We start from the raw sequence: 55,460 nt of genomic DNA on the forward strand, positions 1-55,460 counted from the left end.
TGGGTGCGATGCCCCCGAGTGATGATGTTGAGACCCAGCTCGTAGTCCTCACTGAGCTTCTTGCCCCAGGGCTGGCCATAGTCGGCGTCGAGATCGTCGAGCACCGAGAGCCGGGTGAACTGCCCGTTTCCGCCCATGCCCACGGTCCCGGTCTGGATCCGCAGCATCTGCATCGCCGAGTTCGAGGTGCGGAACTCGATGTCCTGCATGCGGATCAGCAGCTTGCCGAGCAGGTTCTTGAGCCCGCCCGAGAGCGGACGCGGCCGCCGGTCCCCGCGGTTCTTCATCCATACCTCGAGCTGCACCGCACCCACCACATCCTCACCGAAGGAGTCCGGGCCTGCCAGCAGATCCAGCGCGTTGGCCGAGAGGAAGCCGTCGGCATCGAGGACCCCGATGACCGTGCGGTGCCGCTGATCCCGGTCCTGGCTCGCGGCCGCCGAGATCACCCGGTAGGCGGCGTTGAGCGCATGACCCTTCCCGGTCCTGGCGTCCGGGCGTCGGCGCGAGATCAGGTGGACCTTGTCGTCGAAGTCCTGCAGCTTGCGCACGATCGAGGCGGTCGAGTCCTCGCTGTCGTCGTCGATCACCCAGACGTGCAGCTGCGGGAAGGTGGTCCGCGCGGCGGAGACCGTCTCGGCGATGACGCTCTCCTCGTCCCGACAAGGGATCATCACATGCCAGGTCAGCGCCGAGGCGTCACCAGGGGTGTTCTTCGCCCGGAACAGGTAGGTGTAAACCAGCAAGCTGATGTAGCTCAGCGCCAGCGAGGAGATGATGGTGACGGTGACCAGGCCCGCGTCCCGCCAGGGGTTCGTCCCGAAGTCCCCGAAGGCCCCGGAGAAGCAGAACACCGAGGCGGCCAGCGCTCCGTAGATGACGCAGCAGAACAGCGCCAGGGCGGGGACCTTTCGGTTGCGCTGCGGCACGGCGTGGATTGCGGGGTCGGCGCTCATGGATCTTCCTGTTCAGGCTCGTGTCCGCTGCGGACGGTCGGTGATGCGGTTGCTGAGGGTGAAGCTGAACCGGGCACCCTCCCCCGGGGAGGAGCGCACGCTGATGGTGCCGCCGTGGGCCTCCACGATGGACTGGGACAGGGCGAGCCCGAGTCCGGCGCCCGCCGTGGCGGACTGACGGGCCGACCGGGCGCGGTAGAACGGGGTGAACACCTGGCTCGCCTCCTTCTGCGTCATGCCCGGACCGTCATCGGCGACCTCGACGGAGACGCCGTCCTCGAGCTCTCGCGCGGGGCCGACGCTGACGCTGACCCGGCCACCGGGGTGGGTGTACTTCAGGGCGTTGCCGACCAGGTTGTCCAGGACCTGGGAGACCCGCAGGGCGTCGGCGGTCACCTCGAAACAGGGACCGACGCTCAGGTCCAGCGTGATCTGGCGCTGGGCGGCCAGCGGCTGCAGCCCTTCCACACAGTCGCTGACCAGCTGTGTCATGTTGATCGGCTCCAGGTCCAGGGTCAGCCGGCCCACGGCCGCCTGCTGCTCCAGGAGCAGGTCCTCCACGAGTCTGCTCAGCTTCTCCGCATTGCGTCGGATCACGGAGAGCTGGTCCAGGGCCGCGACCCGGGCCGGGGAGTCCTCGAGGTCCAGCATCGCGTCCTCGGTGAAGTCGGTGAACCCGACGATGGAGGTCAGCGGGGTGCGCATCTCGTGGGAGACCGCTGCGATGACCTCCTGCTGGGCGCGGAGCAGGTTGTGCTGCTCGGTGACATCGCGGAAGATCAGGAAGCTGGCGTCCCGGTGGCCCGCCTCGGCCCAGACCGCGCGGGCGGTCACCGAGATCACCCGCTGGTCCGGCCCGGGGGCGCCCACCAGGAACTCGAGATTGTCGAACTCCTCGCCCCGATTGGCGCGAGCGGCGGGCCGGCTCTGTGCGGGGATCGCGCTGCCGTCGGTGTAGAACGCCAGGTGCCCGGCCTCGGTGCGGTCCGTGTTGGTCTCCGGTGAGGCCAGCGCGTGGATCTCGCGCTGCGCCCGGTTGGTCATCACATCATTGCCGGCGGCGTCCATCACGAGCACCCCGACGTTGAGATTCTCCAGGACCCCGCGCAGCAGCCGGTCGGTGCGCTCGAGCCGGGCCAGCGAGCTGCGCTCGCTCACCAGCGCCCGCCTGGTCTGGGTGCTTTTGGCCTCGAGGGTCTGCAGGATCCCGATCACAGCAAAGGACATGAGCGCCAGGGCCACCGGGAACACCATGAAACGGGAGACGGTGGAGACGTTCAGCGTCTCCTCGAGGACCAAGAACGAGGGCACGCTGATCGAAAGGACCACCATCAGCACCGCCAGCGCGGCCCCGCGATGCCGGAAGCCCACCACCAGCCACAGCGAGGGCACCAGGCTGAGCGTGGAGATCACGGCGCCCTCGGGGTAGGTGGCATAGCGGCAGATCCCGCAGGCGACGATGCCGGCCACCGGCACCAGCCATTCCAATACCCGAGGGACTCCGCTGCGTGGAGCCAGCACGACCGCGAGGGTCGCCGCGAACAGCACACCGAGCCCCAGCGCCGCACCGAGGACCGAGGAGGTCTCGGGCTCGAAGATCAACAGCAGCAGCACCGGCACCGCGAGCACCGCGGCGAAGGTGAACTGCTGGATGAGCGCAAAGGTCTTGCCGCTTGAGTGGTAGAGCAGTGCCTCCACGAAGGTCCGGAATCGCGTCATAATGCCACTACTTTACTGCCGCCGACCCGGCTTCCGTGCCGCCGACCTGGAGCGACTCGTACAGGAGCGGTATTCCGCGGCCCCGGCCGGGCCGGCCCACCGCCTCGGCTCAGATCCTCAGCGCGGCCTGCACCTTGGCCAGCGCCTGCGCGGAGTCACGCAGCGCCTCGGTCTCCTCCGCGGAGAACGGGGTCGTGGTCACCGGGCGCACCCCGCCGGCGGAGACCACGCTGGGGATCGACAGCGCCACCCCGTTGATCCCGAGGAAGCCCTCGAGCACGCTGCTGACCGGAAGGATCGCGTGCTCGTCACTCAGCACCGCCTCCACGATCCGCGCCGCCGAGAGTCCGATCGCGTAATTGGTCGCGCCCTTGCCCGCGATGACCTGGTAGGCGGCGTTGCGGACCTGATCCGAGAGGGTCTCCAGCTCCTCGGCGTCGAAGACCCTCATGCCCTCGCGCTCCCAGTCCAGCAGCGGGGTCACCCCGATGCTTGCCGCGGACCAGAGCGGGAACTCGGTGTCGCCGTGCTCCCCCACCATGTGGGCGTGCACGCTGGACTGTGCGACGCCGGCCCGCTGCGCCAGCTTCCAGCGCAGCCGCGCGGTGTCCAGCACGGTCCCGGAGGAGAACACCCGGCTGCTGGGCAGCCCGGTGATCTGCTGTGCGGCCACGGTCAACACGTCGCAGGGATTGGTGACCAGCAGGTAGACGGCATCCGGGGCCCGCTCCAGCAGCCTCGGGAGCATGTTGCGCAGGATCTCCACGTTGGTGCCGGCCAGGTCCAGCCGGGTCTGTCCGGGACGCTGCTTCGCCCCGGCGGTGATCACCACGACGTCGGCGCCTTCCACATGCCTCAGGTCCGCGCCGCCGTCGATGTCCGAGGAACCGGTGAACTGGCTGCCGTGGGCGAGGTCGAGGACCTCGGCCTCGACCCGGGGGGCGTCGATGTCGTAGAGCCGCACATGCCGGGCGGAGCCGCGGATCATGGCCGCATAGGCGGTGGCGGTGCCGACGCTGCCGGCACCCACGATGGCCAGGGTGGAGTTCTCGATGAGGCTCATGGGCTCAGCCTGCCACAGCACGGCGAGGCCGAACAGAGGTCATCCTCGAATGGGGCCCACCCGACCCGGGTCAGTGCCAGCAGCAATAGTCAGTGCCGGCAGAGGTAGTCAGTGCCAGCAGAGACAGAACGGATGCCCCGCAGGATCGGCGTAGACGTTGAACCGCTGGGTTCCGGTGGCCATCTGCAGCACCTCCGCGCCCAGCTCGATGACCTCGGTGTGCGCGGAGGCGATGTCCTCGACGTCGAGGTCCAGGTGTATCTGCTGAGGCCTCCCCTGGGGCCACTGCGGCGGCTGGTGGTCCGGCGCGCGCTGCACCGCCACCGGCGCGGCTCCGGCGACGAGGACGGTGTGCCAGTCCGGCTCGGCACGCACCTGCCCGCCCAGCATCTTGGCCCAGAAGCTGCTCTCGGCCTCCAGGTCGGCGGCGTCGAAGACGACGGTCTGCGCGGTGATCTTCATGCGGCCCAGTCTCCGTCGAGCCGGGTGCCCGGTCAAGGGGCGGCCTTGTCCAGCCTCAATCGGCCGCAGCCTCGATCAGAACGGGTTGAGCAGCCGGTGCACGAAGGCGCGGGTGCGCTCCTGCTTCGGCGCGCGCAGCACTTCCTGCGCGGGGCCCTGCTCCACGACCACTCCGCCGTCCATGAAGGCGACCGTGTCGGCCACCTCGCGGGCGAAGGCGAGCTCGTGGGTCACCAGGACCATGGTCCAGCCCTCCTCGGCGAGCTCCTTGATCACGGTGAGCACGTCACCCACCAGCTCGGGATCCAGCGCCGAGGTGGGCTCGTCGAAGAGCAGCAGCGCGGGCTGCTGGGCCAGCGCGCGCACGATCCCCACCCGCTGCTGCTGGCCGCCGGAGAGCTGGTGCGGGTAGTCGTCGCGCTTCTCGGCGAGACCGACCCGCTCGAGCAGCCGTTCGGCCTCGGCGATGGCCTCGGCCTTGGGTCGTTTCTGGACCTGGATGGGGCCCTCGGTGACGTTTTCGAGCACGGTCTTGTGCGGGAAGAGGTTGTAGCCCTGGAAGACCATCGCCGAGCGGGTGCGCAGCGATTCCTTCTCCCGGCGCGTGGTCTTGGCGGAGAAGGTCACGGCCGGGCCCCCGGAGAACTCCACGGTGCCGGCGTCGGGCTGTTCCAGTCCGTTGAGGCAGCGCAGCACGGTGGTCTTGCCGGAGCCGGAGGGCCCGACGAGCGCGAGCACCTGTCCGGGCTGCACGGCCAGGTCGATGGAGCGCAGCACCTCGTTGTCTCCGAAGGACTTGTTCAGTCCCGAGACGCGCAGCAGCGGATCGCTGGGGGTGACGGCCGGTGCGGGGTCGGTGCGTGAAAAGTCAGTGGGCGACATAGCGGTCCAATCTGCGCTCGAGCCGGTCCTGCACGGTGGAGAGCACCAGGCAGAAGACCCAGTAGATCATGGCGGCCTCCACGTAGATCAGCATGAACTCCTGGCTGAAGGCGGCGATCTCCTGGGCCACCCGGAACAGCTCGGTGACCAGGATCAGCGAGGCCAGCGAGGTGTCCTTGACCAGCGAGATGAAGGTGTTCGACAGCGGCGGCACCGAGACCCGTGCGGCCTGCGGCAGGATCAGCCGGCGCAGCGCTTGATTGCGGGACATCCCGATCGTGTAGCCGGCCTCCCACTGGCCCTTGGGCACCGAGAGGATGGCGGCACGGATGACCTCGGCCGCGTAGCCGCCGACGTTCATCGAGAACGCGATCGCCGCGCTGGGCCACGGGTCGATGGTGAGTCCCACCGAGGGCAGGCCGTAGAAGATCACGAAGAGCTGCACCAGCAGCGGGGTGCCGCGGATCACCGAGATATAGGCTCGGGCGATCCCGGAGAACAGCCGGTTCCCGCTGATCCGCATCAGCGCCAGCACCAGGGCAAGCACGAGGCCGAGCGTGAAGCTCACCAGGGTCAGCGGGATGGTCCCGGTCAGGCCCCCGCGCAGCAGCGGCCAGAACGAGTCGATGGCCAGCTGCCAGTCGATGTCGGGCAGTTCCATCATTCCGTGACGTCGGCGCCGAAGTACTTCTCGGAGATCTCGGTGAGCGTGCCGTCCTCGGACAGGGTGGCCAGCGCCTCATCCACTGCCTCGACCAGGGATTCGCTGCCCTGCCGGAAGGTCAGTGCCGACTGGGACTGATCCTCGGTCTCGGCGGCGATCTTGATGTTCTCGTTGCCCTCGGTCTCCTGGTAGTCCAGGTAGGTGAGCTTGTCGTTGATCGTGGCGTCCACCCGGCCCTGCTCGAGCAGGGTCACCGACTGGGCCCATCCCTCGACGGCTTCGACCTCGGCACCGGACTCCCGGGCAAGCTCGTTCCAGTTCGAGGTCAGCGACTGCGCGGTGGTGGCGCCCTCGAGGTCCTCGAAGCTGGTGATCTCCTCGTTCTCCGCCAGTGTCACGACCACGCCGTTGGACACGGTGTACGGCGCGGAGAAGAGGTAGCTCTCCTCGCGGTCCTCGGTGATGGAGACCTGGTTGGCGATCACGTCGAAGCGCGCCGAGTCGAGACCAGCGAACATCGCGTCCCACTGGGTCTCCTCGAACTCCGCCTCCACCCCGAGCTCCTGCGCCACTGCGGTCACGATCTCCACGTCGTAGCCGGTCAAATCGCCGGCGCCACCCTCGTGGAAGCTGAATGGACGGTAGGTGCCCTCGGTCCCCACGGTGAGCGTGCCAGATTCCTGCACCTCTTCCAGGGTCAGTCCCGAGGCCGGCTCCTCTGCGGACGCGCCGTCCTGCTGCGCCTCGTCGCCTCCGCCGCAGGAGGCCAGCGTCAGGGCCGCAGCCGCAGAGAGGGCGAGGGTGGTCAGCAGGCGGGTGGTCATAGGTGATGCCCCTAGGGTGAAGCGTCGGCGAGGGCCGGCGTGCGGTGGTCAGGTCATGGACAGGCACAGAACGGTAGCACTCGGCCAGCGCGGGCCCGGGCGCTCTGTTACGCCATACGTCGCCCGGCGCCGGCTCAGAAGGCCGGCATCAGCGTCTCGTCATGCTCCTCGATGAGGAAGTCCCGGACCTCGTCACTGGTCATGGCGCGTTCCAGAGCCTCGATCTTCTCGGTGTCCAGGTCACCCTCGCGGGCCACCAGCGAGATCGCGAAGCGTTCGTCGATGTTCTCCTCCACGGCGATGGCGTCCTCCGGGGTCAGGCCGAGGCTGGAGATGTAGGTCGGGTAGTTGAAGACCGCGGCGATGCCGTCCTCCTCATAGGCCGAGGTCAGGTTCAGCAGGTCCACCTGGACCCACTCAAGGTCCTTCGGGTTCTCCTCGACGTCGGCGAGGGTGCCCTCGAAGCCGACCCCCTCGGCCAGCGTGATCAGCCCCTGATCGGCCAGGATCGCCAGCGCGCGGCCCTCATTGGATTCGTCATTGGGCAGCGCGATCTGGGCGCCGTCGGGGATCTCCTCCATCGAGTCGTAGTCCCGGGAGTAGAAGCCGACTCGGGCGTTGTAGATCGGCTGGACGACGGCGAGCTCGGCGTCGTGCTCCGCGTTATAGGCCTGCATATAGGGCTGGTGCTGGGCGAAGTTCGCGTCGACCTCGCCGTCGGCGAGCAGCCGGTTGTACTGGACGTTGTCGCTGACCTCGACGAGCTCGATGGTGTACCCGTCCTGCTCCGCGACCTCCGCGGCGGCCTCGACCACATCGGTCATCGGCGTGGTGTGCGAGGCGACCTGGATCAGCGTGTCCTCACCCTCGGCGCCGCTCTCCCCGGAGGCACAGCCGGCGGTGGCGAAGAGGGCAAGGACGACGGCGGCCCCGCTGAGCGCGCGGACTGGACGGTTCTGCAGTTCGGAAGTCAAGATGCTCCTCGTTCGGATGGTCGGACCCATGCCGGGCCCGGTGGTTTCAACGACGCCGACGCGCAGGTTATGCCGCGGCTTCGGGTCATACACCCGTGCGCCGGAGTCGAGCGTGATCTTTCAGCGTGACCTCTCAGCCTCAGCGTGACCGGTGGTCCAGCGCCATGGAGAGTCTCGTCCCGAAGGTTTGGATCAGCATCACCAGCACCACGATCAACGCGATGGTCACGTACATGATGTCGTATTCATAGCGCTGGTAGCCGTAGCGGATCGCGAAGTCACCGACCCCGCCCCCGCCCACGACGCCCATGATGGTGGAGTAGGAGATCATCGAGATCGTCACCGTGGTCATCGAGAGCACCAGCCCGGAACGCGCCTCGGGGTAGAGGAACCGGGTGACCAGCTGGAAGGTGTTGGCGCCCAGGGAATCGGCGAGCTCCACGGTGTCGCGTGGGATCTCCACCAGGGTCTGCTCCACCCAGCGGGCGTAGAGCGCCACGGCGACGAAGGAGAGCGGGACCGCGGCGGCGGTGGTCCCGAAGGAGGTGCCCACCGCCCAGCGGGTGAACGGGATCAGCGCCACCACGAAGAGCAGGAACGGGACCGAACGGACCACGTTGACGAAGCCGTTGAGCCCGCTGTAGAGCCAGCCGCGCTCCTTCGGTCCGCCGCGGCGGGCCAGGTACATCCCGGTGCCCATGGGCAGCCCGATCAGCACCGCGGCGAGCAGCGACCAGCCCAGCATCGCGCCGGTCTCCACGATGGAGGTGACGATCTCGCCCCGGTACTCCCCGAGGCGCTGGGCCAGCTCATTCACTCCTGGTCCCCCTCGAGGTACTTCCGGGCGCGCTCCGAGTAGCTGTCGAAGGACTCGCGGGCCTGCAGGCGTGCGATCTCGGCGATGCCGGTGAGCCGACCGGACTCCAGGATCGCGGCGCGGTCGCAGGCGCCACGGATGACATCGAGCTCATGGCTGACCAGCAGGATCGAGGTGCCCATCTCGGCGCGCACGCGCAGCAGGGTCGCCATGACCTCGTCGGTGTGCTGGCTGTCCAACGAGGAGGTGGGCTCGTCGCAGAGCAGAATGTCGGGCTCATTGACCAGGGCACGGGCGATCGCCACGCGCTGCTTCTCTCCCCCGCTGAGCTGGGCCGGATGCTTCGACGCCTGGGCCCCCATGTTCACGAAGTCCAGCATCTCCCGGGCCCGGTCCGCCGAGGCGGCCTCGGCACCGGGGCGCCGACGCGGGCCGAGACCGCGCTCTGCAAGTCCGCCGAGCCTCTGGTGCAGGTTCAGCGGCAGCGCGACATTGGCCAGGACGGTCTTGTTCGCCAACAGGTTGAACTGTTGGAAGACCATCCCGATCCGCCGGCGCTGGGCGCGTCGGTCCCGTGGGCGCAGCGCGGCAAGGTTGACCCCGTTCACGGTGACGGCCCCGGAGCTGGGCAGCTCCAGCGCGTTGACCATGCGCAGCAGCGTGGACTTGCCCGACCCGGACTCCCCGACCACGCCGAAGATCTCGGACTCCCCGACGCTGAGGCTGACCTCATGCAGCGCGTGGACCGATCCGGCGCGGCGGGCACCTGGCTGGGTGTAGCTCTTGGTGACCTGATCGAACTCGATCATCGGTGAAGCGGGACTGAGTGTGGGAACAGGATCAGCTCAGACCATAGGCGATCAGCGAGCCGGACCAGTCCTCGATCCCGGGCCAGTCACGGTAGTCCGCGTTCTCCGGCGCCTTGACCACCTTGAGCTGCAGCTTCTCGAAGAAGCTGAGCTTCTCGGCGTCGATGGCACCACGGAAGTAGGTGACCTCGCGGTGCGGGTAGCTGCGCAGCGTCTCCGCCAGCTCGGGCTTGAGGCTGGGACCGCCGCCGGAGGCGAAGAGGAACAGCGGCTTGCCGCCGAGCTCGGTGCGATGCGCGTCGAGGAACATCTTCGCGGGGCCCCAGAGCTTGTCCCGGTAGACCGGCAGCCCCATGACCACGTTGTCGGTCTCGAAGAGCCACTGCCCGGCCTCGGAGATGTCCTTGACGTGGGCGGAGACGCCCCGGTTCTTCAGCGTGGCGGCGATATGCTCGCCGATCTCCGCGGTGGAGCCGTGTTTGCTCGCAACAACGACCATCGTGGTCATGGTTCATCCGCCCTCTCGCAGAAACTATGGTGCTGATCTGAGCCTATCAACGCAGGTGGCGCTGTGGGAGCGCCGGGACCTCCGAGCTGAGTGATCACCGAACTCCGCGCAGGTCCAGGGTCAGCTCGCTCTGCGCGCCAGCTTCGAGCGTGACGGGGATGCCCCAGTCCTGCTGATAGAGGTGGCAGGCGGCGTGCATCGGGATCTCTTCGCCGGGGGCGCCATCGCAGGCCGCGGCGCGGGCCGTGATGTGCAGGACTCCCTCGGTGACCTCGGGGTTCAGCCGCAGCGTACGGCTCAGCCCCTCGGAGTTCCCCGCGCCCTCGATCAGCAGGTGCTCCGGGGAGGATGAGACCTTCAGCTGGGTGGGGTCACCCCAACGGTCATCGAGCTTCTGACCTGTGGGAGCGGCGAAGCCGATGGCCAGCGAGAACTCCCCCGGTGCCACCGCGGTGGCCGGGCGCTGGCTCTGCGTGGCGCCCTCATCCACGGTGAGGTACTCCTTGGGCACCGCGATCCGGACCAGCTCGTGGGCGTTGGTCTCCACCACCAGCAGGCTGCTGCCGTCGGCGTCGAGCAGCACGTCGGAAGGCTCCTTGAGGCCGCGGGCCACGGTGGAGACGCTGGCGGCCACGGTGGTGCCGTCCGCGGCGAGGTGCTCGCCGCGGTAGCGCCGGATCGCCCCGTTATAGGTGTCGGCCAGCAGCACCGAGCCGTCCGGCAGCGCGGTCACCCCGAGCGGGTGCTGCAGCCGGGCCTGCTCGGGGGCGCCGTCGCGGAACCCGAAGTCGAAGAGCCCCTCACCGATGAGCGTCTGCACGGCCGGGGCCGGGGCCGCTGCCGCGCCCTTGGCCGCGGCACCGGTGCGGAGCACCCGCAGCGAGGAGGTCTCGGAGTCGGCGATCCAGAGGTCCCCGGCAGCGTCCTCGGTGAGTCCGGAGGTCTGGGCGAACCAGGCCTGGTCGGCATCGCCGTCGAGCAGGCCCTCGAGTCCGGTGCCGGCGAAGATCGAGAGCTCCCCGGTGAGGGGGTCGAAGGTGAAGATCTGATGCGTCCCGGCCATGGCGATGACCACCAGGCCCAGGGTCTGGGACCACAGGACGTCCCAGGGTGAGGACAGCGAGACGCTGCGCGGGTCGTTGCCCAGGCTGCCGGACTCCACGGCGCCGGCCCGGGCGCGCTCGGCGTCGAGCAGTCGCTGCACGCCGTTGCCGGCCAGAGTGGTGACCTCTCCGGTCTCGGCGTTGATCCCGCGCAGCCGGTGGTTGACCGTATCGGCGACCACGATGTCGTAGCCGACCTGCTGGGCCAGCTCCGCAGGAAGCACGGTCAGTCCCTGTGGCTCGTTGAAGCGCGCAGCGTCCGCAGCGCCGTCGTGATGACCCTTCTGCAGGTCCTCTCCCCCGCCCCAGGACCGGACCACGGTCGCCAGGTCGGAGTCGAGCTCCACGATCCGGTGATGACCGGTGTCGGAGACCAGGAAGTGGCCCTGCGCGGCCTGGGATCCTCCCAGGTCCCGGGCGACCGGGATGGCCTTGCCCGGGAAGCGCAGGGTGCGTGAGACCGGCTCGGGCGGCACATAGGGGCCGTCGCCGCGGTGCAGCGTGCCCTTGGCCTCGTGCTCGGTGACCAGCTCCTCGACCAATGAGGTCAGCCCGGCCACGTGGCCCTCACCGGCGAGGTTCGCGGCGATGTAGCCCTCGGGGTCGATGACCACCAGGGTCGGCCAGGCGCGCGCCGAGTAGGCCTGCCAGGTCACCAGGTTCGGATCATCCAGGACCGGGTGGGCGATCTCGTAGCGCTCGACGGCGGCGGCAAGCGCGTCGGGATCGGCCTCGTGCTCGAATTTCGGCGAATGCACGCCCACGGTGACCAGGACGTCGCTGAAGCGCTGCTCCAGCGGGCGCAGCTCGTCGAGCACATGCAGGCAGTTGATGCAGCAGAAGGTCCAGAAGTCCAGGATGACGATCTTGCCGCGCAGGTCCTGGAGCGAGACGTCCTTGCCGCCGGTGTTCAGCCAGCCCCGTCCCAGAAGCTCGGAGGCGCGCACCCGCTCGGCACGGCGAATCGTCTCGGTCTGCGTCATGCGGGATCTCCCTTGAGTCGTGCCTGGTTATTCTGCGGTCCCCAGCGCCGCGGAGGCTTCCGCGGCGATGGCCTCGGCGATGGACGTGAACTCCGCCGAGCCAGCCGCCTCACCCCCGGTGAAGGAGACCATGATGATGTCATCATCCACCTGCGTGAACAGGATCTGGGCGTGAGTTGTTCCATCATCGCCGGTGCGCTGCCAGGAGTACGCCGCGGTGTTCTCCGCCTGCTCGGCAGGGACCTCGGCCTGTTCCTGCAGGTCCGGCTCCTCGATGCGCAGCACGTAGTCGAGCCCGTCCAGCGTGAACTCGGTGTCCTGACAGGATTCGAGCAGCTCCGCGACGTTCTCCAGATGCTCGGCCACCCGCTCCCGGTCGGCCTCGCCCTCCAACGTGGCCAGCTCGATGGATCCGGCCCCGGAGAAGCTCTCGGCGAAGTAGTCCGCGCGCACGCTCTGCTCACCGAGCAGCAGCGGGGAGAAGTCGACCGCCGCCAGCGGCCGCGCACAGGACTCGGGGCTCACCTGCACCTCGGGGTCCTCCCCGGCCAGGGAGTTCTCCTCGAGCAGCTCTCGATAAGAGGACGCGACCTCATCGGAGACGAATCCCTGCTCGGTGAAGCCGAAGCTCGCGGCGCGCTGGGCCCCCTGCGCCGCGGCACCGATCAGCCGGTCCGGGGCGCTCAGCCCCGCGGCGCCCTCCACGACGTTCTCGCCTGCGCCGCCGCTCTCGCCCGCGTCGTCGCTCTCGCCTGCGCCCTCGCTCTCGCCCGCGCCCTGGCCGACCCCGGCGTGGTCGGCGTCATCCGGCGCCGTCTCCTGCGGATCGGCCCCGCAGGCGCCCAGCAGCAGCACCGCGATGAGCCCGGCGCTGATCCTAGGCAGCCGCGGCCTCGCTGGTGTCATCGTGGTCCGTCCCGTTCCGCCATCTCGGCGAACATGTCGTTGTAGTCGTTGAGCTCCGCATCCCCGGTGCGGTCGGCCTCGCGGTCCAGCCGCTTGGTCTCTCGCCTGTCCTCACGGGACCAGATGACCCCTGCGATGAAGGACATCAGGATCGCCGGGATCTCGCCCAGCGCCCACATCAGCTCGCCGCCGCTGCGCTGATCCTCCAGCGCGGTGAATCCCCAGTCGTAGCCCATGTTGCCGAACCAGGCGGCCTGGATCAGCTGGTCCGAGCTGGTCATCGCCACGGCCAGGAAGGCGTGGAACACCATGGTGGCCAGCAGGATGATCAGCCGCATCGGGTGCGCGGGCCGGGCCGGCAGCGGATCCTGACCGATCAGCACCAGCGCGAAGATGTATCCGGTGGCAAGGAAGTGGAAGATCATCAGCTCATGACCCACGTGGTACTCCAGCACGAGTCCGAAGATCGGGGTGTAGTAGAAGATCAGCAGCGAGCCGGCGAAGTTCACCGCCGCGACGATCGGGTGGGTGACGATCTTGGAGAAGCGGGAGTGCACCAGCCAGAGGATCCATTCGCGCGGGCCGCGGGTCCCGTCGGTGCGCACGTCCAACGAGCGCAGCGCCAGCGTCACCGGGGCACCCATGACCATGAAGATCGGGGCGACCATGGTCAGGGTCATGTGCTGGATCATGTGTCCGGAGAACAGCACCATCCCGTAGACCGCCGGACCGCCGGAGGTGACCCAGAGCAGCACCAGCAGCCCGAAGAGCCAGCTGGCCGCGCGCAGCAGCGACCAGGAGTCCCCGCGCCGGCGCATCCGCAGCATCGCGAGCACGTACCAGGCGGCGAGGAAGACGACGATCGCGACCCACAGCCAGTCCGGGCGCCAGAGGGTCAGCCAGAGGGTCCCGCTGGGCTCGGGCGGCAGGTCATAGCCGGTGAGCAGCCGGGCGGGTGTGGCGTCCGGGGGCAGGTCCTCCGGCACCGGCGGGGCGGTGCGGCCCAGGATCGTGCTGACCCCGATGACCGCGGCCATGATCGCGACCTCCACCAGGATCAGCTGGAAGAGCAGGCCCGCCGGACGCGCGCCGCTGCTCAGCCGAGGAATGATCCAGGAGCGGTGCATCCACCCGATGGCCGCCAGGGCCAGGGTGGCCAGCAGCTTCGCGGAGAGCATCAGGCCATAGCTGGTGGAGGTGAGCTGTCCGAGCGTATCGATGCGCAGGCTGGCGTTGATGACCCCGGAGGCCGCCACGGTGAGCAGTGCCAGCCCGGCCAGGGCCGAGTAGCGCCGGAGCAGCGTCTCGGTCATCCCGGGCGCCGGCTTCGGGCCCCTCGGTGCCGTCTCGGCGTCACCTGCGGCGCCGGGTCGCTGCGGGTTCGCGGCGTCACGGCTCAGCGCCGGGCCGAGCAGCGCGAGGACCACCAGACCACCGACCCAGATCACGACGCCGAGCAGGTGCAGCCCCAGCGAATTGACCGCCGCGTAGTGGTCGTCGCCGGAGGCCGAGTGCCCGACCAGCGCCATCGGCAGGATTGCGGTGAGTCCGAGCACCGCGATGAAGAACAGTCCGCCCGGAGCCCGCACGGCGGTGACCAGGGTGGCGAAGACCGCGGCGATCAGCACCACCGCGGCCCAGGCCTGTCCGGTGGCGATGGACTGCACGTATCCGAAGAATCCGGAGGCGAAGGAGTCCGAGGCGGAGACCTCGAGTCCGGAGAGCGAGGAGAAGCTCAGCACCAGCACGGCCACGGCCGCCACGGTCCAGACCACGCCGGCCAGGCCGGCGATCTGCATGGTCCGGGTGAAGAGCGGATGTTCCGCGGCCGGAGCCTGGTGATCCTGCAGCTTCTTGCGGCGCCGCGGACCGGCCTGGGGCGGGACCGCAACGGTGGCCAGGATGACCGCGGCGATCGCGGTGGCCATGGAGAGGTGGTGGAGGAACCGGGCGATCGGCAGCCCCCACCGGGTGAGCGCACCCGGGTCCGAGAGTTCACCGGGGTCGTTGACGCCGCTGAGCACGCCCGTCACGATCAGGGCCAGCAGGCCCGCGCAGAGCGCGGCCGCGGTCAGTGGCAGCGGAGCGGTCCAGAACCGGTCCGGCGTCTTGCGCGCAAGCGTAGGCGCGGAGCTGCTCACGCTCCGTCGTCCCGTCGTGGATCTGGATCCTGCCGGGGGTCCTGTCGGGGATTCTTTCGGGGGTTCTGCCGGGGGCCGTCGGTCTCGGTGTCCTGCTGGGACTGCGCCTGCCAGCGTGCCGAGTCCTGCATCTTGCGTCGGACCAGCACGATGACCAGCACGAGCACGAGCAGGCTGCCGATGCCGAAGACCAGCGGGGCCCAGTCGGGGAGCTCGGGCGCGGCAGGTGCGGCCGCGGTGAATGTGAGTGGGACTGTCATGGCGGGACTGCACCTTCCTTGGGCCCTCGGGGCTTGGGCGTCCAACGATTCTACGCCGCGTAGAAGACCCGGCGCAGACGACGTCGGCCCCTCGCCCGAGTCTTGGGGCGAGGGGCCGACGTCGTCAGCTGGGCCGCGACGGCTCCGTGTCACACGGTGCCGCGGCTCATCAGGCTCATTTGCCGGTGGCGGCGGCCTTCAGCTTGGAACCTGCGGAGAGCTTCACGGAGTAGCCCTCCGGGATCTGGATGGTCTCACCGGTCTGCGGGTTGCGTCCGGTGCGGGCGGCGCGCTTGGTGCGCTCCACGGCCAGCCAACCGGGAATGGTGACCTTCTCGCCCTTGGAAACCTGCTCGGTGAAGACCTCGAAGACTGAATCCAGCACGCCGTTGACGGCGGCCTGGGAGTTTCCGGACTTCTCTGCGACTGCTGCGACGAGCTCGCTGCGGTTCAGTGCCATGTGTTTGTCCTCCTGGACGTATTCGGTGGCAGTCCCCGGCATGACCTGCACGGTGTGTGCTGTCTACGCGATGTTCTGCGTCGACGGACCGGTCATGCCGCGTGGGGCTTTCAGAACGGCAACTTACCACGCAGGCCCGGTGGAACCAGCATGGAACCGCGTGATCCTGGGCCAGAACGCCGTATTTCCCCTTGCGCGAACGCCTCGGAGGCTCATGGGAACGGGTGATATGAACAATAAATCCTCGAACAAAAAAACCACCCGCGGGAGGGCTGATGCTGTTCCTCCAGGGGGTGAGGAACAGCAGCCTCCGCGCGGGTGGCGGTCTTTGTGAAGCTCGACCGTGACGACGCTCGAGCTTCGGGTCCAATCTACAGCAGAATGTGTATTGGACAACCACTGACGGGGTGGGTCACTCGGAAGTGACCCACCCCGTCAGCCAGGATCCTGCTTTCAGCCTCGGCTGATCACCAGGAAGACTTGGTGATGCCGGGAAGCTCACCCTTGTGCGCCATGTCGCGGAAACGGATGCGCGAGATGCCGAACTTCTGGAAGGTGCCGCGGGGGCGACCATCGATGGAGTCGCGGTTGCGCACGCGGATCGGGGAAGCATCGCGGGGAAGCTTCTGCAGACCCACGCGAGCCGCCTCGCGGTCCTCGTCGGAGGCGTTGGGATCAACGAGGGTCTTCTTGAGCTGCAGACGCTTCTCGGCGTAGCGCTCAACGATGACCTTGCGCTGTTCGTTCTTTGCGATCTTGGATTTCTTGGCCATGATCAGCGCTCCTCTCGGAAGTCGACGTGCTTGCGAACGACCGGATCGTACTTCTTGAGCACGATGCGGTCGGGGTTGTTGCGGCGGTTCTTACGGGTCACGTAGGTGAACCCGGTGCCTGCCGTCGACTTCAGCTTGATGATGGGACGTACGTCCTTGTCCTTGGCCATTAGAGCTTCTCACCCTTCTCGATCAGCTCGGCAACGACAACGTCGATGCCGCGGACGTCGATGGTCTTGATGCCCTTGACGGACAAGGTCAGCGTCACATTGCGTCCCAATGAAGGAACCCAGTAGCGCTTCTTCTGGATGTTCGGGTCGAACCGGCGCTTGGTGCGCCGATGCGAGTGGGAGATCGAGTTGCCGAACTGCGGCCCCACTCCGGTCACCTGGCAACGTGCTGCCATGATCACTCCTCTTGCGTAAGTACGTGAATGTATACGGGCGGTCCCCGATTCTGGGTCCCGCCACCAGCTATGACACCGTTACTTGCGAGGACGGACCAGGCTGGGTGAGATCCAACCGAAGTGTCTTCTCATTCGTCCAGCGAAACGCCGGACGGACGGTGGTGCTTGATGTGGTGCACTGGAATCCAGGCTTCACAATCGCCGCGCTGCTTTCCGGCGCCGATACCCATGCAGCCCCCGCTCCAAGAGGACACGCATGTGCACAGCGCAGCACGGCTTGCGACTGTCTATGCTAGCCGGGGCGCGGCCATTCGGCAAAGCGGGTGAGCGGCCGGGGTGATCAGCGGCGGTACAGTCAAGGCCGTGACTGCGAATCAGGGCATGACCCAGGACCATGGCGTGGCGACAGACCCCACCCACACCCGTTCGGTGCTTCCGGTGCTGGCCATCATCGCCACGGTGCTCATGTGGGCCTCCTCCTTCGTCCTGATCCGTTTCTCCGCCGGGGAGCTCTCCCCCGGGCCCCTCGCGCTGCTGCGGCTGCTCGCCGGAGCGGCGACGCTGAGCATCCTGCTGCTCTGGGTCCGGCGCGGGAGGCTGACGCTGCCCACCCGGCCGGCGCTGGCGCTGACCGCGCTGTTCGGGGTGATCTGGTTCGCGCTCTACACCGTGGTGTTCAACCTGGCCGGTCACTACATCGACGCCGGGACCATCGCGATGGTGGTCAACCTGGCCCCGCTGATGGTCGGCGTCGGGGCCGTGGTGTTCTTCAAGGAGTCCTTCTCCACTCGGCTCTTCCTCGGCATGGTGGTCTCGCTGTGCGGCATCGGACTGATCACCGTGGCCGGCTCCACGGGCCAGCTGGCCCTGGCCGGGCTGGGCATCGCGCTGATCGCCGCGTTCCTCTATGCCGCCGGCATGCTGATCCAGAAGCTGGCGCTGCGGCACACCGACCCGCTGACCGCCACCTGGCTGGCCTGCGCCGCGGGCACGGTCGCGCTGCTGCCCTTCCTCGGCGCCACCTGGGCCGAGCTGCAGACCACCTCGACACCGGTGGTGCTGGGCGCGATCTATATGGGGATCGGCCCCACCGCGCTGGGCTTCTGGTTCTGGGGCTACGCGATGAACCACTTCCCCACCGGCAAGGTGGCCGCCAGCACGCTGGCGGTCCCCGCCGTCGTCGTGGTGATGTCCTGGCTGACGCTGGGCGAGATCCCGCCGCTGCTGGGGATCATCGGCGGCGCCGTGACGCTGACCGGCGTGGCTATCGCACAGCTTCGCCGGCCTGCGCGGCCCGTGCGGCCCGTGCGAGCGGACTGACCGGTGCGCTGAACTTCTCCCCGCTGGCCAGCTCATAGGCGCGGGCCGCGCGCAGCACCGAGCGGTCCCGGGTCCGCGCGGCGACGATCTGCAGCCCTACCGGCAGTCCGCCACCGGTGAGCCCGCAGGGCACCGAGACCGCGGGCTGCTGGGTCATGTTGAACGGGATGGTGTAGGGGGTCCAGCTGGTCCACAGGTCCGAGGGCCAACCCTCCGGGGCCTGGCGGCTCGCATCGAAGGCGGGGATCGGCATGGTGGGGGTCACCAGCAGGTCGTACTTCTGGTGGAAGGCTCCCATCCGCACCCCCATGTCCATGCGCACCCCGGTGGCGCTGAGGTAGTCCAGCGCCGAGGCGTCGGCGTACTGCTCGATCCCGGCGCGCAGTCCCGGGTCGACCTGTTCAAGCGCGCCCGGGCCATAGGCCTCCAGCACCTTCGCCGCGCCGGTGAACCAGAGCACGTGGAAGGCCTCCACGGGATCCGTGATGTCGGGATTGACCTGCTCCACCTCGGCCCCGAGCGAGGCCAGCAGCGCGACCGCCTCATCCACCCGCGCCTGGACCTCGGGATCGTTGGAGCCGAAGCCCAGAGTCGGCGAGTAGCCGATCCGCACCCCAGCCAGCGAGGCGCCGTCGACCTCGAGGTCGGCGAGTTCCGCCGAGAAGGGGCGCGTCTGTGAGGGCAACGCGGACCAGTCGCGGGCGTCGAAGCCGGCGATCACATCGAGCAGCAGCGCGGTGTCGGTCACGGTGCGCGCCATCGGCCCGGCATGGGCCAGGGTGCCGAAGGGGCTTGCCGGGTACATCGGCACGGTGCCGTAGGTGGCCTTGATCGCCACGGTGCCGGTGAACGACGCCGGGATCCGCACCGATCCGCCGCCGTCGGTCCCCACTGCCCAGGGGCCCATTCCGGCGCCGACCGCGGCCGCGGCTCCTCCGGAGGAGCCCCCGGAGGTCAGTGCGGGGTCCCAGGGATTGGTGGTCGCGCCGAAGCGCAGCGAGTCGGTGGTGCCCTTCCAGGCGAACTCCGGGGTCGTGGTCTTGCCCAGCAGCACCGCACCGGTCTCGCGCAGCCGTGCCACACAGGGAGCGTCGTAGTCCCAGGGGCCTGCCTCGTCGATCAGCCGGCTGCCGCGCAGCGTGGGCCAGCCCACGGTCGGAAAGATGTCCTTGATCGAGGTGGGCACCCCGTCTCCGGGACCCAGCGTGTCCCCGGAGGCCCAGCGCCGGGCCGAGCCACGGGCGGAGTCCAGGGCAGATTCACGGTCCACCAGCACGAAGGCGTTGAGCGCGTCGTTGTGCGCGTCGATCTGCTCCAGAGCGGCCTCGGTGGCGTCCACCGGGGTGAAGTCGCCGGTGCGGTAGCCCGCGAGAAGCTCGACGGCGGTCAGGTCAGCAAGGTGCGCCATGCGCCCCTCCTCAAGATCTGGAGTCCGAAGACTCGTCTGGTGCAACAGGGTGGATGGGTGGATCCCGGTTCAGCGTCTTGTTATCGCGGTTCAGCGTCTTGGTACCGCGGTTCAGCGTCTTGATTCAGTGCCGCGGGACGTATCCCTTGGCGGTGTCCACGATGTTCTTCAGCTCCGCGCCGTCGAGCCAGCGCCGCGCGTTCTCCACGAACTGCTCCGCGAGCGCCGGGCGCCAGCCCAGCACGTCTCCGGACATATGGGCGGAGATGGTCACGGATTCCATGGCCCACAACGGCGAGTCCGCCGGCAGCGGCTCTTTTTCGAAGACGTCGAGGGTGGCACGCGCGAGGCGCCCGTCCTGGAGCGCCTGGACCAGCGCCGTCTCGTCCACCGATTCCCCGCGACCGATGTTGATCAGGTGGGCGCCGCGGCGCACTGCGGCCAGGGACTGCTCACTGATCAGCCCGATGGTCTGCGCGGTGAGCGGCGCGGCATTGATGATGTGATCGAATCCGCCGATGTGGCTCGGCAGGTCCGCGCTCTCCACCACGGTCCCAAAGTCTGGGTCCTGCTCCCGGGCGGTGCGCCCGGCACCGGTGACTTCGATCCCGACCGCGCGCAGCAGCCGTGCCGTCTCGCGCCCGATGGCACCGGTGCCGATGATCAGCGCGCTGGTTCCCTGAACCCTGAGCGTCTCGCGGTGCACCCATTGCCGCTGCTGCTGGTGGCGCAGACTCGCGGCGAAGTCCTTCGCGTGGGCGAAGATCGCGGCCAGGACATACTCCGCGATCGGACGGTCGAAGATGCCCTGCGCGTTGGTCACGGTGACCTCAGATCTGCGCAGCTCCTCGAACATCAGCGCATCCACTCCGGCGGCAGCGACGTGGATCCACTCCAGGGAGTCGGCCTGCGGCCAGGCCTGCTGCACGGCCGGGGAGAAGAAGTCCCAGAGGAACAGCGCCTGGGCGCCCTCGAGGGCGGAGCCGAGTCCTGCGGCATCGGTGTACCTGACCTCGGCCAGGCCTTCGATTGACTCGAGCCCCTCGGGCCGCTGAAGCTGCGCAGGGTCCTGGGCCGCCGCCTCAGCGCGGGGACACAGCACCGTGATGATCGGTCTCGCTGCGGTCATGCTCACCTGCCTGTTTCTGGCCCGTGGTCTCGGCCCGGTGGGGCCCGTGGTCTCGGCCCGTCTCTGGTCTGCTGACCTATCATCTTCAGGTGCGGCTATGCTATGAATACCCGTGAAGATTGTCAACAATCCGGAGATATCATGAGCGTCGCGTCAGGCTTCCAGCCCGTCCCCCGAGAGTCCACATCCGCGCTGATCACCCGACAGCTGCGCGAAGGGATCATGCGCGGCACGCTGCCCGCCGGCGCCCAGCTCTCCGAGGTCAGCCTGGCGGCGGAGTTCGGCGTCAGCCGCGGCCCGCTGCGCGAGGCCATGCAGCGCCTGGTCCAGGAGGGCCTGGTGCGCAGCGAGCTCAATCGCGGACTCTTCGTCAAGGAGCTGGACGAGACAGAGATCCGCGACCTCTACCTGACCCGCACCGCGATCGAGACCGCCGCAGCACGCGCGGTGGCCCACGGCGAGACGGTGACCGAGAGCCTCGAACGCCTGCGCGCCCGCGCCAGGGCGATGGCCGAGGCCGCGGCCGCCGAGGACCTGCAGGCGCTGGCAGATGCGGACTTCGCGTTCCACGAGGAGCTGGTCAACCTGGCCGGGAGCCCCCGGCTGCACCGGGTCCACGAGACCCTGATGGTGGAGACCCGGATGTGTCTGACCGCGCTGCAGGGGACCTACTTCGACCCCGAGGACCAGGTCTCGGAACATACACGCATCGTCGAGGCCATCGCGGCCGGCGATGACGCCGCGATGGTGCGCGAGATCGAGGAGCATATGCAGGAGGCCCTGGATCGCCTGGTCAGAGCGGCTCGATGAACCCTGCACACACCCCTGGAACCTCGCACCCACCCATGGTCCAGCGCCGCAGACGGCGATAGGGTCAGAGGATGGAATTCAGATACCTCGGACATTCAGGCTTGAAGATCTCAGAGATCACCTATGGCAACTGGCTGACCCATGGCTCGCAGATCGAGAACGATGTGGCCACCCAGTGCGTCCACGCCGCGCTGGACGCCGGGATCACGACCTTCGACACCGCTGACGTCTACGCCAACACCGTGGCCGAACAGGTCCTCGGCGATGCGCTCGCCGGGCAGCGCCGGGAGTCCCTGGAGATCTTCACCAAGGTCTACTTCCCCACCGGCCCCAAGGGTCACAATGACACCGGGCTCTCTCGCAAACACATCCTGGAATCGATCAATTCTTCACTGACCCGGCTCGGCACCGACTACGTCGATCTCTATCAGGCGCACCGCTATGACTACGAGACGCCGCTGGAGGAGACCATGCAGGCCTTCGCCGACGTGGTGCGCTCCGGCAAGGCGCTCTATATCGGGGTCTCGGAGTGGAACGCCGAGCAGCTGCGTGCGGGACACGCGCTGGCCAAGGATCTGGGTGTGCAGCTGATCAGCAATCAGCCGCAGTACAACATGCTCTGGCGCGTGATCGAGCCCGAGGTGGTCCCGACCTCCGAGGAGCTCGGCATCTCGCAGATCGTCTGGTCACCCATCGCCCAGGGCGTCCTGACCGGGAAGTATCTGCCGAATCAACCTGCTCCGGAGGGCTCCCGCGCCTCGGACCAGGAGGCCGGAAAGTTCATCGAGCGGTACATGGACGACGAGATCCTCACCGCGGTGCAGAACCTCAAGCCGATCGCCGCGGATCACGGCCTGGATCTCGCGCAGCTGGCCGTGGCATGGGTGCTGCAGAACCCCAACGTCGCCTCGGCGCTGGTCGGCGCCTCCCGCCCGGAACAGATCTCCGGAAACGTCGCGGCCGCCGGCGTCCGCCTCGACGATGCCGCGATGCATGCCATCGACGCGGTGATCGGCGATCTGGCCGAACAGGATCCACGTCTGACCAAGTCCCCTGAGACGCGCATCGGCTGACGCCTGCCTCCCCCAGGGTCTCCCGACACGACGAGACGCAGGCGGCACCCGACCCGCCCGGCCGCGCACCGCACCGCGCTGGTTGGGCGCTGAACGGGCGCTGGATGGGTGCCGGATGGGTGCCGCCTGCGTCTCAGGATGCGGGAGCCTTTACCGTTTCGTTATGAAAATGCGAGCCCAAACCGTAGACTGGCCGCTGGATTGAAGACATGGACAGCCGCCTGAACATGGCGCGCAGCTACACACCGGTGCGGGGGCGGATCTGAATGAGACCAGGAGCACGTTGGCTCGGCCCGCTCTGCTGCACGGCCCTGGTGAGCACCGCGCTCCTGGCAGGCTCCACGGCGGCCGTCGCAACCGGGGATGAGGGAGCTGCAACCTCCGCCTCACCCACCCCGGAGCCCACTCCAGAGCAGCTGGACCCCACGACGGAGCCCACGGATGCGCCATCCGGACTGGGGATCCCTGATCCGGAACCCTCGGGGTCGCAGCCCACCGACTCCGAGGAGTCTCAGCCCTCCGAATCTCAGCCCACGGAGTCTCAGCCCACCGAGCCTGAACCCACCGAGCCTGAACCCACTGAGCCGCTCCCCACAACTCCCGCGCCCACCGATCCTGGGACCCCGGAGCCTGAGCCCGAACCGGAGCCCGAACCGGAGCCGGAGCCGGAGCCCACAGAAGAAGAGACTCCGCCGCCGTTCCCCACCGATCCGGAGCAGCCGAGCCCCGCGCCCACCCAGCCTGAGGCCTACCTCAGCTGCGGCTCCGCCTTCGCGGCGCCGGGCCAGACCGAGACGCTTCGTCTGCAGATGAGCAGCGGGCTGACCGACCTCACGGTCGGCTCGAGCCTGACCGGGGCAACCATCTGGGTCGAGGACGGAGTGGTCTACTACCAAGCGCCCTCACCACTGCCGCCGGGTGCCTCACAGGACGACTTCTCGATCCGGGCGCTCACCCCGAGCGGCGAGCGGGTCTCCGACCGATGCAACATCGGACTGCAGTCCAGCGCAGAGGACGCCGAGGACCTGCCCCAGCCAACCCCGCCCCAGCCGGTTGAGCCCGAGCCGATCGCGCCAGAGGAGCCCACCACCGGTGAGGACCTCGAGGCCCCGGGCCGACCAGAGACCTCAGCCGCACCGGAGTCGACCGAGACCCCGGGCACCGCGAGCACACCCGCGGAGCCCGAGCAGAACTTCAGCGGCCCACCAATACCAGGGATGCCCGACTACTCGCTCCCGCAGCCGGGACTACCCAGCACCGAGCCCTCGGCGTCGGACTCACAGCCGACCCCGGACCGCGAGAGAGCCGGGGAGTCGGGGCGGGAAGGCGACACTGGGCAGGAGGAGGACTCCGAGCTGGCCGCAACCGGACTGAGCACGCTGCATGCGGTCACCGCCGTGGCCCTGGCCCTCTTCGCCATCCTTGCTGGTGCCGCCGCGGTGATCCTGGCCAGTCGCCGGTCGCGCTCGCCCCGCTGATCCACTGAGCCGCCGAGCCGCCGAGCCGCTGCTTCAGGACCGCCCTGCGGTGTGGGAACTCTGCTCCCAGGTGTTGGGTGCAGGCTTCCGGGCGGCCGGAAGCGCCGCATCGCGCCGCCAGGACTGAAGCTCCTGGCTCACCGTGAGATCCTCGGGCACCTCATGGCCGAGCTCCCGGATGACGCCGAGGATATCGGCATTGGAGACCGGCCCGTCACTGGAGAGCAGCCGTCCCGCGACATGGGCCCGCACGTAGATCTCACCGTCGAGAACTGCTCGCTGCTCGAAGTAGAAGCACTTCTCATCGAAGCCGATCATTCGGGTGTGGATCTCGAACCGCTTCATGAACGTGACCGAGCGCCGGAAGGTGATCTGTTCCGCTTGGACCACCGGGGACCATCCGCGACTGCGCATCTGCGCCCAGAGTCCGCAGCGAGCCATCAGATCGAAGCGACCCAGGTCAAAGAGCGAGAAGTATTGGCCGTTGTTGATGTGCAGCGCGATGTCGACGTCGGTGGGCAGGGCGCGCAGCGGGAGCACCGAGGATTCCCAGGGAGTCATGGTGGGTCGACGGCGGGCGCGGAGCAGCACCAAGAGGGTGCGGAAGATCACATGCATAGGAGCAGTCTGCCATAAGCTACCAGCGGGTAATAAGTTGGCCGCCGCCCGAGCGTCAGGGCGTGCCGGCGGAGGACGCGGAGGTCAGGCCGGAGGGCCCGTGCTCGGCGGGACGCAGCACATAACCGGCGCCTCGAACGGTGTGGATCATCCGGGGCATATCGGCCTCGATCTTCTTGCGCACGTAGGAGATGTAGAGCTCCACGATGTTGGCCTGTCCGGCGAACTCGTACTCCCAGACCTGCTGCAGGATCTCAGCCTTGGGGAGCACCGTCCGGGCATGGCGCATCAGGAGCCGAAGCAGGCGAAACTCGGTGTCTGAGAGGTCGATGTCTCGACCGCCGCGGCGCACGGTGCGCGCGGCGGTGTCCAGCTCGAGATCCCCGACTAACAGGCGCTCCCCCTCGGTGCGTTCCGGAAGCCGCGCCGTGATGAAGTGGAGCCGTCGCAGCGCCTCGGGGACCGAGATGGGTCCCGTCATATGGTCGTCCTGCGGGCGCACGGTCTCGAGCAGTCCCTGCAGGTCGACGTCGGCGTCGAACCAGTGCAGCACCGCGGAGGGCTCGGTGTTCGCGCGCAGATCCTCCAGGACCCTCTCGACATCGCTGACCCGCCTGCTGGAGCGCGCGTCCACCACGAAGAGTCCCGGGGCATCGACCTGCAGCGCCTGCCGGGCAGTCTCCGCGCTCGAGGCCAGCAGCACCTTCACATCGATCCCCCGCAGCCGCTGGCTCAGCTCCGAGGCCGCCGGGGAGGGCCCGCCGAGGATGAGCACCGGCGAGGAGATCAACAGCGCGGCCGGTGCTGAGTGCGCAGACGCGGTCGGGAGCCCGTGCAGCGGCCCGGAACTGTTCTCACCCGCCATCACACCTCCCGCATCGCTGGACCAAACTGCCTCCTCAGGACGTGGCAGATGTCCAGGAACTCTACAGACTGCCAAGCCCTGAGCCTAGGGTGAAGTCCCAGACTCAACAACAGCTTCACCCCTGAGCCCTCAAGAGCCGGCATGGGTTTCATGAAAGACTGGACTCGGTGACCGACATCACCCTTGATCTGTCACCGGTTCACCGCAGCGCACACGCCCCACCCGGCATATATCGAGGAGAACAGATGATCATCGGAGTCCCCGCCGAAGTGAAGAACAATGAGTTCCGCGTGGCCCTGACCCCGGCCGGCACGGTCGACCTCACCGCCCGTGGGCACCGGGTGCTGGTCGAGAGCGGAGCCGGCACCGGCTCCGGCTTCACCGATCAGGACTTCCGCGCCGCGGGCGCGGAGATCCTCGACGGCGTCGATGAGGTCTGGGAGCAGGCGGAGATGGTCCTCAAGGTCAAGGAGCCGCAGGCCGAGGAGTTCCCCCGGATGCGGGCCGGGCAGGTGCTCTTCACCTACCTGCACCTCGCGGCAGAGCCCGCCTGCGCCCGCGCGCTGCAGGAGCGCGGCGTCACCGCGATCGCCTACGAGACCGTCACCGGCACCCACGGCCTGCCGCTGCTGGCGCCGATGAGCGAGGTCGCCGGGCGACTGGCCCCCCAGGTGGGCGCGTATCACCTGATGCACTCCCAGGGTGGTCCCGGCATCCTGATCGGCGGTGTCCCGGGCGCGCGTCCGGCGAAGGTGGTGGTCATCGGCGGCGGCAAGGCCGGAGAGCAGGCGGCGCTGACCGCGCTGGGCATGGGCGCCGACGTGACCGTGCTGGACCTGAACATCGAACGTCTCCGGGAGCTCTCCGCGCTCTCCGGGCGCGGGCTGACGACCCTGGCCTCGAACACCCTGACCCTGACCGAGGAGGTCGCGGCCGCGGACCTGGTGATCGGCTCGGTGCTGGTGCCCGGAGCGACCGCGCCGAAGCTGGTGACCCGTGAGATGGCCGCGGCCATGCGTCCCGGCTCGGTGCTGGTGGACATCGCCATCGATCAGGGCGGCTGCTTTGAAGGGTCGCGCCCCACCACCCACGCCGACCCGACCTTCACCATCGGGGAGCAGATCTACTACTGCGTGGCGAACATGCCCGGGGCGGTGCCGCACACCTCCACGGCTGCGCTGACGAACTCCACGCTGCGCTTCATCTTCGCCCTGGCGGACAAGGGCTGGAAGCAGGCGCTGCGCGAGGACCCGCACCTGGCCAACGGACTCAACGTGCACGCAGGCGATCTCACCAACGCCCCGGTGGCCGAGGCACTGGGGGCGCGGTACCGCGCCCTGGCCGACGTGCTGGCCTGACCGGCTCCCGACCGCCAGCGGCCGAAGCGCCTCAGAGGCTGAAGCGCATCAGAGGCTCTGGCGGTCGGCCAGCCGACGTCCCGGCACCTCGGTGAAGTAGGTCTCCACGAGCTCGGCATTCACCTCGTGGATCTCGGCAGGGCTCCAGCGCGGGGCCCGGTCCTTGTCGATGATCTGCGCCCGGATGCCCTCGCGGAAGTCCCAGGAGCGCAGCATGTGCACCGCGATGGTGAACTCAGCCTGGAGCGCGACCGGCAGCGTGAGCTCCTCGGCGTCCCGGATGGCGCGATGCGCGACCTTCAGCGAGACCGGAGACTTCTCTCGCAGCGACTTTGCGGCGATCGCCGCGGCCTCCTGGCTCGCGGCGAGCTCATCCAGTCGCTGGAGCACCCCCTCCACGCTCGGTTCGGCGTAGGCGTCATCGATCCAGCCGCGCGAACTCTCCAGCGTGGAGGTACGGGAGCTGCGAGTGAACCGGGGCAGCACCGCCTCCACCGGCTCGGTGCTCAGTGCCTGGGTCAGCTCCGGCAGCGTCTCGCTCGGGACCTCGACGTCGGCAAGGCCCAGCGCGATCGCGTCGGCCGCGTCGAGATGCGAGCCGGTGAACCCTGCGTGCAGCCCCAGCCGGCCAGGCGCCCGGGAGAGCAGCCAGGTGCCTCCCACATCGGGACAGAATCCGATCGTGGTCTCGGGCATCCCGGCGCGAGTGCGCTCGGTGACGATCCGATGCGAGCCGTGGGCGGAGACTCCGATGCCGCCGCCGAGCACCAGGCCGTCCATCAGTGCGATATAGGGCTTGGGATACTCGGAGATGGCGAGGTTGAGCGCATACTCATGGGCCAGGAACGTCTCGCTGGCAAAGTCGGCGGCGTACCCGGGGACGCCTGCGGGCAGGATCCCGCCGCCGTCCTGCTTCTGGAGCGCGACCATCTCCTGGTAGAGGCTGGCCACATCCCCACCGGCGCAGAGCCCACGGTCTCCGGCGCCGCGGATCAGCACCTGGAGCACCCGATCATCCTCGGCCCAGTCCTGCAGCTGGACCAGCATGGACTCACACATCAGCTGGGTCAGCGCATTGACCGCCCGGGGGCGATTCAGCGTGATGATGCCGAGGTGTCCGCGCAGCTCAAAGGCCACATCGCCGGTATACGTCTCCCTGCCCATGTGAGCGAGGTTACACGGGGTGGGTGCATCTGGCCCAACAGAGCCCTCGGAGAGAGTCTCGCGGCGCGGGTCAGGCCCGCAGGGGGCGGATCAGGCGTTCCAGAGACCGTAGGAGTCCGCCAGGGAGGCGATCTTCTGAGCGCGTGCCAGGCGCGGGAGGTAGGAGCCGTCGCCGATGGAGCCGCCGGCCTCGTGGGCCTCGATCAGCTCGCGGGCCCAGTTCAGCTCATCCGCCGAGGGCGCCAGTCCGGTGTTGATGTGCTCGACCTGGGCTCGGTTGAGCGAGAGCTTGCCGGTCATCCCCATGCTGGCGGTGACCTGGCAGGCTTCGGCCGTCTGCTCCGGGTCGGCGTCTGCCGCCGTCGGGCCGTCGATGGCTCCGGGGAGTCCGCCGACGCGCGAGGCGATCACCAGGCGGGCTCGTGCATAGGCCAGCGCCATCGGATCCGCGGAGACTCCGACGTCCTTGCGGAAGTCATTGGTGCCGAAGGCCAGCCGGAAGGTCCCCGGGGCCGAGGCGATCTGCGTGGCGTTCTCCACCCCGAGGGCGGACTCGATGAGCGCGATCACCGGGGTGCCGGCACGCAGGCGCATGGCGGTGTAGGTCACCTGCTCGGGATGCTCGGTCTCGGCCAGCATCACTCCGCGCAGCCCCTCGGCGCGCGAGAGGGCCGCCAGGTCGGCCTCCCAGTGCTCGGAGGTGGTGGGGCTGACCCGCACCCAGGCCGTCATCCCGCCGTTGAGCGCGCGCAGCACCGCCTCGCGGGCCGCGACCTTCCCATCATCGGGAACCGAAGCCTCCAGATCGAAGATCACCGAATCGGCCTCGCTGGCCAGCCCGGGAGCGAAGTCCTGCTCCCTGGCGGCGTTGATCAGCAGCCACGAGCGGGAGAGTTTGGCGGGCAGCGCAGCCGCGCGACGGTTCCGGATGGGCATTGCCCCAGCCTACCGGAGAAGGCCGGGACGGCTGGCGGCGGGTGGCCTGGGTCACCGCTGGGTCGCCGCTGGGTCGCCGATGGGTCAGCCACTGGGTCAGCCGCATCCCGGGAGCATGTCTCGACCCCGGGATTCAGAGGTGTTGACATCGGCGAGACCGGACCTCAGAATAAGATCAATTGAACTTCAAGTTTGAAATACATCGCTTGGACTTCGATTCCGGACGCGGCTCCAGGTTTCCCCGAATCACCTGGCCGACGTCGCCCCGTGGGGAGGAGCTGCTGGCTGGGTGCAGGACCGCCGCCCCGGTCTGCACCCGGTCTCCTCGACCACACAGCGGGTGGAAGGCGACCCCCGTCACCGCGCCTTCCACTCGCAGGGGCCCGGGAGCGCCGGTCCGGACGTGCCGGCCCTCACCCACCGCCCTCACCCGCAGCTCTCACCCACCTCCCTCACCCGCTGCTCCAGGCCTGCCGCTCGGCCCGGCGCGGGATCCGAGCCGCTGCTCAGCGGGCCATGGATTCGGTCTGCGCGGGTGCAGCTTCTATTGTGGTGCCATGACCCTGACCTCCCGGCGCCGTGCATATGCCCGGCTCAGCGCTGGCTGCCTCGGGCTCGCGGTGCTGATCGTCGGCTGCGGCTCTCCAGATCCAGCTCCGGAGGAGCCGGAGGCGCCGAGCAACGCGATCCAGCAGCCCGAGGTCGAGGCTGACGACTCGGTGCGGCTTCCGCTGGCCATGGTGAGCCCCGACGGGCAGGCTCAGGCGGCTCCGCTGGACGGCAATGGCACCCTGGAGGACGAACAGGCCCCCGGCAGCCCGGTGGAGGAGACCCCTGAGGGCACCGCCGCGCAGGAGATCGAGATTGCCCGGACCGCGCCCTTCGGCTGTGACGACACCGTCTCGGTGGTCCGCTCCGTGCCGATGGTCACCGAGGACCCCGCGACGGCGGCCCTGGAGTTCCTGATCGATGACCAGCTCTCCTCCCACGGCTCACCGGCGTTCCTGAACCCGCTCGCCGCCTCCGAGGAGCTCAGCGTGGAATCGGTGGAGGTCGAAGGCGATCTGGTGCGCGTGGCCCTGAGCGGCGAGCCGGTCACCGAGGGGGAATGTCAGTCCTGGCAGATCCTGACCCAGATCGAGACCACGGCCCGCGTCGCGACCGGGGCCAGCTCCAGCGAAGTCACCGTGGACGCCGAGCCGCTGGCCGAGCTGTTCGGGCTTCCGGCCGACCGGGAGCCCCTGGAGATCCTGGAAGTCACCCGCTAGTCGATCAGCAGGCCCGGCTGCTCCATGACCGCGGCGACGTCGGAGATGAACCGCCCGGCGAGATCGCCGTCGATCAGCCGGTGATCGAAGGAACCGCCGATCACCATGACATCGCGCGGCACGATCTGTCCCTCCACGACCCAGGGCTTCTTCCGCACCGCGCCGAGCGCCACGATCGAGGCCTGGCCCGGGGGAAGGATCGGGGTTCCGCTGTCCAGTCCGAGGCTGCCGATGTTGGTGATCGAGACGGTGCCGCCCTGCATCTCTCCCGGAGTGGTCCTGCCTTCGCGGGCGTCGATGGTCAGCTGGGTCAGCGCCGCGGCCAGACCGCGGGTGTTGAAGGCATGGGCCTCGTGGATCACCGGCACCACCAGCCCCCGCGGGGTCGCGGCGGCGATCCCGAGGTTCAGGTAGTTCCGCAAGGTGTAGTGCGTGTCATGCCAGGTGGCATTGACCTGCGGGTTGCGCCGAGCCGCCCAGATGATCGCCTTGGCCGCGAAGAGCATCGGGGACACGCTGAGCCCGGCATAGGAGGGGTCGTTCTTCAACGCCTGGCGCAGCTCCATGGTGCGGGTGACGTCGACCTCCTTGAACACCGAGACATGCGGCACGGTGGTCGCCGAGGCGGTCACGTTGCGCGCAGTGGCCTTGCGCACGCCACGGACCTGGATGTTCTCCTCGCGGGGCCCGTCATAGAGCAGGCCCGCCTCCTCCGGGGTGGTCTTGCGCCGCCCCGGGGCAGGCGCCCCGGGCGCGGGGACCTGGCCGGAGGCGCGCTGTTCCAGCTTCTGCCTCGCCTGACGCTCCACGTCGTCCCGGGTGATCTGCCCGTTGCGTCCGGAGCCGACGAGCTCCCAGACGGCGACGCCGAGCCGCTTGGCCAGGGCCCTCACCGGAGGGCTGGCCCTGGCGACGATGTCGGCGATGTCGGGGTAGCCGCCGCCGGCAGGTGCCGGGGAAGCGATATCGAGACCCTCCAGGTCCACCAGGTCAGGTGAGGTGGACCGGGTGCGTGTGCGGCGCACGGCGGAGTCCGCCTTGGGACCGGAGCCCACCAGGGCTTCGTTCTGCGCAGGGCTCTCCGGGGCCTCCCGGGCGGCAGCGTCGCGCTCGGCACCCTCACGCTTCTGGGCGGCGGACTTCTTCGCCCGGGCCGAGCGTGAGCGGCCCGGCTTCTCTTCGGCGGCGGGCGGCTCGGCGGGCTCCTGCGCCGCGGGCTCGGCGGCCGCTTCCGGGGCAGAGCCCGCGTCCGGCGTCGCTTCACCCTCGGCGGCGATCCGGATCAGCGGCGCCCCCACCTCGAGCGTCTCGCCCTCTGCGGCGAGCAGCTCGGTGACCACCCCGGCGAAGGGCACCGGCAGCTCGACCAGCGACTTGGCGGTCTCGATCTCGACCACGATGTCGTTGACCTCGACGGTCGCACCCACGGTGGTGCGCCAGGTGACGACCTCGGCCTCGGTCAGGCCCTCGCCGACGTCGGGAAGGTTGAAGGTCTCAGCCATGCTCAGGCACTCCTCTGGTAGCTGAAGCTGCGGTCCACGGCCTCGAGCATCCGGTCGATGTCCGGAAGGTACCGGTGCTCCTGGGCTGAGGGTGGATACGGCATATGGAATCCGCCCACGCGCAGCACCGGTGCCAGCAGCCGGTGGTGCGCCCGCTCGGCGACCCGTGCGGCGATCTCGCCGCCGATGCCGCCGAAGGTCGGCGCCTCGTGGGCGACGATGAGCCGCTGGGTCTTCGCCGCGGAGCGCGCGATGGTCTCGTCGTCGAGCGGGCTGATCGAGCGGATGTCCACCACCTCGATGCTGCGGCTCTCGGCGCGGGCGGCCTCGGCGGCGGCCAGCGCCACCGGAACCAGCGGGCCGTAGGTGGCGATGGTGGCGTCGGTGCCCTCGCGGAGCACCTGGGCGCGGAACGCGTCCGGCGCCGGGTTGTCCAGGTCGACCTTCCCCTTGAGCCAGTAGCGTCGCTTCGGCTCCAGGATGATCACCGGGTCATCGCTGACGATCGCCTGACGAGTCATCCAATAGGCGTCCTGCGGGTTGGACGGGGCCAGGATGCGCAGCCCGGCGGTGTGCGCGAAGAGCGCCTCCGGGGATTCCGAATGGTGCTCGATCGACCCGATGTGTCCGCCGTAGGGCAGCCGAATCGTGACCGGGACCTTGACCCGACCGTCGGTGCGGTTGTGCATCTTCGCCAGCTGGGTGGTGATCTGGTTGAACGCGGGGAAGACGAAGCCGTCGAACTGGATCTCGGCCACCGGGCGGTAGCCGCGCATCGCCATGCCGATGCTGGTACCGACGATGCCGGACTCCGCCAGCGGGGAGTCGATCACCCGGTGGGGGCCGAACTCGGCCTGCAGCCCCTCGGTGACCCGGAAGACTCCGCCGAGCGCGCCGATGTCCTCGCCGATGAGCAGCGTCTTCTGGTCCGCGGCGAGCTCATCGCGCAGGGCCGCGGTGATCGCCTTGGCCATGACCATCTCTTTGATCGCGCTCATCCTGCGGTGCCCGCCTCCGTCTGCTCTTCCGCGAATCCTGCTTCGTAGTCCTTCAGCCAGGCCTTCTCGGTCTCCACCTGGCGGTGCGGCTCCGAGTACACGGTGTCGAAGACGCGGTCCAGGTCGATCGGCTCCAGGGCCAGCACGGACTTGCGCATGTCCGCCGCGAGGTCCTTGTACTCGGCGTCGACCTCGGCGAAGAAGCCCTCGTCGGCGTGGCCTGCGGAGCTGAGCCACGAGCGGTAGCGCGCGATCGGGTCCCGGCCCTTCCAGAGCTCCTCCTCCTCGGAGCTGCGGTACTTCGTGGGGTCATCGGCGGTGGTGTGGGCGCCCATCCGGTAGGTGACCGATTCGATGAGCTTGGGCCCGCTGCCGGCCCGGATATCCCCGGAGAGCTTGGACGCCACCGCGTAGCTGGCGAGCACATCGTTGCCGTCGACCCGCACGCCTTCGAACCCGTAGCCCTTGGCGCGATTGACCAGCGGTCCGCGGGACTGGGTCCGGGTGGGCACCGAGATCGCCCAGTGGTTGTTCTGGATGAAGTAGAGCAGCGGCAGCTCATAGGAGGCGGCGAAGACCATGGATTCGTGGGCGTCGCCCTGGCTGGTGGCGCCGTCGCCGATGCAGGCCACGACGATCTCGTCCTCGGCGCGGTCCCGGGGCACGCTGTCGGTGCGCCGGTCCTGCTTGATGCCCATGGCCCAGCCGGCGGCGTGCAGGGTCTGCGAGGCCAGCACCAGGGTGTAGACGTGGAAGTTGTGCTCGCGCGGGTCCCAGCCGGTGTGCCGGGTGGCCCGGAACATGGTCAGCAGCTCCTCGGGGGAGATTCCGCGGTAGAGCGCCATGGCGTGCTCGCGGTAGGTGGGGAAGACCATGTCGGAGGACTTGATCGCCGCGATGGTGCCCACCTGGGCGGCCTCCTGGCCCAGCGCCGGGGCCCAGAGCGCCAGCTGTCCCTGACGCTGCAGCGAGGTGGCCTCGGCGTCGAGCCGACGCTCCATCGCCATATAGCGATAGAGCTCGCGCAGCTTCTCGGCGCTCAGCTCCGCGATGAACGGGCTGTAGACCTCGTTCTCGGCGAGCTTCCCCTCCGGGGTGAGCAGCTGGACGGGCTGCACCTCTTCTGGCTGCACAGTGTGATCCTCTCCGACGGCACCGCTGATCGACGCCCTGCGGGCAGGACGACCATCGCTCATTGTGTCAGCTCGACTCAGGCTTGGAATCTGTAGGTCCGGCACAACTCGATGAACCGATCGTTGGCCTCGACCTCACCGATCGTGACTCGCACACCCTCACCGTTGAAGCCACGGACCGCCAGCGCCTGGAGCCCGGCAGCCTCGGCGAAGGCGGCGGTCTGCTCCCCGAGCGGGAGCCAGACGAAGTTGCCCTGGGCCTCGGGGATGCTCCAGCCGGCTTCGGCCAGCGCCGCAGTGACCCGGTCGCGCTCGGAGACCAGGGAGTCCACCCGCTCAAGGACCTGGTCGAGATGTTCCAGCGAGGCCAGCGCCGCGACCTCGGCCACGGTGGACACGCTGAAGGGTGCCGCGACCACCCGCAGGTGGCGGGTGATCTCCGGGCCGGCGATCGAGTAGCCGACGCGCAGCGCAGCCAGGCCGTGCGCCTTCGAGAAGGTCCGCAGCACCGCCACATTGGGGTGCTTCCGGTACAGCGCGAGCGCATCCAGCGGATCCTCGGTGCGGACGAACTCCTGGTAGGCCTCATCGATGACCACGACGACGTCGCCGGGCACCTTGGCCAGGAACGCCTCCACCTCGTGGTGCCGCAGCGCCGGGCCGGTGGGATTGTTCGGGGTGCACAGCATCAGCACCTTGGTCTTCTCGGTGATCGCCGCGAGCATCGCCTCGAGGTCGTGTCGCCCGTCTTCGAGCACCGGGACCGTGACGTCCTTGGCGCCGGCGGTGCGCACCACGATCGGGTAGGCCTCGAAGGAGCGCCAGGCGTAGATGACCTCGTCCTGGCTGCCGTCGCTGTTGGATCCGGCGAAGGCGTTGATGATCTGGGTCAGCGCCCCGAGGCTGCCGGTGCCGGCCACGATGTCTTCCACCGGGACGTCCAGGAGCTTCGCGAGCCCGGCACGCAGGTTCTCGGCGTTGGGGTGCGGGTAGCGGTGCAGGGTGTCCACTTCCGCCATGGCCCGGGCCACCTCGGGAACCGGCCCCAGCGGGTTCTCATTGGAGGAGAGCTTGAACGGCGTGAGCCCCTCGGCCGCCTGTGGCGGCTTGCCTGCGGCATAGGCGGGCAGAAGGCTGACGCTTTCCCGTGGGGTGATCGACCCGGCGCGTGAGAACATAGTCATCGTGAGAATCCTACTGGCAATTATTCTGAATGCCCTGGCCCTCGCCGCCGCGGCCTTCCTCATTCCCGGCATCTACATGGACGGCGCCGAACAGGGCACCGGGGTGACGATCCTGGCCTTCCTCTTCGTGGGAGCCGTCTTCGGTCTGGTCAATGTGGTCATCAAGCCGATCATCTCGCTGCTCTCACTTCCGATCACCTGCCTGACCCTGGGCCTGTTCGCCGTGGTCATCAATGCGGGCATGCTGATGCTCACCGCCTGGCTGACCTCCTGGACTCCGGTGCACTTCGTGGTCGAGGACTTCTTCTGGAGCGCGGTGCTGGGCTCGATCGTCGTGGCCCTGGTCTCGGCGCTGCTCAACCGTTTCATCCTGCGCCCGCTCGAGGCCTGATCCGCCTCCCGCGGGGTCCTGATCCAGGCCTCCGGCCAGCTCCGCGATGACCTCCTCGAGCTCATCCACCCCCGTCGAGTCCCATTCGGTGGAATAGACCGTGGCGCCGTGGTCTCCCCGCAACGAATCGTTGAGCTCCGCGAGGTGGGCGCGCTGACCCACATCCAGGTGTTGTGACTCCTGGGCCTCGAGGAGCCGAATGGCCTCGATGTTGTGCGCGTAGTCGTGGCTGGCACCGAAGACTCCCCCGGGCTCGGCCTGCGGGTCCTGATGCTCATAGCTGATCTGGACCCGCTCAGCGGAGAGCTCGCTCGGTGCGCCCAGCAGCTTCGGAACCGGGTCGTTGGCGTCCTGGAAGCTGGTGGTCCTGACCCCGGGAAGCGTCGTGCCTTCTCGCGCCGGGGCCGCCACGGTGGCCACCTGGGAGATTCGGTACCTGCTGGCCAGCCTGCCGCCGGCGGCGATGTTGCGCGCATGCAGTCCACCCAGCGAGTACCCGGTGATGACCAGCTCGTCCCCCGGCTGGGCCCCGGAGCCCTGCAGCGCCTGATCGATCACCTCCTGCAGGTGTGCCGAATCGTTGGTTCCGGCGTCCAGCAGGCTGCTGAGCCCACGGCCCGCGCTCAGGTCCAGCTCACCCCGTGCCAGGTCGTCCCGGTCGATCTCCTCCAGACCTTCGGGAAGCTCCAGTCCTGGGAGGTGGATGACGTGCCGGGCGCGACCCCCGGGCTGGGGTCGGGAGGAGATGCTGAAGTCTCCGAGCCTCGCGACCTCGGCCTGCGCCTGCAGGTGCTCACTGAGCGTGTTCACCTCGGTCGCCGCGAGGGCTTGGGTCTCCCGGCTCAGGCGCTGCCTGCTCTCCCTGGAGATCCGGCGAGCCTTTTCCAGCAGCGACTGATGCACCAGTCCCAAGGCCTCCCGGGAGGAGCGCAGCACCGGCTGCTTCCTGGCGAGCCGCTTCAGCAGCAGTTGGAACCCCTGACCCAGGTTCACCAGAGCAGTACGGCCCCAGGCGTCGGCGAGCGCCTTGTCCCCCTGGGGATCCAGCAGGTGTGGCTGGATCTGCGGGTACTGTCCCAGGTGTCTGGCGGTGCCCATCGACTGCACCAGCAGCGCCTCGATCTCCCGGTAGCGCCCGTGCGCGATGCCCACGGCGCGCGCGGTCTCCCCCATGGCCCAGGCAGCCACCGAGGTCTCGGCCAGGCTGATCCCGAGCTGCGCCCCCAGCAGCGGGATCCTGAAATGCAGCGCGATCCCAGCGACCGATCCGAACAGCTCCGCGCTGATGCCGCTGAGCGCGCGGCCCTGCTCCTCCGCAAGGGCCTCGGCGCGGCTCAGGCTCTGGGCCGCGGCCTGCAGGCTCTGGAGCACCAGGTTCAGCTCGGTGGGACCCCCATGGGCCTGCACGGTGTAGCTGCGCGGGGCGGGCTCGCCGTAGTGATCCTCGGTGATGACGAACATCGACGCTCACTCCCGTGCCGCCGCCAGGCGGGCCAGCGGAAGCCCGCCGTGGGACTGCACGAACCGCAGAAAGCCCTCGGCACTCTCCGAAGCCTCTCGCGCACCGCTCACCAGGGCCCGAGCCGCATGTTCAGCGCCGACCGCCGGCACCCCCACGCGGGCGGCGTCTGCGGCGTCCACCACAGCCCCCGCTACCACCCCTGCCACCACCCCCGTCACGACCCCCGTCGCATCCAGCGTCGCCTCCAGCGCCGCCGCCAGCACCCGCGCCTGGTCTGCCGCCCGGCGCAGATCTGCCGCGATCAGCCGGGCGCTGGCCGAGATCTCGGAGATCCTCGACTGCCGTCTGCGGCATTGCGCCACGTGGTGCACGGTCACGGCGAGGAAGGCCCGACCGGCGGGCGAATGCCACTGGACCTCCTCGGCTCCGGTCAGGATGGCCTGCACACACTCCTCGGCTCGCTGCGCCACGACGTCCAGCCGCAGCGCCGCCTGCTCATGGTGCGCCGCGGCCTCATCAAACTGCGCGGCGGCCCGGGAGAAGACCATGGGTGCTCGCTCCTCATCTCGTCAGGGCCAATATCTCGTCAGGGCCGGTTGCGCGGTGATGCGGTGCTGGGCCGGCCTGCAACCAGCTGACACTGGCCAATCTAGGCACCCTCACCCGGCGGCGTCGGCGGTTCGCGCAGAGGGTGGAGTACCCGGGCGGGCGGCGTCGTCCTCGCCGGTGCTGGGGAAAACTCATGAAAGAATCCAAGCCATGGCCAACTCCCTTGATTCCGCTGCGTCCACCGTCTCTCCGACCCGCGTCCGGCTCAGCGATGCGCAGCCGCAGATCGCCCTGGGCGCCCTGGACGGCCGCTACCGCAGCGCGGTGGCACCGCTGGTGGACCACCTCTCGGAGGCGGCGCTGAATCGGCACCGCATCCATGTGGAGGTCGAATGGTTCATCCACCTCTGCGCCGAGCAGGTGCTTCCCGGGCTCCCTGCGCTGAGTGAGGAACAGGTCAGCGGGCTGCGCAGCATCGTCACCGAGTTCGGCACGGAACAGCTCGAGGAGCTCGGCGCCATCGAGGCGCAGACCCACCACGACGTGAAGGCGGTGGAGTACTTCATCGCGCGCCGGCTCGAGGGGCTGGGGCTGAGCGAGCTCACCCCGCTGGTGCACTTCGCCTGCACCAGTGAGGACATCAACAACCTCTCCTACGCGCTGGGGATCCGCGACGCCGTGGCGCAGGTCTGGCTGCCCGCCGCTCGCACCACCCTGGACGGGCTGGCGGCGCTGGCCCAGGACGCCGCCGAGGTGCCGATGCTCTCGCGCACCCACGGACAGCCGGCCACCCCGACCACGCTGGGCAAGGAGGTCGCGGTCTTCGTGCACCGGCTGCGCCGCCAGCTGCGCCGGATCGAGTCCCAGGAGTTCCTGGGCAAGATCAACGGGGCCACCGGCACCTACGCCGCGCACCTGGCCGCCGCCCCCGACGCCGACTGGCCTGCCCTGGCGCAGCGCTTCGTGGAGAAGCTGGGCCTGACCTTCAACCCGCTGACCACCCAGATCGAGTCCCACGACTACCAGGCGGAGCTCTATGCGGACATGGCCCGGTTCAACCGGATCCTGCACGGGCTCTGCGTGGACGTCTGGAGCTACATCTCCATCGGGTTCTTCCGGCAGATCCCGGTGGCCGGCGCCACCGGCTCCTCGACCATGCCGCACAAGGTCAACCCGATCCGCTTCGAGAACGCCGAGGCCAACCTGGAGATCTCCAACGCGCTGCTCGACGCGCTGGGCTCCACTCTGGTGGAGTCCCGCTGGCAGCGCGATCTCACCGACTCCTCCGGTCAGCGCAACATCGGCACCGCGATGGGCCACTCGGTGCTGGCGCTGAGCAATATGAGCAAGGGGCTCAAGCAGCTCGACGTCGCCGCCGACGTCATCGCGGCGGACCTCGACTCCAACTGGGAGGTCCTCGGGGAGGCGATCCAGACCGTGATGCGCGCCGAGGCCATCGCCGGCGTGGACTCCATGGAGAACCCCTATGAGCGGCTCAAGGAGCTGACCCGCGGCCGCCGGGTGGACGCCGAGAAGCTCAAGGAATTCGTCACCGGACTCGGACTCAGCCAGGACGCCGAGGCCCGACTGGCCCAGCTGACCCCCGGCGGGTACACCGGCCTGGCAGCCGCGCTGGCCGAGCAGTTCGGCCGCTAGGCGCCGCATGGACCAGGGAAACTCTGACCAGGGAGCCCTCGATCACGGAGCCTCTGATCACGGGACCTTCGCCGAGGACCACCGGACCCAGTATCAGCGCCTGCGCGACGGGCACTGGTACCGGGCCGATGAAGAGATCCTCGCGCGGGCCTCAGCGGCGCATCAGCTGGCTCACCGCTACAGCCAGGCCGCGGCCCAGGGCGAGGACGACGCCGCCGCCGCGCTGCTGCCCCAGCTGATCGGTGAGCTCGGTGAAGACGTGGCGATCCGTCCCCCGCTCTCGGTGGACTACGGAGCGCATATGTCCATCGGCGACCGGGTCTTCATCAACACCGGCCTGGTGGCTCTCGACGTCGCCCCCATCCGGATCGGGGCCGACTGCCTGCTCGGTCCCAATGTGCAGCTGCTGACCCCGATCCACCCCCTGGAGCCCGGCCCGCGCCAGCAGAAGTGGGAGTCGGCGGAGCCGATCACGCTGGAGGAGAACGTGTGGCTCGGCGGCGGCGTCGTCGTCTGCCCCGGGGTCACCATCGGTCGCAACTCCGTGATCGGAGCAGGCTCCGTGGTCACCCGCGACATCCCCGCGAACTGCGTGGCCGTGGGCAATCCCGCGCGGGTCATCCGGGCGCTGGGGAGCTGAAGCCCCGCGGAAGCAGGTCTGGTGACGCAGCTGCGGTCGCCAGGCGCTCAGTGCTTCCGCTGCGCTCGGGGCCGGGTCAGAATGGCCAGGTCCAGCTGAGATCCACCACGGAAGGCTCCCCATGACCATCGGCCTGACCCCCTACCTGCAGTTTCCCGGAACAGCCCGCCAGGCTCTGGAGTTCTACCACTCGGCCCTCGGCGGCGAGCTGGAGATGATGACCTTCGCCCAGGGCATGGGCGCCGAGGATGAGACCCAGGACCTGATCATGCATGGGTCGCTGTTCCTCGATCGGGGCATCCACCTGATGGCCGCCGATGCGCCCCCAGGCATGACCAGCGTGCTGGGGACGGTGTCGCTGAGCAACAGTGAAGCCGACGACGCCGAGCACGGAACCCTGGTGCAGTGGTGGGAGAAGCTCTCCGAGGGGGCGCAGATCACCGAGCCGCTGGCGAAGTCACCCTGGGGAGACAGCTTCGGGATGCTCACCGATAAGTTCGGAGTCCCCTGGATGGTCAATGCATCGCGCTGAGCGGCACCCGGCGCGGAGGGTCACCAGGTGCCGGCTCACCAGCTCCAGACCAGCAACAGGGTCCCGAGCAGCCCGCAGCCGTAGTTCAGCCAGATGAACCTGCGCCAGGCGGAGTTCACCGCGGCCGAACCGTCATCGGTGACGTTGAACCAGGGCAGCGAGATCGCCACATAGGGGATCACCAGCAGTGCGGCCAGCGGGGTCGGCCAGGGGGTGAGCAGCAGCAGCACCCCGGCGCCGACCCAGAGCAGCACCGCCATGCGCACGGTGCGGCGGGCCCCGATCGCGGTGGCCACCGAGGAGATCCCACCCTCACGATCGGGCACCACATCCTGGACCGCACCGAAGGCGTGGGCGGCCATCCCCCAGAGGAAGAAGGCTCCCAGGATGATCATCACCGTGGGCCCGGGGGTGACGCCGAACCGGTCATGGGCGAGCGTGAAGCCGACCACGGCGGGGCTGACGAAGTGGGTGCTGGAGGTCAGCGAGTCCAGGAACGGGCGCTCCTTGAAGCGCAGCCCCTTCACCGAGTAGGCGGCCACGGCGAACAGGCTCACCAGCATCGCGGCCCAGGTGGCGGGGCCGCCGCCGAGCATCAGCAGCAGCGCCGGCGGCACCGTGCTCAGCGCCGAGATCCACAGCACCGTCGAATGCAGCGCCGGATCTAACAGCGCGCCCTCGATGCCGCCCTTGCGCGGATTGCGCAGGTCGGATTCGTAGTCGAAGACATCGTTGATCCCGTACATCGCCACGTTATAAGGGACCAGGAAGAACAGCGCGCCGAGCATGAGCACCCAGTCGATCTCCCGCGCGGCGAAGAGATAGGCGGCGGCGAAGGGAAAGGCGGTGTTGATCCAGCTGAAGGGACGCGAGGAGAGCAGCAGCTGACGGATCAGGCTCATTCAGCGACCCGCTCGGCGTCGGGTTCAGCACCGTGGCCGGGCTCAGTGGTCCTGCGCCGACGCAGCAGATGCCAGGCGGCGGGCAGCAGCAGCACCGCGGCCAGCGAGTAGCTGAAGTCCTCCAGCGGCGCGAGCCCCAGATAGAGGCCCATCAGGTGCTCGTGGCCGTAGCGCACGATGTCCAGTCCGATGATCACATTGTCGAAGACCGCGGTGAGGCTCAGCAGCACGACGGTGCTCAGCGCGACCGCGCCCCAGTGGATCTCGCGGCGCAGCAGCACCGCGGCGAGCACCGCCGGGACCATGAAGGCCAGGCTCAGCCAGAGATACGCCATCTAGGAACCCCCTCCGCCGTGAACGCTCGATCGACTCCGCTGGCTCCTGTGCCGCAGCAGCTTCGCGGCCCCGGTGTAGAGGATCATGGTGCACAGGCTCAAGAACGCCAGGAACACCGGTTCCTCCAGCGGCATCTCAGGTCCGAGCACCACGCCGGTGAGGTAGCGGCTCTCACCCATCAGGAAGATTCCCAGCCCGATCCCGGCGAAGTCCCAAAGCAGGAAGAAGACGACGCCGAGCAGGGTCACCGCCGCGGCCGCCCGCGCGTCGGCGAAGAAGAACAGCCGGAAGCGCCGATCGATGAGCAGCATGGCGCAGGCCGCTGCCAGCAGCCCGGCGAGGTAGAGGAAGGACACGCTCGCTCAGCCCGCCTGCCCGACGGTGTCGGCCCCCAGCGACTCGGGGCCCAGCGACTCGGGGCTCAGCGGACCGGCGCTGTAGTCCCGGCGCAGGTGCTTGAGCACCAGCTCCGCGCTGATCAGACACATCGGCACACCGATCCCGGGAGCCACGGTGCCCCCGGCGTAGTAGAGCCCGCGCACCTTCGGCGAGACGTTCTGCGGGCGGAACATCGCGGACTGCCGGAGCGTGTGGGCCTGGCCCAGCACCGAACCCCGCCAGGAGTTGTAGTCGGCCGCGAAGTCGGCCGGCCCGATCGTCTCGCGCAGCACGATCCTCTCCTCGAAGTCCTCGATCCCGCCCCAGCCGCCGATCTGCTCGATGGCGGCCTGCGCGATGGCCTCCACGGTCGGGTCCCCGGCGCCGTCGCGGCCACCGGCTCCCAGGGAGACATCCGCCGGGACCGGGATCAGCACGAAGAGGTTCTCGTGACCCTCGGGCGCCAGGCCCGGCTCGCTCGCGCTGGCCCGGCAGACATAGGAGGAGGCCGGGGTCGGGACGGAGGGGTTCTCCCCGAAGATGGACTCGAAGTTCGCGGTCCAGTCCCTAGTGAAGAACAGCGAGTGATGCGCGAGCTCCGGGAGCTCTCCGCGCACACCGAGCATCACCAGCACCGCGCCGGGGCCGGAGGTGACCTTCTCCCACCAGGCCTCGGGGTAGCTGCGGTCCGCCTCGGAGAGCAGCCTGGTCTCGGTGTGGTGCAGATCCGCTGCCGAGACCACATGATCCGCATGCTCGGTGTGCACCCGTCCCTGGGCGTCGCGCCAGCGCACGCCCGTGGCCACGCGCTGCGGGCCGGTCCTGAACCTGGAGCCCAGGCGGGAGCCCGATGCGGAGCGAGGGTCTGCCTCGGTGAGGATCTCGGTGACCTCTGCCCCGGTGGTGATCTGCGCTCCGGCAGCTTCGGCCAGGCGTCGGAAGCTCGCGAGGACCTCCCAGAATCCGCCCATCGGGTAACGCACGCCGTCGTCGAGGTCCAGGGCGCTCATCAGGTGGTACATCGCCGGCGCGTCCTGCGGACGAGTGCCGAGGAAGACCGCCGGGTAGCCGAGGATCTGGCGCAGCACCGGGTGCTTGAACCGGCGCTGCACGAAGCGCTCCAGCGAGGTCAGCAGCAGCTGGGCCAGCTCCGGGGCGGACTTCAGCACCTCGGGCACCGCCAGGTTGTGCAGTCGTTTGAACGGGTTGTAGAGGAAGCGTCGCTCGGCGATCGCGGTGGTGCGCTTGGCCGAGGCGATGTATCGCTCCAGGGCCGGTCCGCTGCCGGGCTCGAGCTCCTCGAAGAGGGCTCGGACCCGCTCCGCCCCCTTGGGCAGGTCCACCGGGGCCGGCGGCGCCTGGCCGGGGTGGGGCTCGGAGTAGACCCGGTAGGCGGGGTCCAGGTCGACCAGGGTGAGCTGCTCCTCCGCCGTGGTGCCCATCAGGTTGTAGAAGTGCTCGAACACCGAAGGCATCAGGTACCAGGACGGGCCGGTGTCGAACTGGAATCCGTCCTCCGCCAGCATCCCGGCGCGACCACCGGTGCGGAATCCCTTCTCCAGGACCAGGACGTCATGACCCTCTCGGGCCAGCAGCGCGGCGCTGGCGAGTCCGGCAACTCCGGCGCCGATCACTATGGTGCGTGGCATCAGTGGGTCTCCAGTCGGGTGGTCAGGGCGGCCCGGGCGGCCAGTCCAGCTTTGCAGGCGTTGGAGACCCGGACCCGTGAGTGGTAGAGCTCCTGCACCGGGGTCGCGGCGATCTTCTCCAGCAGCGCCTCGAAGAGCGCGCAGGCGCTGCGCACCGCGGTGCGTGCGTCGCGCGGGAGCAGCGGCATCGCGGACCGGGCCTCGGCGAGCTGACTGCGCACGGTGTCCACCCAGGCTTGGCATTGCGCCTCGGTGAGTCCCTCGCCGCCGCCCAGGTAGTCGCGGCCGAGCTCGTCGGTGTCCTCGGCCAGGTCGCGCAGGAAGTTGATGTTCTGGAACGCCGCGCCCAGCGCGCGGGCACCGCCGACGAGGGTCTCGCGTTCAGCCTCGGTGCGGTGCTCCTCGCGCAGGAACACCTGCAGGCACATCAGCCCGATCACCTCGGCGGAGCCGTAGACGTAGTCCGCGTGCTCGGCGGCGCCATAGGCGGCGGGCTCGAGATCGGCGCGCATCGAGTCGAAGAAGGGATCGATCAGATCCAGCCCGATCTGGGCCTCGATCGCGGTGCGCGCGAAGGCATGGACCACCAGGTCGGTGCTGTAGCCACGGCTCAGCGCGCGCCGGGTCTCCTCGGCGTAGTGCTCGAGCGCCTCGGCCTTCTGCGCCGGGTCCAGTCCGGCCGCGCTGGCGGCGCCGTCGACGACCTCGTCGGCGACCCGGACCAGGGCGTAGATGCTGCGCACATGGCTGCGGTGGCGCGGGCCCAGCAGCCGGGTGGCCAGTCCGAAGGAGGTCGAGTAGGAGGAGATCACCCGGTCCGCCGTGGCTCGCGCGGTGGAGGTGAAGTGCTCTGCCGGATCGGTGGGTGCGCTCACGCGGGGGCGCTCCAGCCAGCCTGCTCCGAGCCCTCGAGCGCCGCCATGGCCTCGAGCTGCTCGACCATCCAGGGGCTGAACGCGAAGGGCGCGTCCGCCGCGGCGCGCTTGACCGCGTCCAGGTCAGCCCACTGCCACTGGCTGACCTCGTCCGGCACCGGGGTCAGCTCCGAGGCCAGGACCGCGGTGAAGACCGGGCAGATCTCGTTCTCGACGACGCCGCTGGCATCCACCGCGCGGTACCGGAACTCCGGCAGCGTCGCGCGGATCTCGGTCAGCTCCGCGCCGAGCTCCTGGCGGGCCCTGCGACGCACCGCCTCGGTGAGCTCCTCCTCCGGGCCCGGGTGTCCGCAGAAGCTGTTGGTCCACACACCGGGCCAGGTGGTCTTCGACAGGGCCCGGCGGGTGATCAGCAGTCGGCCCGAGGTGTCGAAGAGGTAGCAGGAGAACCCCAGATGCAGCGGGGTCTCGAGGGTATGCACCGTGGCCTTGAGGGCGGAGCCCACCGGCGCTCCGGCCTCCGAGAGGAGGACTACGTGTTCCTGAGTGGAGGAGGCGCCTGAGGTCATGGATCGAGCATATCTACTGAAGCCGCTCCTGTGCGGAACGCGTCACAGCCGCGGCCCGGATAAGACGTGACCCCCGCCAGGAGCTGACTCGCAGAGGACTTACACAGAGTCCGGGCAGAGGACGATGTTAGATTGACCGCTACGTGCCGCGGCACGGCCTTATATGCCGAGGACGCCGCGGAGATCTTCGAGCGAGGACGTGGGCCAGATGGCAACAGCAGCGGTGACCGGAGCAACTGGATATATCGGAGGACGGCTGGTGCCCCAGCTGCTCCGCGCAGGGCACGAGGTCCGGGTGCTCACGCGCCGCGCCGAGGCGCTGCGCGACGTTCCCTGGCGAGACGAGGTCACCGTCGTCGAAGGTGACCTCACCGACCCGGAGGCGGCGAAGGAGCTCTGTGAGGGCGCCGACACCGCATATTTCCTGGTCCACTCGATGACCTCGGACCGCAGCTTCGAGGAGCTCGACGAACGCTGCGCCGAGGTGCTGGGCGCCGCGGCGAAGGAGGCCGGCGTCGGGCATATCGTCTACCTGGCCGGCCTGCACCCGGACACCGCCGAAGGTGAGCTCAGCGCCCACCTGCGCTCCAGGGTCCATGTCGGTGAGGTGCTGGAGTCCAGCGGCGTGCCCACCCTGACTCTGCAGGCCGGGCTGGTGATCGGTTCCGGCTCCGCCAGCTTCGAGATGATCCGCCACCTCACCGACGTGCTCCCGGTCATGCCCGCACCGAAATGGGTGCTCAACCAGATCCAGCCCATCGCGGTGCGCGATGCGCTGCACTACCTGACCCGCGCGATGGACATCGAGCTGAGCTCCAGCGTCCGGGCCGACATCGGTGGCCCCGATGTGCACAGCTACGCGCAGCTGATGAAGATCTACGCCCGCACCGCGGAGCTCAACGAGCCCCGGGTGATCGCGCTCCCGGTGCTCACCCCCTGGCTCGCCGCCCAGTGGGTCAACCTGGTCACCCCGATCCCGCGCACGCTGGCGATCCCGCTGGTGGAGTCGCTGCAGCACGACTGTGTGGTCAAGGACCAGATCATCGACGAGATCATCGCCCCGCCCGAGGAAGGACTCACCGACTACGAGACCTCGGTGCGGCTGGCCCTGGACAAGATCTCCGCCGATCGGGTGGAGACCACCTGGGCCGCGGCCCATCCGCTCGACGTGCCCTCGGAGTCCCTGCCCTCGGACCCGGACTGGACCGGACGCTCGGTGCTGGTCGACGAGCGCGAGCGGCTCTCCACCGCCTCCCCGGAAGCGGTCTTTGCGGTCATCGAGGGCATCGGCGGGGAGACCGGATACTTCTCGCTCTCCCGCGCCTGGGCGCTGCGCGGCCTCGCCGACAAGCTGGTCGGCGGCGTGGGCATGGGACGTGGCCGGCGCAGCCGGGGTCAGCTCGCCCTGGGCGACACCCTGGACTGGTGGCGCGTGGAGGATCTGGAACGCGGCCGGCTGCTGCGCCTGCGCGCCGAGATGAAGGTGCCGGGGCAGGCCTGGCTGGAGTTCATGGTGGAGCCGGAGGGAACCGGGTCCCGCTATCGGCAGCGCGCGATCTTCTTCCCCCGCGGCCTTGCCGGTCGCGCCTACTGGCTAGGCGTGACCCCCTTCCACGCCATCATCTTCAAGAAGATGGCGGCCCGGATCCTCGCCGAGGCCGAGCAGGCGAGCGCCTGAGACCGAGCCGGATCGGTGGGGTCCGAAAGATTTTTCAGATTTCCACCATCCGATCCTGATCTCGCTCCGAACTCTGCGTACATGGCCTGGTCGACACCACGATCAGTGGCTGTGAACCAGACCAACGTGCGACCAACAGGAGATTCAGTCATGAAGACCGAGATTCGTAAAACTTCTTCCCTGCTCGGCATCGGCATGGTGGCCCTGCTCGGCCTCAGCGCCTGTGGCGGCGACGCCGAGGAGCCGGCTGCAGAGTCCGACCAGGAGATGACCGAGGAGACCGAGGGCACCGACGCCGAGGCCACCGAGGAAGAGCCCATGGACGAAGAGTCGATGGAGTCCGAGGAGCCCATGGATGACGAGTCCATGGATGAATCTGACCCAGCGGCGAACCTGGTCGGGGCCTCCTGTGAGGCATATGCCGAGGAAGTCCCCGAGGGTGACGGCTCCGTCGGCGGCATGGCCGAGGATCCAGTGGCCACCGCTGCCTCGAACAACCCGATGCTGACCACGCTGACCGCGGCAGTCTCCGGTGAGCTGAACCCCGACGTCGACCTGGTGGACACGCTCAACGGTGACGAGTTCACCGTGATCGCCCCCACCGATGACGCCTTCGCCGAGATCCCTGAGGAAGACCTCAACGCAGTGGTCGAGGACGCCGACATGCTCACCGAGGTGCTGACCTACCACGTCATCCCCGGCCAGCTGGCTCCCGATGAGATCGCCGGTGAGCACGAGACCGTCAACGGCGCCACCGTGACCATCGAGGGCGAGGGCGATGACTTGATGTTCGACGACGCCGGCCTCGTCTGCGGCGGCGTGATGACCTCCAACGCCACCGTCTACATGGTCGACGCTGTCCTGATGCCGGCAGCTGCCGAGGAGTGATCCTCGGCGGGAATGGTTGCTGAAGACCGTTCCTGACCAGGCCTGAATCGAAGACGGCGGCGCTCGGCACCCACCCATCTGTTGGGGTGCGGGCGCCGCCGTCCTCGGTTGCGGTCACACAGCGGCCGGAACCGGTGGATGCAGAGATCACTCTCCGGGGTGTGGCATCCTGTGGGGATGCATGAGACAGGAAATCCGGGGTCAGCCGCCGAGGGCGTACATGCTCCGGTGGATGCCTCCGCAGATCCCTGCGGTGCCCTGCTGCTGAAGATTCAGCAGGGCGATGAGCTCGCCTTCGAGCAGCTCTACCGGGAGCAGGGTTCGATCCTGTTGGCCACCGCGCTGCGAGTGCTGCGGAACAGATCACTGGCGGAAGAGGTTCTCCAAGAGATCTTCACCGAGGTCTGGGTCAACTGCCACAGCTACCGCGCCCAGGCCGGCACCGGACGCGCATGGTTGACCACCATGTGTCGACGCCGAGCGATCGACCGGGTCCGAGCGGTACAGGCCCAGCAGAACAGAGATTTCACCCAAGGGGTGAAAGAGGCCCACGTGGTGGAGCCCGACGTCCAGGACACAGTCCTCACTCAGGTGGAGGCGGCCCGCGCGCAGACCGCGCTGCAGACCCTTCCCGAAGAGCAGGCCACCGCCATCGCGATGGCCTACTACCAAGAGCTTTCACACTCCGAGATCGCGCAGCGACTTGATGTCCCGCTCGGAACCGTGAAATCTAGAATACGAGACGGCATGCGAAGACTCAGGGCCCAGCTAGGAGGTGCCGGATGAACGCCGATCGCGAATACCTGGCAGCCGGCCTCGCCCTCGGGACGCTGGCAGACGCCGAGATGCTCGAGGCCCTTGACCTCGAAGCCGCAGACCCCGATTTCGCCGAAGCGGTCGCGTCCTTCCATGAGACGCTCGGACTGCTCTCCGAGACCGACGACGCCATCGCCCCCAGCGCCGAGACCTCTGCGGCGATCCTGAACATCCCGCGCCAGCACCAGCAGGCCGTTGCGGATCAGGCGGCTCATCCCGCCGACCCCACCGCCGATGATGCCGACGAGACCGCTCACGCCTCGATTCCTCACGCCGACACCGCCCACGTCGCGACCCCGGACTCGACCACCCCGGACTCGACCACTCCGGTCTCCACAGCCCCGGCTCGCCGGCGGCGTCCGAGCACCGCGCTCTTCGCCCTGGCGGCCTCCACGCTGCTGCTGATCTCCGCCGTGCTGGCGGGCGCGCTGATCAACCAGCAGCAGGACACCAGCCAGATCGAGGAGTCGCTCACCGTGGCCGAGGCCGAGCGCGAACGTGCCGAACGGCTGCTCAGCGCCTCGGACCTGGCCTTCATCGAAGCCGAGGCGACCGTGGGCGGGCAGCTCAGCCTGGCCTATTCGGTCTCCGAGCAGATGCTGCACCTGACCCCGCGCGATATGCCCGAGCTCGACGAGGATCAGACCATGCAGCTGTGGCTGATCGATGAGGAGGGCCCGCGCAGCGCCGGCCTGATGACCGGTGCCAGCACCGAGCTGCTCACGGACCTCCCGATGACTCAGGACATGACCTTCGGGGTCACCGTGGAGCCCGCAGGAGGCTCCGAGGAGCCGACCAGCGACCCCGTGGTGCTCGCGGATCTATAAGCTGGGCTCGAGAACCATCCAAAGGCGCCTTCGCTCCGAACTCATGACATGACTGAGACAGTGCACGAGACCCCCGGAACCACCGGCCGCGGACCCTCACGACCGCCCACCCGCCGGCGGCGCGTGATTCCGCACCTGATCGCCGGGGTCCTCGCCGCAGCGATCTTCCTCGGTGTGGCAGATCTGATCTCTCAGTTCTTCGGACCGGCGTCCTCACCGCTGGTCTCGCTGGGCTCCACGATCATCACGCTCTCCCCCAGCTGGCTGCAGGACTTCGCGATCTCCTACTTCGGCAGCAACAACAAGCTGGTGCTCTACCTGAGCATGGGCGTGGTCGGGATGATCCTGGCCGCCCTGATCGGGGCACTGGCCCGTCGCAGCCTGCGCCTGGGCGCAGGCCTGTTCTCCGCCGTCGCGGTGGTCCTGCTGATCGTGGTGCTGCTGCGCCCCGAGACCTCCCCGCTGGATGTGGTGCCTACGCTGATCGGCGCCGGGCTCGGCCTCCTGAGCCTGCTGCTGCTCAGCGGCGCCGCCACCGGGTTCACCCGGGAGGTCGCTGAGGATCCTGCTGGCCCCGCGGATCAGGGCCGCCCGGCGCAGACCCGGCGCGCCAGCACCGCCGGTCCCAGCACCGATGACGAGCGCGCCCACTCGCGGCGCCGCTTCCTGAGCCTGGCCGCCGTCGGGACCGCCGTCGCCGCCGGCTCGATCACCTTCGGACGCTCGGTCAATGCCTTCGGTGTGGGCGCCGGAGAGGCGGCGGCCCGTCTGGTGCTGCCCACTCCCGCGGTGCGCGCCCCCGCCATCCCGGCCGGTGCCAGCGTCGGGGTGGACGGGGTGCCACCGTTCATCACCCCGAACAACGACTTCTACCGGATCGACACCGCGCTGGTGGTTCCGGAGCTCTCCCCCCAGGACTGGACGCTGCGGATCCATGGCCTGGTCGAGGAAGAGGTCACGATCGACATGACCGAGCTGCTGGACCTGCCGCTCGAGGAGCACCACATCACGCTGGCCTGCGTCTCGAACCCGGTGGGCGGAGACCTGCTCGGCAACGCCACCTGGCTGGGCTACCCGATCCGCGAGCTGCTCGCCCGGGCTCGTCCGCTGGGCGAGGCCGATATGGTGCTCTCCCGCTCGGTCGACGGCTGGACGGCCTCGACCCCGCTGGAGGTGCTCACCGACGAGGACCGCGCCTGCCTGCTCGCGGTGGGCATGAACGGCGAGCCGCTGCCGGCTCAGCACGGCTACCCGGCCAGGCTGGTGGTCCCAGGCCTCTACGGCTACGTCTCGGCCACCAAATGGGTCACCGAGCTGGAGGTCACCCGCTTCGACGCGGAGACCGCCTACTGGACCGACCGCGGCTGGGACGCCGAGGGACCGATCCTGGTCGCCTCGCGCATCGACGTGCCCCGCCCGCTGGCCAGGGTTCCCGGCGGCGAGGAGCTCGTCGTCGCCGGCACCGCCTGGGCCCAGCATGAGGGCGTCGCCGACGTCGAGGTCCGCCTGGACGACGGCGAGTGGGAGTCCGTCGAGCTGGCCGATGAGGTCAACATCGACACCTGGCGGCAGTGGCGCCACACCTTCGCCGACGTCGAATCCGGACGCCACTCGGTGTCGGTTCGCGCGATCAACGCCGCCGGGGAGACCCAGACCGACGAGCGCCGGGACCCGATCCCGAACGCCGCCACGGGTCAGCACCGGATCGAGTTCAGCGTGGAGTGATCGCGGTCAGGGTGAACCGTTCTGGAACGCGAGGATCCGGCGCAGCCCTTCAGCCACCATCGCCTCCCCCGGGGCCAGGCTGAGCCGGACCCAGTGGTGTCCCGCCTCCGGATCGAAGTCGGTGCCCGGCACGATGGCGACGCCGGCCTCTTCCAGAAGCGCCGCGCAGTAGCTCGGGGAGTCCTGGAACCGCCGCAGCTGCTCGCCCAGGTGGGCGTAGACGTAGAAGGCGCCGTCGGCAGGGGCAACCTCGCCCCAGCCCAGCTGCGGAATCAGTCCCAGCACCCGCTCGCGTGCCGCGGCATACCCGCTGACCTGGGAGGCGGCGAAGTCCAGCGAGGCCGGCGTGAAGGCCTGCACGGCCGCGAGCTGGGTGGCGTGCGGCGGACAGAGGGCCACATTGCCGGCAAGTCGGGAGACCGGATCCACCAGATGTTCGGGGAGCACCATCCAGCCCAGCCGCCAGCCGGGCATCCCCCAGTACTTGGAGAAGGACGAGATCACCACGGCCTGCTCGCCCATCTCGGCGGCGCTCACGTTCTCCGCCCCGTAGCTGATCCCGTGGTAGATCTCGTCGCTGATCAGCTGGACCTCGTGATCGGCGCACCAGGCGGTGAGCTCAGCCAGCTTCCCGCGTTCGATCATGGTGCCGGTGGGATTCGCCGGGGAGGCCAGGATCAGCCCGGCCAGGCTGTTGCCGGCTTCGAGCTGTGCCTGCAGCTGGGCGATCGTCGGCTGGAAGCGCTCCTGAGGGCCGCAGTCCAGGTCCACCACCTCGATGCCGAGCGCGGTGAGGATGTTGCGGTAGGCGGGATAGCCGGGGCGGGCCAGCGCCACCCGGTCCCCCGGGTCGAAGGCCGCCAGGAAGCTGAGCATGAAGGCTCCGGAGGACCCGGTGGTGATCGCGATCCGCGACGGCGGCACGCTCACCCCGTACCAGCTCGCGTAGTGCTGCGCGATCGCCTCCCGCAGCGGGGCGATCCCCATCGCGGCGGTGTAGTTCAGCACCGTGTTGCCGGCGTGGATCTCTGCGGCGGCCTGATTGACCGCGATCGGAGCCCCGGAGCCGGGCTCCCCCGCGGTCAGCGAGACGACGTCCCGGCCTGCGGCGCGCATGGCGTCGATCCGGGCCAGGATGCTCATCACCTCGAATCCGGGCACCTGTGATCTCTGCGAGGGCATCATGGCTCCAGCCTATAGACTCACTGCCTATGCGCCGCTCAGCCAGGACCCGACTCCTCCCCGGCGCGCTGCTGCTGGCGCTGCTCTCCGGCTGCGCGAACGCCCCCGATTCAGGCGCCCCTGATGCAGACACACCCGACGCCGAGACCGGGCAGCCGCTGCGGGTCCTCGCGGCCGCCTCGCTGCAGGAGGTGATGGATCCGCTGGTCCAGGAGTTCACCGAGAGGACCGGCGTCCCGGTTCAGCTGAGCTCGGGGGGCTCCGCCGACCTGCTCTCCCAGCTTACGCAGGGTGCTCCGGGTGATCTCTTCGTCCCCGCCGATGAGCCGACCATGGAACGTGCGCAGGATGCCTCCCTGATCCGGCAGGACCCCTCGGTCATCGCCTCGAACACCCTGGTCATCGCGGTGCCTTCGGGGAACCCGGGGCGGATCGGGACCTTGGCGGACCTCGCCGATCCTCAACACGCGCTGGTCCTCTGCGCCCCCCAGGTCCCGTGCGGCGCGGTGGCGCAGCAGCTGGCACAGGCCGCGGACGTGACCCTGGCTCCGGACAGCGAGGAGCTGGCGGTCACCGATGTGCTGGGCAAGGTGCGCAGCGCCGAGGCCGACGCCGGCCTGGTCTACTCCACCGACGCGCTGCGCGCCGGTGAGGAGGTCGAGACCATCCGCATCGAGGAGGCCGCCGAGTTCCCGAACCGGTATCCGGCGGCGGTGCTGGCCGGAGCCGAGCAGCCGGAGCTCGCCGCGGAGTTCATCGAGCTGCTGCTCAGCGAGTCCGGCCAGTCGGCGTTGGAGCAGGCAGGATTCGGCCCGGCGTCGGAGGCTTCCGGATGAGCCGCCGACCGACCGGCGGGGCAGCTCTGCCGCGCTGGGTCCTGTTCCCCGCCGCCGCCGCCGCGGTGTTCATCCTGCTGCCCATCTTCGCCCTGCTGACCCGGATCGAGCTTGCCGAGCTTCCCCGCCTGCTCAGCTCGGAGGCGGCGCTGTCCGCGCTGTGGCTGAGCCTGCGCACCTCAGTGACGGCCACGCTGCTGTGCACCGTCCTCGGCGTGCCGCTGGCCCTGGTGCTCAGCCACGCCACCTTCCGCGGCAGCGGGATCCTGCGCACACTGATCCTGCTGCCCCTGGTGCTGCCCCCGGTGATCGGGGGCATCGCGCTGCTGAACACCTTCGGCCGGCAGGGACTGCTCGGTGAGAGCCTCGAGCTGCTCGGCGTGCAGATCGCCTTCTCCACCGCGGCGGTGGTGCTGGCGCAGACCTTCGTGTCGCTGCCGTTCATGGTGATCGCCGTGGAGTCCGCGTTGCGCGGGGTGCAGAAGGAGGTGATGGAGGCCGCCGTCGTCGACGGGGCCGGGCCCACCCAGCTGCTGCGCAGCATCGTGCTGCCGCTGATCCTCCCGGGGCTGGCCTCCGGGGTGGTGCTGGCCTTCGCGCGTTCCCTCGGCGAGTTCGGCGCCACGATCGCCTTCGCCGGGAGCCTGCAAGGGGTCACCCGCACGCTGCCGCTCGAGATCTACCTGCAGCGCGAGACCGATCCGGACGCGGCCGTGGCGCTCTCGGTGCTGCTGATCCTGGTGGCGGTGGTGGTGATCGGTCTCACCCGGCCACGTAGCGCCCCAGATGCTCTGCGGTGAGCGTCTGACCCTGGGCGATCAGCTGCGCCGGGGTGCCGGTGAAGACCACCTGGCCGCCCTCGGTGCCGGCCCCGGGGCCCAGGTCGATGATCCAGTCGGCGTGGGCCATCACCGCCTGGTGGTGCTCGATGACCACCACCGAGGTGCCGGAGTCCACCAGCCGGTCCAGCAGGCCCAGCAGGTTCTCCACATCGGCCAGGTGCAGCCCGGTGGTGGGCTCGTCCAGCACGTAGACCCCGCCCGGGTCGGCCATCTTGGTGGCCAGCTTGATCCGCTGCCGCTCGCCCCCGGAGAGGGTGTTCAGCGGCTGTCCCAGCCGCAGGTAGCCGAGTCCGACGTCGGCGAGTCGGGTGAGGATCTTGGTGGCGGCGGGCAGCCGGGAGGACCCGGCGGAGAAGAACTCCACCGCCTGGTCCACCGAGAGGCTGAGCACCTGGCTGATGTTCAGCGCCGCGCGTCCCCCGGCAGGATGACCGTCCCCGGTCCCGGCGGCGTCTGCATCCGCGTCTGCATCACCGTCCCCATCACCGAGCGTGTATTCGAGCACCTCCCGACGAAACCGGCGTCCCTCGCAGTCCTCGCAGGGGCTGGCCACGGTCTCCATCACGCCCAGCTCGGTGTAGATGACCCCGGCGCCGCCGCAGGTGGGGCAGGCGCCCTCGGAGTTCGCGCTGAACAGTGCCGGCTTGACCCCGTTGGCCTTGGCGAAGGCCTTGCGGATCGGCTCCAGCAGGCCGGTGTAGGTGGCGGGATTGGAGCGGGAGGAGCCCTTGATCCCGCTCTGGTCGATGAAGGTCACGTCCTCCCGGCCCGCGAGGCTGCCCTCGATCAGCGTGGACTTTCCTGAGCCCGCCACCCCCGTGATCACGGTGAGCACCCCGGTGGGGATGTCCACGTCGACCTCGCGCAGGTTGTTGCGCCGGGCGCCGCGGATCTCGATCGCTCCGGTCGCCGAGCGGACCCGGTCCTTGACCTGCGCCCGGTAGCCCAGGTGCCGGCCGGTGAGCGTGTCGCTGCCGTGCAGGCCCGCCACGGTGCCCTCGAAGCAGAGCTCACCGCCGGCCTCCCCGGCCCGCGGACCCAGGTCCACCACGTGGTCGGCGATCTCGATGGTCTCGGGCTTGTGCTCGACCACCAGCACGGTGTTGCCCTTATCGCGCAGTCGCAGCAGCATCGTGTTCATCCGGTCGATGTCATGCGGGTGCAGCCCGATGGTGGGCTCGTCGAAGACATAGGTGATGTCGGTCAGCGCGGAACCCAGGTGCCGGATCATCTTCACCCGCTGCGCCTCGCCGCCGGAGAGCGTGCCGGCGGGTCGGTCCAGGCTCAGGTAGCCCAGTCCGATGTCGATGAAGTGCTCCACGGTCTCCAGCAAAGAGGCACGCAGCGGAGCAACCGCAGGTGCCTCGAGCGCGCGCAGCCATTCGGCGAGGTCGCTGAGCTGCATCGCGCAGACCTCGGCGATGTTGCGGTCCTGCACGCGCACCGAACGGGCGAGCTCGCTCAGCCGGGTGCCCTCACAGGCCGGGCAGCTCACGAAGGTCACCGCGCGGTCCACGAAGGCCCGGATATGCGGCTGCATCGCGTCGCGGTCCTTGGCGAGCATGGACTTGCGCACCTGCGGAACCAGGCCCTGGTAGGTCATGTTGATCCCGCTCATCTTGACCTTCTCCGGCTCCCGGTGCAGCAGGTCGTGGCGCTCCTGCTCGGTGTAGTCCCGCACCGGCTTGTCCGGATCGAAGAAGCCAGATTCGGAGTAATACCGCACCGACCAGCCCCCGGCCTTGTACCCGGGCACGGTGATGGCGCCGGAAT

Annotated in this window: 55 protein-coding genes (2 of these 55 only partly in view); 17 read left to right on the plus strand and 38 right to left on the minus strand. The window is 69.0% G+C overall.

What is annotated here, in order from left to right:
* From I2487_RS14490 to rpmB, 19 genes are all read right to left on the minus strand, one after another.
* A protein-coding gene (locus tag I2487_RS14490; protein WP_207170408.1) for an XrtP-associated glycosyltransferase crosses the window boundary here: on the minus strand, positions 1-956 show its 5' portion. 898 nt of this gene lie to the left of the window's left edge; only the first 956 of its 1,854 coding nucleotides appear in the window; the start codon lies at positions 954-956; its stop codon lies beyond the left edge, outside the window.
* Positions 957-968: 12 nt separating this feature from the next.
* Entirely contained in the window at positions 969-2,675 is a 1,707-nt protein-coding gene (locus I2487_RS14495) for a sensor histidine kinase (protein WP_207170407.1), read from the minus strand.
* A gap of 109 nt (positions 2,676-2,784) precedes the next feature.
* Positions 2,785-3,738, minus strand: a complete 954-nt coding sequence (locus I2487_RS14500; RefSeq protein ID WP_207170406.1) for an L-lactate dehydrogenase — start codon at positions 3,736-3,738, stop codon at positions 2,785-2,787.
* A 108-nt stretch (positions 3,739-3,846) separates the two neighbouring features.
* Positions 3,847-4,200: a VOC family protein gene (locus tag I2487_RS14505; RefSeq protein ID WP_207170405.1), complete on the minus strand. Its 354-nt coding sequence runs from the start codon at positions 4,198-4,200 to the stop codon at positions 3,847-3,849.
* 75 nt (positions 4,201-4,275) lie between these two features.
* Entirely contained in the window at positions 4,276-5,082 is an 807-nt protein-coding gene (locus tag I2487_RS14510) for an amino acid ABC transporter ATP-binding protein (RefSeq protein WP_275955622.1), read from the minus strand.
* Positions 5,069-5,746, minus strand: a complete 678-nt coding sequence (locus I2487_RS14515; RefSeq protein WP_518523732.1) for an amino acid ABC transporter permease — start codon at positions 5,744-5,746, stop codon at positions 5,069-5,071. The genes I2487_RS14510 and I2487_RS14515 overlap by 14 nt, the downstream gene beginning before the upstream one ends.
* The gene (locus tag I2487_RS14520; RefSeq protein WP_207170403.1) at positions 5,743-6,570 is read right to left on the minus strand and encodes an amino acid ABC transporter substrate-binding protein; all 828 of its coding nucleotides are present in this window, start codon (positions 6,568-6,570) and stop codon (positions 5,743-5,745) included. Before I2487_RS14520 ends, I2487_RS14515 begins: the two co-directional genes overlap by 4 nt.
* A gap of 134 nt (positions 6,571-6,704) precedes the next feature.
* Positions 6,705-7,544, minus strand: a complete 840-nt coding sequence (locus I2487_RS14525) for a MetQ/NlpA family ABC transporter substrate-binding protein (protein WP_255546483.1) — start codon at positions 7,542-7,544, stop codon at positions 6,705-6,707.
* 139 nt (positions 7,545-7,683) lie between these two features.
* Complete coding sequence (locus I2487_RS14530; RefSeq protein WP_345941449.1) at positions 7,684-8,361, minus strand: methionine ABC transporter permease; 678 nt, start codon at positions 8,359-8,361, stop codon at positions 7,684-7,686.
* The gene (locus tag I2487_RS14535) at positions 8,358-9,170 is read right to left on the minus strand and encodes a methionine ABC transporter ATP-binding protein (protein WP_207170397.1); all 813 of its coding nucleotides are present in this window, start codon (positions 9,168-9,170) and stop codon (positions 8,358-8,360) included. The genes I2487_RS14530 and I2487_RS14535 overlap by 4 nt, the downstream gene beginning before the upstream one ends.
* 31 nt (positions 9,171-9,201) lie before the next feature.
* On the minus strand, positions 9,202-9,678 hold the full coding sequence (locus I2487_RS14540) for a flavodoxin domain-containing protein (RefSeq protein ID WP_207170396.1): 477 nt from the start codon (positions 9,676-9,678) through the stop codon (positions 9,202-9,204).
* 94 nt (positions 9,679-9,772) lie between these two features.
* Positions 9,773-11,764 (minus strand): NHL domain-containing thioredoxin family protein, encoded by a 1,992-nt coding sequence (locus I2487_RS14545; RefSeq protein WP_207170395.1) that lies wholly within the window; start codon positions 11,762-11,764, stop codon positions 9,773-9,775.
* A gap of 27 nt (positions 11,765-11,791) precedes the next feature.
* Complete coding sequence (locus I2487_RS14550) at positions 11,792-12,670, minus strand: hypothetical protein (protein ID WP_207170394.1); 879 nt, start codon at positions 12,668-12,670, stop codon at positions 11,792-11,794.
* A complete protein-coding gene (locus I2487_RS14555; RefSeq protein ID WP_345941450.1) occupies positions 12,667-14,811 on the minus strand; it encodes a bifunctional copper resistance protein CopD/cytochrome c oxidase assembly protein in 2,145 nt (714 codons plus the stop codon). The genes I2487_RS14550 and I2487_RS14555 overlap by 4 nt, the downstream gene beginning before the upstream one ends.
* Positions 14,808-15,071 carry a hypothetical protein gene (locus I2487_RS14560; protein ID WP_207170402.1) on the minus strand — a complete coding sequence of 88 codons (264 nt, stop codon included), beginning with the start codon at positions 15,069-15,071 and terminating at the stop codon, positions 14,808-14,810. Before I2487_RS14560 ends, I2487_RS14555 begins: the two co-directional genes overlap by 4 nt.
* Positions 15,072-15,246: 175 nt before the next feature.
* Positions 15,247-15,531: an HU family DNA-binding protein gene (locus I2487_RS14565; protein ID WP_036474622.1), complete on the minus strand. Its 285-nt coding sequence runs from the start codon at positions 15,529-15,531 to the stop codon at positions 15,247-15,249.
* A gap of 467 nt (positions 15,532-15,998) precedes the next feature.
* Positions 15,999-16,304: a 30S ribosomal protein S14 gene (gene rpsN, locus I2487_RS14570; RefSeq protein ID WP_036474463.1), complete on the minus strand. Its 306-nt coding sequence runs from the start codon at positions 16,302-16,304 to the stop codon at positions 15,999-16,001.
* Between the two features lie 2 nt (positions 16,305-16,306).
* Positions 16,307-16,474 (minus strand): 50S ribosomal protein L33, encoded by a 168-nt coding sequence (gene rpmG, locus I2487_RS14575; protein WP_022872124.1) that lies wholly within the window; start codon positions 16,472-16,474, stop codon positions 16,307-16,309.
* Complete coding sequence (gene rpmB / locus I2487_RS14580; RefSeq protein WP_036474464.1) at positions 16,474-16,710, minus strand: 50S ribosomal protein L28; 237 nt, start codon at positions 16,708-16,710, stop codon at positions 16,474-16,476. Before rpmB ends, rpmG begins: the two co-directional genes overlap by 1 nt.
* 363 nt (positions 16,711-17,073) lie before the next feature.
* On the opposite strand from rpmB, the gene I2487_RS14585 reads away from it, so the two are divergent.
* A complete protein-coding gene (locus I2487_RS14585) occupies positions 17,074-18,030 on the plus strand; it encodes an EamA family transporter (RefSeq protein WP_207170393.1) in 957 nt (318 codons plus the stop codon).
* Here I2487_RS14585 and I2487_RS14590 read toward each other — a convergent pair.
* Both I2487_RS14590 and I2487_RS14595 read right to left on the minus strand, forming a co-directional pair.
* Complete coding sequence (locus I2487_RS14590; protein ID WP_207170392.1) at positions 17,975-19,438, minus strand: amidase; 1,464 nt, start codon at positions 19,436-19,438, stop codon at positions 17,975-17,977. The two genes, I2487_RS14585 and I2487_RS14590, sit on opposite strands and share 56 nt — an antisense overlap.
* 124 nt (positions 19,439-19,562) lie before the next feature.
* Positions 19,563-20,567: a D-2-hydroxyacid dehydrogenase gene (locus tag I2487_RS14595; RefSeq protein WP_207170391.1), complete on the minus strand. Its 1,005-nt coding sequence runs from the start codon at positions 20,565-20,567 to the stop codon at positions 19,563-19,565.
* 141 nt (positions 20,568-20,708) lie between these two features.
* Here I2487_RS14595 and I2487_RS14600 point away from each other — a divergent pair, with 141 nt between their 5' ends.
* The 3 genes from I2487_RS14600 (at position 20,709) to I2487_RS14610 (ending at position 23,928) form a co-directional block, all read left to right on the plus strand.
* Positions 20,709-21,377, plus strand: a complete 669-nt coding sequence (locus I2487_RS14600; protein ID WP_207170390.1) for a GntR family transcriptional regulator — start codon at positions 20,709-20,711, stop codon at positions 21,375-21,377.
* A gap of 71 nt (positions 21,378-21,448) precedes the next feature.
* Positions 21,449-22,450 carry an aldo/keto reductase family protein gene (locus I2487_RS14605; RefSeq protein WP_207170389.1) on the plus strand — a complete coding sequence of 334 codons (1,002 nt, stop codon included), beginning with the start codon at positions 21,449-21,451 and terminating at the stop codon, positions 22,448-22,450.
* Positions 22,451-22,764: 314 nt separating this feature from the next.
* On the plus strand, positions 22,765-23,928 hold the full coding sequence (locus I2487_RS14610; RefSeq protein ID WP_207170388.1) for a hypothetical protein: 1,164 nt from the start codon (positions 22,765-22,767) through the stop codon (positions 23,926-23,928).
* A gap of 33 nt (positions 23,929-23,961) precedes the next feature.
* On the opposite strand, the gene I2487_RS14615 is transcribed toward I2487_RS14610, so the two are convergent.
* Together I2487_RS14615 and I2487_RS15615 are read right to left on the minus strand one after the other, a co-directional pair.
* A complete protein-coding gene (locus I2487_RS14615; RefSeq protein ID WP_207170387.1) occupies positions 23,962-24,546 on the minus strand; it encodes an acyl-CoA thioesterase in 585 nt (194 codons plus the stop codon).
* 55 nt (positions 24,547-24,601) lie between these two features.
* Entirely contained in the window at positions 24,602-25,411 is an 810-nt protein-coding gene (locus tag I2487_RS15615; protein ID WP_207170386.1) for a winged helix-turn-helix transcriptional regulator, read from the minus strand.
* 245 nt (positions 25,412-25,656) lie between these two features.
* On the opposite strand from I2487_RS15615, the gene ald reads away from it, so the two are divergent.
* On the plus strand, positions 25,657-26,769 hold the full coding sequence (ald, locus tag I2487_RS14625; RefSeq protein ID WP_207170385.1) for an alanine dehydrogenase: 1,113 nt from the start codon (positions 25,657-25,659) through the stop codon (positions 26,767-26,769).
* Positions 26,770-26,817: 48 nt separating this feature from the next.
* Here the strand turns inward: ald and I2487_RS14630 are convergent, their stop codons facing one another.
* Positions 26,818-27,933, minus strand: coding sequence for an enoyl-CoA hydratase/isomerase family protein (locus I2487_RS14630; protein WP_207170384.1), 1,116 nt, complete (start codon positions 27,931-27,933; stop codon positions 26,818-26,820).
* A gap of 90 nt (positions 27,934-28,023) precedes the next feature.
* Positions 28,024-28,869 (minus strand): HpcH/HpaI aldolase/citrate lyase family protein, encoded by an 846-nt coding sequence (locus I2487_RS14635; RefSeq protein WP_207170383.1) that lies wholly within the window; start codon positions 28,867-28,869, stop codon positions 28,024-28,026.
* A gap of 557 nt (positions 28,870-29,426) precedes the next feature.
* Between I2487_RS14635 and I2487_RS14640 the strand changes: the two genes are divergently transcribed.
* Positions 29,427-30,137 (plus strand): GerMN domain-containing protein, encoded by a 711-nt coding sequence (locus tag I2487_RS14640; protein ID WP_207170382.1) that lies wholly within the window; start codon positions 29,427-29,429, stop codon positions 30,135-30,137.
* On the opposite strand, the gene I2487_RS14645 is transcribed toward I2487_RS14640, so the two are convergent.
* The 4 genes from I2487_RS14645 to hisC all read right to left on the minus strand — a co-directional run bounded on the left by I2487_RS14645 (position 30,134) and on the right by hisC (position 34,954).
* Entirely contained in the window at positions 30,134-31,639 is a 1,506-nt protein-coding gene (locus tag I2487_RS14645; protein ID WP_207170381.1) for a dihydrolipoamide acetyltransferase family protein, read from the minus strand. The two genes, I2487_RS14640 and I2487_RS14645, sit on opposite strands and share 4 nt — an antisense overlap.
* A 2-nt stretch (positions 31,640-31,641) precedes the next feature.
* On the minus strand, positions 31,642-32,637 hold the full coding sequence (locus I2487_RS14650) for an alpha-ketoacid dehydrogenase subunit beta (RefSeq protein ID WP_207170380.1): 996 nt from the start codon (positions 32,635-32,637) through the stop codon (positions 31,642-31,644).
* Entirely contained in the window at positions 32,634-33,770 is a 1,137-nt protein-coding gene (locus I2487_RS14655) for a thiamine pyrophosphate-dependent dehydrogenase E1 component subunit alpha (RefSeq protein WP_345941451.1), read from the minus strand. Before I2487_RS14655 ends, I2487_RS14650 begins: the two co-directional genes overlap by 4 nt.
* 77 nt (positions 33,771-33,847) lie before the next feature.
* Complete coding sequence (hisC, locus tag I2487_RS14660; protein ID WP_207170378.1) at positions 33,848-34,954, minus strand: histidinol-phosphate transaminase; 1,107 nt, start codon at positions 34,952-34,954, stop codon at positions 33,848-33,850.
* A 1-nt stretch (position 34,955) separates the two neighbouring features.
* On the opposite strand from hisC, the gene I2487_RS14665 reads away from it, so the two are divergent.
* Positions 34,956-35,345, plus strand: a complete 390-nt coding sequence (locus I2487_RS14665) for a phage holin family protein (protein WP_207170377.1) — start codon at positions 34,956-34,958, stop codon at positions 35,343-35,345.
* 1,467 nt (positions 35,346-36,812) lie between these two features.
* On the opposite strand, the gene I2487_RS14670 is transcribed toward I2487_RS14665, so the two are convergent.
* On the minus strand, positions 36,813-37,355 hold the full coding sequence (locus tag I2487_RS14670; RefSeq protein ID WP_207170376.1) for a hypothetical protein: 543 nt from the start codon (positions 37,353-37,355) through the stop codon (positions 36,813-36,815).
* Between the two features lie 211 nt (positions 37,356-37,566).
* Here I2487_RS14670 and purB point away from each other — a divergent pair, with 211 nt between their 5' ends.
* The 3 genes from purB (at position 37,567) to I2487_RS14685 (ending at position 40,184) form a co-directional block, all read left to right on the plus strand.
* Positions 37,567-39,012 carry an adenylosuccinate lyase gene (gene purB / locus I2487_RS14675; protein ID WP_207170375.1) on the plus strand — a complete coding sequence of 482 codons (1,446 nt, stop codon included), beginning with the start codon at positions 37,567-37,569 and terminating at the stop codon, positions 39,010-39,012.
* A 7-nt stretch (positions 39,013-39,019) separates the two neighbouring features.
* Complete coding sequence (locus I2487_RS14680) at positions 39,020-39,652, plus strand: sugar O-acetyltransferase (protein ID WP_207170374.1); 633 nt, start codon at positions 39,020-39,022, stop codon at positions 39,650-39,652.
* Between the two features lie 121 nt (positions 39,653-39,773).
* Positions 39,774-40,184 carry a VOC family protein gene (locus I2487_RS14685; protein ID WP_207170373.1) on the plus strand — a complete coding sequence of 137 codons (411 nt, stop codon included), beginning with the start codon at positions 39,774-39,776 and terminating at the stop codon, positions 40,182-40,184.
* 35 nt (positions 40,185-40,219) lie between these two features.
* Here I2487_RS14685 and I2487_RS14690 read toward each other — a convergent pair whose 3' ends face one another.
* Genes I2487_RS14690 through idi form a run of 6 tightly spaced genes read right to left on the minus strand, consistent with a single transcriptional unit; the run spans position 40,220 to position 44,893 of the window.
* Positions 40,220-41,086: a prenyltransferase gene (locus tag I2487_RS14690; RefSeq protein ID WP_207170372.1), complete on the minus strand. Its 867-nt coding sequence runs from the start codon at positions 41,084-41,086 to the stop codon at positions 40,220-40,222.
* Positions 41,083-41,421 (minus strand): lycopene cyclase domain-containing protein, encoded by a 339-nt coding sequence (locus I2487_RS14695; protein ID WP_207170371.1) that lies wholly within the window; start codon positions 41,419-41,421, stop codon positions 41,083-41,085. The genes I2487_RS14690 and I2487_RS14695 overlap by 4 nt, the downstream gene beginning before the upstream one ends.
* Positions 41,422-41,778 (minus strand): lycopene cyclase domain-containing protein, encoded by a 357-nt coding sequence (locus I2487_RS14700; protein ID WP_207170370.1) that lies wholly within the window; start codon positions 41,776-41,778, stop codon positions 41,422-41,424.
* 6 nt (positions 41,779-41,784) lie between these two features.
* Entirely contained in the window at positions 41,785-43,449 is a 1,665-nt protein-coding gene (gene crtI, locus I2487_RS14705; RefSeq protein WP_207170369.1) for a phytoene desaturase family protein, read from the minus strand.
* Positions 43,449-44,324, minus strand: coding sequence for a squalene/phytoene synthase family protein (locus tag I2487_RS14710; protein ID WP_207170368.1), 876 nt, complete (start codon positions 44,322-44,324; stop codon positions 43,449-43,451). The genes crtI and I2487_RS14710 overlap by 1 nt, the downstream gene beginning before the upstream one ends.
* Entirely contained in the window at positions 44,321-44,893 is a 573-nt protein-coding gene (idi, locus tag I2487_RS14715; RefSeq protein ID WP_207170367.1) for an isopentenyl-diphosphate Delta-isomerase, read from the minus strand. Before idi ends, I2487_RS14710 begins: the two co-directional genes overlap by 4 nt.
* 208 nt (positions 44,894-45,101) lie before the next feature.
* On the opposite strand from idi, the gene I2487_RS14720 reads away from it, so the two are divergent.
* The 5 genes from I2487_RS14720 to I2487_RS14740 all read left to right on the plus strand — a co-directional run bounded on the left by I2487_RS14720 (position 45,102) and on the right by I2487_RS14740 (position 50,827).
* Positions 45,102-46,571 carry an SDR family oxidoreductase gene (locus tag I2487_RS14720; RefSeq protein ID WP_207170366.1) on the plus strand — a complete coding sequence of 490 codons (1,470 nt, stop codon included), beginning with the start codon at positions 45,102-45,104 and terminating at the stop codon, positions 46,569-46,571.
* 150 nt (positions 46,572-46,721) lie between these two features.
* Positions 46,722-47,459 carry a fasciclin domain-containing protein gene (locus tag I2487_RS14725; protein ID WP_207170365.1) on the plus strand — a complete coding sequence of 246 codons (738 nt, stop codon included), beginning with the start codon at positions 46,722-46,724 and terminating at the stop codon, positions 47,457-47,459.
* Positions 47,460-47,636: 177 nt separating this feature from the next.
* Entirely contained in the window at positions 47,637-48,245 is a 609-nt protein-coding gene (locus I2487_RS14730; protein WP_207170364.1) for a sigma-70 family RNA polymerase sigma factor, read from the plus strand.
* Positions 48,242-49,102, plus strand: a complete 861-nt coding sequence (locus I2487_RS14735; protein WP_207170363.1) for an anti-sigma factor domain-containing protein — start codon at positions 48,242-48,244, stop codon at positions 49,100-49,102. The genes I2487_RS14730 and I2487_RS14735 overlap by 4 nt, the downstream gene beginning before the upstream one ends.
* 48 nt (positions 49,103-49,150) lie before the next feature.
* Entirely contained in the window at positions 49,151-50,827 is a 1,677-nt protein-coding gene (locus tag I2487_RS14740; RefSeq protein WP_207170362.1) for a molybdopterin-dependent oxidoreductase, read from the plus strand.
* 6 nt (positions 50,828-50,833) lie between these two features.
* Here I2487_RS14740 and I2487_RS14745 read toward each other — a convergent pair whose 3' ends face one another.
* Entirely contained in the window at positions 50,834-52,012 is a 1,179-nt protein-coding gene (locus I2487_RS14745) for a pyridoxal phosphate-dependent aminotransferase (protein ID WP_207170361.1), read from the minus strand.
* Between the two features lie 26 nt (positions 52,013-52,038).
* On the opposite strand from I2487_RS14745, the gene modA reads away from it, so the two are divergent.
* Both modA and I2487_RS14755 read left to right on the plus strand, forming a co-directional pair.
* Complete coding sequence (gene modA / locus I2487_RS14750) at positions 52,039-52,845, plus strand: molybdate ABC transporter substrate-binding protein (protein WP_207170360.1); 807 nt, start codon at positions 52,039-52,041, stop codon at positions 52,843-52,845.
* Entirely contained in the window at positions 52,842-53,645 is an 804-nt protein-coding gene (locus I2487_RS14755) for an ABC transporter permease (protein WP_207170359.1), read from the plus strand. The genes modA and I2487_RS14755 overlap by 4 nt, the downstream gene beginning before the upstream one ends.
* Here I2487_RS14755 and I2487_RS14760 read toward each other — a convergent pair.
* On the minus strand, positions 53,608-55,460 hold the 3' portion of the coding sequence (locus I2487_RS14760; RefSeq protein WP_207170358.1) for an ATP-binding cassette domain-containing protein. It continues 577 nt past the right edge of the window; the window shows 1,853 of its 2,430 coding nt (coding positions 578-2,430); its start codon lies beyond the right edge, outside the window; it ends in the stop codon at positions 53,608-53,610. The two genes, I2487_RS14755 and I2487_RS14760, sit on opposite strands and share 38 nt — an antisense overlap.

Source organism: Nesterenkonia sp. E16_10, assembly GCF_017347085.1.
Taxonomy (GTDB): domain Bacteria; phylum Actinomycetota; class Actinomycetes; order Actinomycetales; family Micrococcaceae; genus Nesterenkonia.

What these genes read in the sequence shown, in the direction of transcription:
- rpsN (WP_036474463.1), bottom strand. Translation starts at nt 16,304, where the DNA reads ATGGCCAAGAAATCCAAGATCGCAAAGAACGAACAGCGCAAGGTCATC.
- I2487_RS14510 (WP_275955622.1), bottom strand. Translation starts at nt 5,082, where the DNA reads ATGTCGCCCACTGACTTTTCACGCACCGACCCCGCACCGGCCGTCACC.
- I2487_RS14550 (WP_207170394.1), bottom strand. Translation starts at nt 12,670, where the DNA reads ATGACACCAGCGAGGCCGCGGCTGCCTAGGATCAGCGCCGGGCTCATC.
- I2487_RS14735 (WP_207170363.1), top strand. Translation starts at nt 48,242, where the DNA reads ATGAACGCCGATCGCGAATACCTGGCAGCCGGCCTCGCCCTCGGGACG.
- I2487_RS14650 (WP_207170380.1), bottom strand. Translation starts at nt 32,637, where the DNA reads ATGAGCGCGATCAAAGAGATGGTCATGGCCAAGGCGATCACCGCGGCC.
- I2487_RS14725 (WP_207170365.1), top strand. Translation starts at nt 46,722, where the DNA reads ATGAAGACCGAGATTCGTAAAACTTCTTCCCTGCTCGGCATCGGCATG.
- I2487_RS14690 (WP_207170372.1), bottom strand. Translation starts at nt 41,086, where the DNA reads ATGAGCCTGATCCGTCAGCTGCTGCTCTCCTCGCGTCCCTTCAGCTGG.
- I2487_RS14630 (WP_207170384.1), bottom strand. Translation starts at nt 27,933, where the DNA reads ATGGGCAGGGAGACGTATACCGGCGATGTGGCCTTTGAGCTGCGCGGA.
- I2487_RS14590 (WP_207170392.1), bottom strand. Translation starts at nt 19,438, where the DNA reads ATGGCGCACCTTGCTGACCTGACCGCCGTCGAGCTTCTCGCGGGCTAC.
- I2487_RS14495 (WP_207170407.1), bottom strand. Translation starts at nt 2,675, where the DNA reads ATGACGCGATTCCGGACCTTCGTGGAGGCACTGCTCTACCACTCAAGC.
- I2487_RS14515 (WP_518523732.1), bottom strand. Translation starts at nt 5,746, where the DNA reads ATGATGGAACTGCCCGACATCGACTGGCAGCTGGCCATCGACTCGTTC.
- I2487_RS14670 (WP_207170376.1), bottom strand. Translation starts at nt 37,355, where the DNA reads ATGGTCTTCTCCCGGGCCGCCGCGCAGTTTGATGAGGCCGCGGCGCAC.
- I2487_RS14695 (WP_207170371.1), bottom strand. Translation starts at nt 41,421, where the DNA reads ATGGCGTATCTCTGGCTGAGCCTGGCCTTCATGGTCCCGGCGGTGCTC.
- I2487_RS15615 (WP_207170386.1), bottom strand. Translation starts at nt 25,411, where the DNA reads ATGGCGGGTGAGAACAGTTCCGGGCCGCTGCACGGGCTCCCGACCGCG.
- I2487_RS14730 (WP_207170364.1), top strand. Translation starts at nt 47,637, where the DNA reads ATGCATGAGACAGGAAATCCGGGGTCAGCCGCCGAGGGCGTACATGCT.
- purB (WP_207170375.1), top strand. Translation starts at nt 37,567, where the DNA reads ATGGCCAACTCCCTTGATTCCGCTGCGTCCACCGTCTCTCCGACCCGC.
- I2487_RS14755 (WP_207170359.1), top strand. Translation starts at nt 52,842, where the DNA reads ATGAGCCGCCGACCGACCGGCGGGGCAGCTCTGCCGCGCTGGGTCCTG.
- I2487_RS14720 (WP_207170366.1), top strand. Translation starts at nt 45,102, where the DNA reads ATGGCAACAGCAGCGGTGACCGGAGCAACTGGATATATCGGAGGACGG.
- rpmG (WP_022872124.1), bottom strand. Translation starts at nt 16,474, where the DNA reads ATGGCCAAGGACAAGGACGTACGTCCCATCATCAAGCTGAAGTCGACG.
- I2487_RS14740 (WP_207170362.1), top strand. Translation starts at nt 49,151, where the DNA reads ATGACTGAGACAGTGCACGAGACCCCCGGAACCACCGGCCGCGGACCC.
- I2487_RS14520 (WP_207170403.1), bottom strand. Translation starts at nt 6,570, where the DNA reads ATGACCACCCGCCTGCTGACCACCCTCGCCCTCTCTGCGGCTGCGGCC.
- I2487_RS14615 (WP_207170387.1), bottom strand. Translation starts at nt 24,546, where the DNA reads ATGCATGTGATCTTCCGCACCCTCTTGGTGCTGCTCCGCGCCCGCCGT.
- crtI (WP_207170369.1), bottom strand. Translation starts at nt 43,449, where the DNA reads ATGCCACGCACCATAGTGATCGGCGCCGGAGTTGCCGGACTCGCCAGC.
- I2487_RS14745 (WP_207170361.1), bottom strand. Translation starts at nt 52,012, where the DNA reads ATGATGCCCTCGCAGAGATCACAGGTGCCCGGATTCGAGGTGATGAGC.
- ald (WP_207170385.1), top strand. Translation starts at nt 25,657, where the DNA reads ATGATCATCGGAGTCCCCGCCGAAGTGAAGAACAATGAGTTCCGCGTG.
- I2487_RS14535 (WP_207170397.1), bottom strand. Translation starts at nt 9,170, where the DNA reads ATGATCGAGTTCGATCAGGTCACCAAGAGCTACACCCAGCCAGGTGCC.
- idi (WP_207170367.1), bottom strand. Translation starts at nt 44,893, where the DNA reads ATGACCTCAGGCGCCTCCTCCACTCAGGAACACGTAGTCCTCCTCTCG.
- I2487_RS14640 (WP_207170382.1), top strand. Translation starts at nt 29,427, where the DNA reads ATGACCCTGACCTCCCGGCGCCGTGCATATGCCCGGCTCAGCGCTGGC.
- rpmB (WP_036474464.1), bottom strand. Translation starts at nt 16,710, where the DNA reads ATGGCAGCACGTTGCCAGGTGACCGGAGTGGGGCCGCAGTTCGGCAAC.
- I2487_RS14645 (WP_207170381.1), bottom strand. Translation starts at nt 31,639, where the DNA reads ATGGCTGAGACCTTCAACCTTCCCGACGTCGGCGAGGGCCTGACCGAG.
- I2487_RS14605 (WP_207170389.1), top strand. Translation starts at nt 21,449, where the DNA reads ATGGAATTCAGATACCTCGGACATTCAGGCTTGAAGATCTCAGAGATC.
- I2487_RS14680 (WP_207170374.1), top strand. Translation starts at nt 39,020, where the DNA reads ATGGACCAGGGAAACTCTGACCAGGGAGCCCTCGATCACGGAGCCTCT.
- I2487_RS14635 (WP_207170383.1), bottom strand. Translation starts at nt 28,869, where the DNA reads ATGCCCATCCGGAACCGTCGCGCGGCTGCGCTGCCCGCCAAACTCTCC.
- I2487_RS14565 (WP_036474622.1), bottom strand. Translation starts at nt 15,531, where the DNA reads ATGGCACTGAACCGCAGCGAGCTCGTCGCAGCAGTCGCAGAGAAGTCC.
- I2487_RS14500 (WP_207170406.1), bottom strand. Translation starts at nt 3,738, where the DNA reads ATGAGCCTCATCGAGAACTCCACCCTGGCCATCGTGGGTGCCGGCAGC.
- hisC (WP_207170378.1), bottom strand. Translation starts at nt 34,954, where the DNA reads ATGACTATGTTCTCACGCGCCGGGTCGATCACCCCACGGGAAAGCGTC.
- I2487_RS14505 (WP_207170405.1), bottom strand. Translation starts at nt 4,200, where the DNA reads ATGAAGATCACCGCGCAGACCGTCGTCTTCGACGCCGCCGACCTGGAG.
- I2487_RS14600 (WP_207170390.1), top strand. Translation starts at nt 20,709, where the DNA reads ATGAGCGTCGCGTCAGGCTTCCAGCCCGTCCCCCGAGAGTCCACATCC.
- I2487_RS14540 (WP_207170396.1), bottom strand. Translation starts at nt 9,678, where the DNA reads ATGACCACGATGGTCGTTGTTGCGAGCAAACACGGCTCCACCGCGGAG.
- I2487_RS14595 (WP_207170391.1), bottom strand. Translation starts at nt 20,567, where the DNA reads ATGACCGCAGCGAGACCGATCATCACGGTGCTGTGTCCCCGCGCTGAG.
- modA (WP_207170360.1), top strand. Translation starts at nt 52,039, where the DNA reads ATGCGCCGCTCAGCCAGGACCCGACTCCTCCCCGGCGCGCTGCTGCTG.
- I2487_RS14560 (WP_207170402.1), bottom strand. Translation starts at nt 15,071, where the DNA reads ATGACAGTCCCACTCACATTCACCGCGGCCGCACCTGCCGCGCCCGAG.
- I2487_RS14685 (WP_207170373.1), top strand. Translation starts at nt 39,774, where the DNA reads ATGACCATCGGCCTGACCCCCTACCTGCAGTTTCCCGGAACAGCCCGC.
- I2487_RS14545 (WP_207170395.1), bottom strand. Translation starts at nt 11,764, where the DNA reads ATGACGCAGACCGAGACGATTCGCCGTGCCGAGCGGGTGCGCGCCTCC.